We start from the raw sequence: 57,671 nt of genomic DNA, 5'->3' as shown, positions 1-57,671 counted from the left end.
GAATATCCTAATTCAGTGTAATTATTGCTGTCAGGCGTGTAAAGATAATTTAGGAAAATTCCCTCTTTAAGTCCCATGAATCGAGTTACTGGAATTTGTGTAATAAATAATTTTCTGAATCGATGAAATATAAAAGCTTGTGAATAGTACTGATCAGTACTGAATCTGTAGTAATCTAAAAGCCTGAAGGATTCTACTGGGTCTTTTTGCGTAATAAACGCTCTATTTCCCGGAAAATGAGCATAATCCATAAAGCCTAAACTTTCATTATTTAGAAACGCACCAAATTTAGTGTTCAGATAGGTTCTACCCTTGGCTCCAAAATCGAATTCATCTCGATAGCCTACTTCTATCCTGTCGAAATCAACATCACTTCCTGCTAAGTTTTTAAAACCTTTATAATATTCTAATGAAAAACGTGCGTCTCGTTGTATCACGGGTCTTTTAACACCATTCCGAATCACATACTTGATAAAAGGTTGGTATTCAATTTTTACATTCGCAGTTAAGGCATGCTGTCCATCAAAATCATTAACTGGATTTATATTAACAGGATAGTTTGGTGTGAATTCTCTGTCCCAATCTACGATACTGAAATCTGCATTATTATTTAAACGTCTTCTTTCTTGGTACTCTATGGCTGCTGACAATTTCGTTTTCACAGAAAATTTTCTAGTAAAATTCAATTTCATAAAATCTTTCTCATAGATTTTCATGAAATTTTGTTCCCATAAGGTAGTAAAGCTTGTGTTGAGTAATGGCTCCACAGCTGGATCATCATTAAACTGTTGGATGTATCGGCCAACTCTAAATTCAACATCACCCGTTTTAAATTGGTACTTGGTTAATATCTTTCCAATTACCTTATTTCTGGCAACTGAATATCGTGCTGTTGGTTTTATTAAAGCATATGACTCTCTGTTAAAATAAGTTCTATCAACGGCACCCCTACCCCCAGTAGTATCATATTTTATGGAAATAAATCTTTTTAACCCTAAACTATAATCAATATTTAAGCCTTCTACCGTATTATACTGTATATTTAAAAATGGATTATAAATCTTAAAATCTAATCTATTGGCACTGTCTATTCTATAATCTCCACCCACCAAAATATCAGTAAACTGGAACGTTTTTTTCTTTACATTTTTAACAGAATCCTCTGAATCTGCAACTTGCTTAATCACATTCAGGCTATCAATCTTAGCATAACCTCTAGTTTCATCAGTTGAAAGTGGAATAGGTCTTATTTGTGCCCAAAAATTAGAATCTTGGTTATAAGCTCCAGAATCTACTTCAAAATCATAAACTCCAATCACATCTTGTCTGGCTAAAGAATCTTTTTGCGTTTCCCCGTATTCTTTCATGATTTTGGATAAATCCTCCGCTTTAACAGCAATTTGTTTCTGATTTCCAGCAGCATTTAATTCACTAGCCTTTTCAATAATTTCCGGAGAATTTACACTGAGTTCAGCATCTTCTTTATCAATAATTTTTATACTTTTTGGCAGCGCTGGATTTAACTCCAAGGTGTAATCATTCATTGAAGCCAAATATTTTGCTTCAAAACCAAATCCCATCGGCTCACCATTTACATCAAATTGATGGGTTATTGGCATCCAGGCTAAATCTTCAATTTTTTGATACTCCTGGCAAATTCTTACTTTTATTCCAAGCTCAACTTGTGCGTTCAAATCGACTCTAAATAATGCCCAATCATCCTCTACTAACTGAATTTCACCTTCAAATACATTAGGTGCTGCTACTTTCGGAACAACTTTAATCTTATTGATTAAAATGTCTCCATCCATAAATGCTCCCAAATGTTTAAATTCATAATAGCGAAAAGCTTTGGAAGAAAGAGGAGAAATCACTGAAGCAATTTCATCTTGATAAAAGCTGCCAGCAATAAATCGCATTGGATTGGCATTTACATCGGTTTTTTTCGATGCATAAATAGAAATAACCTTTTCTGAAAACTGATTGGGTCTTTTATAACTTACTTCGCTAACTGATTCAGTGATAATAATTGTTTCATCATCTATCCCTTCCTTCTTCATTATACTAGTCATGTAAAAAGGAATAGCTGTAATTTCTATTTTTCCTTTTACATACACAGTTGCTGAATAGGAATCGATCTGCTGACGATGATAGCTACTTTTTGCAATTGCTTTTCTCATCATCCAATTAGCAGGATCTGTTGCTTTGGCAGTGGTAGTTACTTCATCTAGCAATAGGGTCTGCTTTGGTAATTGTACATCCAACTGAATAAACTTGTCGTTGACGGAAATCTCCTTTATGACCGTTTCGTAACCAACAAATTTAAATTGAATGGTATAATTACCTTCTTTTAATTGTAACTCATAATAGGCTTCCTGATTAGTAGAAGTACCTGAACCTGTTTCTTGTACATATATAGTTGCAAATGGGAGCGTTTCTCCATCAACTCCAGTTACTGTGCCTCGAACTCCCTGTGCATTTAATTCAACAAAAGAGGATAATATTAAAAAGAAGGTAAATAATTTTCTCATAGATTAGGTTCAAATATCGTTCAAGATATTAAAGTTAAGATTGAAAGATGAGACTAAGGAGAAAAAGTTAACTATAAAGTTTTTTTCCTTTAATCCTATCTAAAACCGCATCTGGAACCAAATATTTCACTGAACGATTCTTTTTTATGGATTTCCTGATGAAAGTGGCCGATATATCCATCATGGGTGCCTCCACAAAACGAACGTTATGATGAGCTTCTAAATCAGATTTTTTTGCTTCTGGGCGCGGATAAACAAGCAAACCATAATCGCTTAAAATCACATCACTATTTTTCCATTTAGGAAAGCTTTTCAAATTATCTTGTCCAATAATTAATTTGAAGTTGTGATTTGGATGCTGATCAGTTAAGTAGGCTAAAGTATCTGCAGTATAACTAGGTTTAGGCATTTTAAATTCAATATCCGACACTTTCATATGGAAATGATCTCCTATTGCAGCTTGTACTAAATCATATCGGTCAAATTCGTGCGCTAAAGATTTCTGAGTTTTGAATGGGCTTTGAGGGGAAACAACGAACCAAACTTCATCAATGTCGGGTTCCTCCAGCATAGTGTTAGCAATAATCAAATGGCCAACGTGAATGGGGTTAAAGGAACCAAAAAAAAGACCTACGTTTTTATTCATGACCTTATCTTTAATCTACTAACAAGTTTTTCACTAAAGCGAAAAACCTATTGTTTTATTTTCAATCTTTTTGTGGTACAGAGGAATGCTAGCTTTTTATATTAACAGTTGAACATTTCCACCACAAAAGTAACAAAAGAACATAAAAGAAAGTACCCGTGGCTATTTTTCAGGATATATTTAAAAATGTGGCTTAAATTCTTAAAAGAATAGGATTGGCGGGTTGAAGGGGAGCATCCAAAGTTTTATAAAAAACACATATTTTATGTAAGAAAGTACTAGATACTTTAAGCTTTCCCAATAAAGCCAGCTACCATATCTTCTGCTTTCTTCAAAGAGGTTTCCAAATCTTCATTCACTAAAGTGACATCAAACTCTTTTTCAAAAGTCATTTCAAATTTGGCCTTGTATAATCGTTGAGATAAACTAGATGATGATTCGGAATTTCGATTAGTTAATCTTTGTTCTAAAACCTCCAACGAAGGGACTTTCACAAAAACAGCTAAGGCATCTTCCTCGAAATATTTTTTAAGCTTTAACCCACCTTTTACATCTACATCAAAAATGACGGTTTTACCCAAATCCCAAATTCTTTGAACTTCCTTTTTTAAGGTGCCATAAAAATTGCCTTCATAAACTTCTTCCCATTCAACGAACTCGTCTTTATCGATACGTTTTTTAAATTCTTCAACGGTAAGAAAATAATAATCTACACCATCAACTTCAATTCTTCCTCTTTTATCTCGAGTACAAGCAGAAATGGAGAATCCTAATTCAGGATGTTTATCTAATAAATGTTGGACTATGGTAGTTTTTCCCGCACCAGATGGAGCTGAAAAGATTATCGCTTTACCGTTTTTCTTCATTTTAAGGAAGCAGTTTCGAGAATTTTACTTTGGATGGTGTTAGCCAAACCGTTGGGCGATTGATTAGGTTTGATGTGATTTTTAATACTTTCTGTTATGCTTTTGCTAAGCAAATATTCTTCTCTGCAATTTTCGCACTCTTCAAGATGCTGCTTTAGTTCTTGTTGTTGCTTTTGAGTTGCTTGTCCATCTATTACAAGTTGTAATAATTCTGTACATGCTTGGTTTTGCTCAACTTCCATGGTTTGATCGTTCATTAAAAAATTTTGGCAATTGCCTTTATTGTGCAAATATGACCAATGTTTTCCTTACGTAAAAATCTCTTTCAATTATTTTCGTTTATCCTTATAACCTAAGGAATTGGCATATAGCTTTAGTTTTTCTTTTAATAAATTTCTCGCTCTGTGCAATCTACTTCTTACGGTGCCAATAGGAATGTCCAAAATCTTAGCCATTTCCTCGTAAGTGAATCCTTCTAAATCACACAAAATAATTACGGTTCTAAAATCCACATCTAATGCATTGAGCGCATTAGTGATTTCATCACCTATTAAATGTTGAACAGTTTCAACTCTAAGGTCAGTTGTAATATTTTCATTAACTGAATCAGAATTATAAAAAGATTCTACTTCTTGGTAATCAACCTTATTAGGCTGCTTACTTTTCTTTCTATAATTATTGATAAAACTATTCTTCAAGATCCGAAACAGCCATGCTTTCGCATTGGTTCCCGTCTCAAAAGAATTAATGAACCTAAAAGCTTTCATAAAAGTCTCTTGCACCAAATCTTTGGCATCATCTTCATCCAAAGTAAGCCGATAGGCGAAATTATACATCGCATCAATATGCGGCATAAATTCTTGATTGAATACTCTTTGTTTATCTTTGCTTTCGTATGACATGCGCTCTCCCACAGACTAGTTTAATTATTGTATATAACCGAAAATTGGAGAGAAGGTTATAACAAGTAATTCTTTAATATACTTAAATTTAATTATGAATATTCTTATTCTTTGTGCACAAGGTGGTGTGGCCGGTTCCACTTACAGTATTTCATATTTGGCCAACGGACTAGCAAAGAGAAATCATAATGTTTTTTTAGGATTGAGAAAAGATACTTTTCTTGAAAGTCTCATTGATAATTCTAAGGTTAAAACAGTTTACATGCCTTTCAATGGTAAAACTGATAAAATCACTCGCACCCTACTTAAAGAATTAATTGAAAAAGAAAATATCCAAATTATTAATGCTCAATCATCGAACGATAGATACGTTGGCCCCATAGTTAACTTTCTTTATAGAAAAAAAGTGAGAATTGTTCAAACCAGAAGGCAGAATCCTAAGAAAATGATAGGGCTGAATAAATTTTTTCAAAATATTTTCAATAATTACTTCTGTGATAAGATTGTGGTAGTTAGTGAGGCTTTAAAAGAAATTTTTATTGAAAGAGGAATACACAAAAACAAACTTCAGGTAATTCATAATGGAACCCCTACTGAGCAATATCAGCCAAATTTAGAAGTAAGAAAAAAATTACAGAAAGAACTAGGCTATACGGATGAAGATATTGTAATAGGATGTGTGGCCCGCTATAAAAATCAACCACAATTCGTAAAAGCTTTACAATTTCTCCCAAAAGAATGGAAAATCCTTTATGTTGGCTTGGATGAAGAAAGCTACAGAAACCGATTTCCTGATGAACCAGATATTCATGATGTACCGCAAGACGTACAATGCATAGGACTAGTAAATGATAAAGCTACTGTAATTCAGTACTACACGCTAATGACTGTTAATGTACTCCCTTCCACTATGGATGGATTTGGACTCACTCTAGTTGAAAGTATGGCAATGGGAACACCAGTAGTCGCTACGGCCTTTGCAGGCATTCCTGACGTTGTTCAACATGAAGAAAATGGCCTTTTATATGAAAATGAAAATTATCAGGAATTTGCCAATCAAATCAAAAGAGCAGTAGAAAATCAGGAATTAAGATCCACGCTTTTGAAAAATGGTAAAAAAACTGCATTTGAGACTTTCTCCATAGAAAACACTATTAACAAATACGAGACCTTTTTTAAGGGAATTTTATAAAGTGAGGATCAGATTTGCTAACTAAACGTTTTCATCATTTCCATTCCAAAATCAAAATCTTTTCGGACGGCTACACTATCGCCTTTTACCCTTTTAATTTCAAAGCCATTTTCCGAGAAATATTGCTCTGCATTGGAATATTCTTCATCACCCAAATGACGGCTTTCAAATACAATTACCTTCGGTTTATTTTGAGTCAAATCATATAATTTAATCACCTCAAAATCAAAGCCTTCTACATCAATTTGCAAAACATCCACTTCCTGTATTTGATATTTTGCCCGTAGAAACTCGAATGTTTTGGATTCCACCTTAACCTGGTCAATATAATCCTTTTTATCTGCAGGTACTTTTATACCTTTTCGCTTCGCTATTAGATCAACATCTCCTCTCTCAACTTTATCTTGTAATGTAGGCTTATGAAATGTAGTAAGTCCAGTTGCCCATCTTTCTCTGGTAAAACTGATTTTATACATATCCATCAAGCTGATTTTATCGCTTATGGCAATATTCTCCATAAAAACACCTTCATCTCTCTGATAAAGCGGGAAAAGTTGGTATCGAAATACGTCAGGTTGAGGCTCAATTAATAATCCTTTCCACTTATCGCGTTTTACGAATTTATGAATTGGATCATGATTTATGCCGTCATTGGCTCCCACTTGAATCACAAATATTTGGTCTAATTTTTTGGAAATCTGATTATAAAAATAGCCCAAACTTCCTTTTTTAGGATTAAAAAAGTATGTATAAAATATGGTGAAAATTATAGAATTGCGTGCTGATAGCTTGAAGACAAATTTTTTATAAGCTTGAGTAAAGTATTTTTTCATTCGAAAAGGAATTTTTTAAACTAAGAAGGCACAATAATACGAAGAATCGAGTTCGAGAAAGAAAAATTAGTCAATAATTAATTCCTAGGTTAGGATTTGCTTGTTTCATTAAATTAATTTGAGAGCAAATCATCATAAAATTGTTCATATTCTTCCACCGTTTTACTGGTATGAAAAACAGTTTGAATTCTATTTTGGGCTGCTTTTCCGTATTTTTTTATTAGCTCAGGATTATAAATATATTCTTTCATCCCTTCTGCTAGCGCTTTTGCATCTGCCTTTGGAACCACAATGCCTGACTCGCCCGAAACTACCAACTTCTTATTTCCTGGGATATCAGTAATCAATGGAGCTTTGCCCAAGGCCATTGCCTCTATTGCGGCTTTTGTGATGGACTCACCATAGAGAGAAGCCAATACAAACACATCGCAATTATTTTCAACCTCCAAAATATCATTCCTGAAACCCAAAATATGAATTCTATCTTTTACCGGACTCTCCTCAATCAACTTCAAAAATTCAGGCCTATCCATATTTCTTCCCGCTAAAAACAATTCAAAAGGAGCATCCTCCTTTAGGTGATGTGTCGCTTCTAAAAGGTATTTCACTCCCTTCATTTTCCGGTCATTCGCAGTACATATAAATTTCACATGATCTTTACGTTGTGTATATGCTGACAAATCAGCATTTTCCTTCACTTGATACCACGAAATATCATGCCCCTTATTGATAGTTTTAAAAATTATCCTCTTACCAAAATAGTTCTTTTCAAAAAGCTCTTCTATTGCTTTAACATTACAGATGACTGCATCAACAATTTTATTAAAGTACTTTAAGTACATAAACGGATCATACCAAGCGATATTACCAGTATAACCTCTGTACAAAATCACCTTCACGGGCAGACCCTTGGCGGCAGGGATTCCATTTAAATATGCCAAACTATTATACATTTGAAGAACATCATATTCACCTTTAATTAATTCTTCTCTTATAAAATTGATACTTTCCTTATCTCTTTTCTTAGTAGGATGGAAAGGAATAACTCTAATTCCATGTTCTTCAAAACGAGGAATATAAGAAGCTCCTTCGTACGTCATAATAGTAATTTCATGTCCTTTTTTGGCCAACCCGATGAATATCTCAGCTTCTGGTCTCACCGTCACAATGGATTTATAATTACTAATGACTAATATTTTCATACAAATAATTTTAATACCTTCAATACAAGAAGAGAATGAGGATTCAACCAAAATTTTCATGAAAAATTGGATGTTTCCGCTATCCTACTTACAATTATCTGTCAAATTTAGGAATTACGCCTGCAAAACACATATTTTTGACAATAACTATTAGAATTACCCATTAAATGAAGCTATCGGTCACGATTATAACCTACAACGAGGAAAAAAATATACAAGCATGCATTGAATCCGTTTTGGATGTGGCAGATGAAATAATTGTGGTAGATAGTTTTTCAAAAGACAAAACTGCTGAAATTTGTCAAGCTTTTTCAAAAGTAAAATTTATGGAAAATCCATTTTCAGGGCATGTAGAACAAAAGAATTTTGCTATTAGCCAAAGCAATCATGAATTTGTTCTTTCTCTGGATGCTGATGAACGCCTAAGTGAAAAATTAAAGGAAGAAATTCTTGAATGGAAAAATAATGAAAATCCTGTTACCGATGCTTTTAGCATGCCAAGGTTAAATAATTACTGCGGAAAATGGATTAGACATAGCGGCTGGTATCCTGATCGAAAAGTAAGACTTTGGAATAAAAACAAAGGCAAATGGGGAGGTAGTAATCCGCATGACAAAGTAATCTTGAATGAAAATAGTAATTCCCAAAATCTAAAAGGTCAAATTCTACATTATACGTATCAGAATACAACACAGCATGATGAACAAATTGAAAAATTTACTTCAATTGCTGCCCAAGAATCATTTAGAAAAAACAAAAAAGTGTTTATCCTACCCCATTTGATTCTTTATCCATTTTATTCCTTTATAAAAGTCTATTTTGTAAAATTGGGAATTCTTGATGGTTATTATGGTTTAGTCCTGAGTTTAAAACATTCCAGATACAAGTACTTAAAATATTTTAAACTTTACCAGCTTAAAAAAGGGGCTAATTCTTAATAGCTTTCACTATCATTGTTTCCCCAAATAATAATGGCGTTTTAAAAAGAGTTGAAAGAATCCGTTTATTGTTTTTTCGTTGCCCTTTATCTTTCTCTTCTTTATTGTAAACCCAATTTGTAAAAATCCAACTGAAAGGAATGAATAGTACGTAGACCCAGCTTATGAATTTCACACGATTGGTTTTCACTTGCGCAATTTCAAAGCCGCTTGTATGCAATATATATCTCATCCTTTGATAGGACATCATATTAATATGATGCAGAGGAGTTGGGTTTTCTTCGTTTAAAGGGACTTTACATTTATTATGATGACCCGTCCAGAACCATCTCCAGCGAGACCTGAATGAGTTAATGTTGGGTGTAGAAATAATTACTTGACCTCCTTTTTTTATCACTCTGCTGCATTCTCTGATAAAAAAGAAAGGATTCTCTAAATGCTCAATTCCATCAATGCATACCACACTATCAAAAAAACCATCATTGTAAGGAAGAATCTCATTCATGTCAGCCACTGCAAAATTCGGGTTTTCTACCTGCATAATATTTTCAATATCAGCTGAATACACTGATTTATCATGCTTGATCAGCCTGTTGGTAAAAGCCCCTGCTCCAGAAGGAATATCCAACACTTTACCAGGGTTTTTGGAATCGTTTAATAATTCAAATACTATATTATGTGTGTTTTTAGAGGTATTCTCAGGAATATTTTGATGCATTGCAATTAATTTTGCTTCAAAGATAAAAGTTTAACTTTGTAAAAATTTGAAAAAGATGAATGTTTTACATTTAAGTTCTGAGTCTACTTGGAGAGGCGGTGAGCAGCAAATTGCTTACCTGATTGAAGAATTGGAAAATATGGGCCTCAAACCGATTGTTGCGTGCAGACCAGAATCAGTTTTCGAATCTTTCTGTATCGAAAAAGGCTGGGAATATCATCACCTGGAAATGAAAAGCTCTTTGGATGTGAAATCTGGCTTAGCCCTGAAAAAACTATGTCAAAAGCTTTCCATTGACATAATGCATGCTCATAGTTCACATTCTCATGGCACTGCGTATTTATCATATTTATTGGGAAATAAAACTTCCGTTATCTTAACCAGAAGAGTAGATTTTGAGCTAAAAAATAATTTCATTTCTAGGCATAAATACACCTTTCCCAAAATCAAAAAAATAGTTTGCGTATCGGATGCGATCAAAGAAATTGTATTGAGAACTGTTAAAAAGCAAGATAAATGTACCACCATTTACAGCAGCATCAATCATAAAAAGTTTGAGCCATACATTGGGAAGGACTATTTACGGGAAAAATATGGCATCGGACAAGAAATCACTTTAATAGGTAATACGAGCGCAATTGCTCCCCACAAAGACTATTTTACCTTTGTGGATAGCGCACATCACTATATCAAAAATTTCGATCAAAAAGTAAAGTTCTTCATAATAGGAAAAGGGGAACTTGAAAATGAAATTAAAGACTATATCAAAAAACTTGAGATTGAAAATTACTTCATTTTTACTGGTTTTGTAACTAATATTGAAGAAGTATTACCCTCTTTGGATATATTTTTTATAAGTTCTAAAACAGAGGGATTAGGTACTAGCGTTATTGATGCTTTTGCTTCAAAAGTGCCAGTAGTGGCTACAAAAGCAGGCGGTATTCCTGAATTGGTCAAAAATTTAGAAACGGGCTTGATTTCAGAAGTAAAAGACTATAGAAGCTTAGCGGAAAATCTTTTTGAATTGAAACAGAATAAAAATCTACAAGAACAACTTATTACAACTGCATTTAATTATTCCTTGCAGTTTAACACTAAAATAATGGCAGAAAAATATTTGAAGTTGTATCAGGAAATCATAATCGGAAAATGAAAAAAGCCTCCATTATCATATCTTTTTACAATCGAGTTGACCAATTGAAATTAATTCTGGCCGCATTGGAAAGGCAAACCGTTTCAGAATTCGAAGTAATCATTTCAGATGATGGTTCCAAGGAAGAAGCCGTAAATCAAATAAATGAAATCATTGAAAAATCTACCCTAACTATCCAGCATATTTGGCATCCTGATACTGGATTTAACAAAACCAAAATCCTCAATAAATCTATTCTCGCCTCTAATTCACCCTATATTATTTTTATAGATGGTGACTGTATTCCTGAAATTCATTTTATTGAGGACCATTTGAAATATGCAACAGAAAATAGAGTAGTAGTTGGCAGAAGAGTGGAACTTTCAAATTCTCTGAGTAAAGAAATCACAAGAGAATACATTTACTCTAAATCATTCGATAATCTATGGTTCAAGGCGTTAATCAATAGTTTTAAACGCGAAACACGCAAAGCGGAGGAAGGAATCAGATTATCAAGCAAATGGCTCAATGAAAAGTTTGGAACCACCAAGAAAGGAATACTAGGTTGTAATTTCTCTCTCCATAAAAAAGTATTAATCAAACTAAATGGATTTGATGAACGCTATATTTATCCTGGCGTGGGAGAAGATACTGAAATCAAAGAGAGATTAAAAAATGGCGGATATGAGATTTTCAAACCCAAATATGCTTTAGTTCAATATCATTTATGGCATAAAAAGCAGTCCAGAGAAGGAGAAAAAGAAGGCTTTAAACTTCTGGACGAAACTATAAAAAACAATTACATCCAAACTCCCTACGGAATTAATAAACTATGAAAATACTTTTTATAGGAAGTAGCAAGTATGATTATCTGCAGGACATTCTTTTTTCAGGTCTGTATAAAATTCTGGGAAGTGAAAATTTGAAAACGGTCAATTTTCATAAAAACTATTTTCTCCCTTTAAAAGACTACCCGAAAAACTTAGGCTTTAACAAAAAATCAATTCTTACTTTTCAACCATTTGGCTTAAATCTACAAGAATTTAGTGCCGTTGTAGTTGGGTCATCAAAACCTGATACATTCAGAACTTTTAAAAAATTACTACCTAAAATTCCTCCACATTGTAAAATAATATACGTAGATGGCGGTGATGAACCTGAAATTGGGGGAGATTTAAAAAGATTAAATGTTGCTCATCTTTATCCAAATAAAACGGAAAGACCTTTTGATCACATTTTTAAAAGAGAATATCTATTAAATAAAGATTATAATCAGAATGTTCACCCTTTACCTTTTGGTTTTAATTTTGACAGACTAAATAAGAATGAAAGGTTAAATTTTAAATATGATGTTTCATTTTGGGCTGTTGAATCTGATCCGATTCGATCGAAAGCTTTAAAAATGATTGAAAACGAATTTGATTGTTCGAAGAACGGGACGAAACTCACTCAGAACTTTTCAGATTATAATAGGAAAGGCAATTTTTATCTGGAAGAATTAAATCGTTGCAAAATCACACTAAATTTTCGTGGTGGTGGATGGGACACACTTCGCTATTGGGAAGTTCCCGCTATGGGCAGGTTTATGATAAGCCAAAAGCCCGGCATTCTAATTCCAAATGATTTCAAGGAAGGACAACACATCATCCACCCCAAAAAGGATTTATCAGATTTAGTGGAGATTTGTAATTACTATCTAGAAAATGAAAATGAAAGGGAAAAAATTGCGAAATCAGCTGAAGAGCATACCAAGAAATACCATTCGGATATTGTTAGAGCCCAATATTTAATTGATATCATTACTAAATAAAAAAGAGGCTTCTTTCAAATTCATAAAGAATTAAAAAAAGCCTCTATCTCAATAATTATCATTAATATCTGTAATACTCTGGCTTGTATGGTCCTTCAACCGTAACACCAATATATTCTGCTTGATCCTCTGATAAAGTATCTAATTCCACACCGATTTTCATTAAGTGTAAAGCCGCTACTTTTTCATCCAAATGCTTAGGCAAGGTATAAACAGCATTTTCATATTTATCTCTATGCTTCCACAATTCAATTTGAGCCAATGTTTGATTGGTAAATGAGTTCGACATCACAAATGAAGGGTGACCTGTAGCACAACCTAAGTTCACTAATCTACCCTCAGCCAATAATATAATTTGCTTACCAGATTTCATAGTAATCAAATCAACTTGAGGCTTGATATTGTCCCATTCTGCATTGTCATGCAACCAGGCTACATCAATTTCATTATCGAAGTGACCGATATTACAAAGGATAGCTTTATCTTTCATCAAGTCGAACATTTCATCTCTGATAATGTCTTTATTACCCGTTGCCGTTACAATGATATCAGCTTCAGGTAAAGCATTCTTCATTTTCTTTACTTCAAAACCATCCATTGCCGCTTGAAGCGCACAAATTGGATCAATCTCAGTAACAATAACCCTAACTCCAGCACCTCTTAAAGAAGCTGCAGAACCTTTTCCAACATCACCATACCCACCTACAACAGCAACTTTTCCAGCCATCATAACATCAGTAGCTCTTCTAATAGAATCCACTAATGATTCTTTACAGCCATATTTATTATCAAACTTAGATTTAGTTACTGAATCATTCACGTTGATTGCAGGCATTGGAAGCGTACCTTTCTTCATTCTCTCGTACAGTCTATGAACACCGGTAGTGGTTTCTTCAGAAAGCCCGTTGATGCCTTCAGCAAGCTCAGGATAGTTATCTAACACCATATTGGTTAAATCTCCACCATCATCTAAAATCATGTTCAATGGTTTTTTATCTGCACCGAAGAAAAGGGTTTGCTCAATACACCAGTTGAATTCTTCTTCTGTCATCCCTTTCCAGGCATAAACAGGAATACCAGCAGCAGCAATTGCAGCAGCAGCTTGATCTTGAGTAGAAAAGATGTTACATGAACTCCAAGTTACTTCAGCACCTAAAGCCACTAAAGTTTCAATCAAAACAGCAGTTTGGATGGTCATGTGCAAACAACCAGCAATTCTAGCGCCTCTTAAAGGCTGTTCTTTGCCGTATTCTTCTCTAAGTGCCATCAAACCTGGCATTTCTGCTTCGGCTAGTGTGATTTCTTTTCTTCCCCAAGCTGCTAGGGAAATGTCTTTTACTTTGTAATTTTCTGTATCTGTCATTTTAACTTTTTTTCTTCTTTCTAAATGCATTTAATCTGATTTCCATCAATATTCTTGGCGTCATGCCAGAAAATCAAGACTTATTTTTTCAAAAGTCTTAATTTATCCCGTATCTCTTGTTGATTGCGATGATGAGATATTGGATGATTATCAACACAAAATTACCACATTAGTTTTAATAATTAAAGTGAGTAGGTGTTTATTGGAGGAAATGTGGTTATTTTGATAGTAAGCGAACTTCTTTGAATTGGTATTTTTTAAAAACACCGCTTGCATCTTCTATTTCTAATACCCCATCTGCATTTACTTTCCGAATAATACCATTGAATTTACCAGTTGAATCTTCATAGAAAGCAACTTTGCCTTTCAGATATAATTTTGATTCATACAATTCATGAATAAACTGAAAATCTCCACTTCTTAAAATCAAATAATAATGCTCGAGCCGTTGGATAATTTCTAGTAAAATTTTATCCAAATCAAATTCCTTTTTAAATTCTCGAGATAAAGAGGTGGCTGTTGATAGCAAATCGTCTAATTGATTTACGTTTAGTCCTATCCCAATAATGCTTTCAGAAATCCCATTTTGATTAATGGAGTTTTCAATTAAAATCCCGGCAACTTTCTTTTTATTTAAAATGAGGTCATTGGGCCATTTGACGAAAACTTTAGCTTCCGAAGATAAATTTCTTATCACATCTACCAGGGCTAAGGAAACCATTCTGTTCAACTCAAACTGTTGAGCTGCTTTTAAGAACTGAGGCTTTAAAAATACCGAAAAAGTTAAATTCTTTCCCTCTGGAGAATTCCATTGATTCCCTCTTTGCCCCTTCCCTTTCGTCTGGTGTTTTGTGTTGATAATTGCACCTTCATAAAGCTGTTTTTTGGCAGACATCTGTGCCATCAAATCATTTGTGGAATGACAGCTTGGCAGAGAAACAACTTGTTTCCCTATAAATAAGGTATTGGCAAAGATTTTATGCAATATTATTTCGTAGATTTACAACAAATAAACATCTTAGATTTGAAACCAAAAAATATTTAATGAATTCAGAAGCTCTAAGTAACTTAGTGGTGCAGGGAATGCAGGAGAGAAAAGCTCAAAACATCACGATTCTAGATTTAACAGAAGTAAAAAATGCAGTGGCTGATTACTTTGTTTTATGTTCAGCATCTTCAGACACACAAGCCGATTCTATCTCTGAATCTATCGAAAAATTTGTGCATAAGGAAGCCAATGAAAAACCTTGGATGACAGAAGGGAAAAATAATAAAGAATGGATTCTTTTAGATTTCTCAAATGTTGTGGCTCACGTATTCAAAAATGACAAAAGAGAACATTATAGCCTCGAAACTTTATGGGGCGATGCAAAGGTTATTGAGATAGAAAACGTTTAAATTTATCATAAACATAATGCTAAGTGCTAACGTTATGCATTCAGCATTGTAATAGTTAAAAATAATGGCAGAAAAACCAAAAGATACCAAAAGGAAAAAAATCATACCAAAACCACCACAAAAACCAAATTACCAGATATGGGTAATTATAATTTTGATTTCGGTGGTTTTCGGAGTTTCATTATTCAGCGGAAGCAGCAACGCCATCAAAATCTCTGAAATGAGATTTGAGAGAATGTATTTGAGTAATGATATTAAAAAAGTTGTTTTACTAAAAAATCAGGGTCTAGTAGAAGTATATCTAAAAGAAGATGCTCTTCAAAATTCCAAATATGTTCAAGAATTAGAAAATAGTAATCCTTGGAATTATCAACAAGGCCCGCATTATTCATTTGAAATCCCAAGTTTAGATATTTTTGATCAAAATTTCTCTGAACTAGAAAGCCAAGTACCCGCAGAAGACAGAATAGGTTATGAGGTAGAAGAGCGTACTCAATGGTCTGAAATGTTTTGGAGCTATGGTTTCTTAATATTCTTACTATTTGGCGTTTGGTTCTTGATGAGAAGGATGTCAGGTCAAGGCGGTCCTGGTGGTCAAATTTTCAATATTGGAAAATCAAAGGCAGCGTTATTTGATGCAGAGAATAAAGTAAAAATCACTTTTAAGGATGTTGCTGGTTTAGATGAGGCTAAAGAAGAAGTAGCTGAGATTGTAGAGTTTTTAAAGAACCCAGGAAAATTCACTACGCTTGGTGGTAAAATTCCGAAAGGTGCTTTATTAGTAGGCCCTCCGGGAACTGGTAAAACTTTATTAGCAAAAGCAGTAGCTGGTGAAGCTGAAGTACCATTTTTCTCATTGTCTGGTTCCGATTTCGTGGAAATGTTCGTGGGTGTTGGCGCGGCTAGAGTAAGAGATTTATTTAAACAAGCGAAGGAGAAAGCTCCTTGTATTGTTTTTATTGATGAGATTGATGCGATAGGACGTTCAAGAGGTGGTGGAAGAATGCCAGGTTCTAATGACGAAAGAGAAAATACATTGAACTCACTTTTAGTAGAGATGGATGGCTTCTCAACGGATTCTGGTGTGATCATTTTAGCCGCTACTAACAGACCTGATGTATTAGATTCAGCCTTAATGAGACCAGGCAGATTCGATAGACAAGTGAGTATTGACAAGCCCGATATTATTGGCAGAGAAGCGATTTTTAAAGTGCATTTAGGACCATTAACAGTGCATGCAGATGTGGATGCTAAAAAATTAGCTGCCCAAACGCCTGGTTTTGCTGGAGCAGAGATAGCTAACGTTTGTAATGAAGCTGCCTTAATTGCTGCGAGACGGAATAAAAAATCAGTAGAAATGCAAGATTTCCAAGATGCTGTAGATAGAGTTATTGGTGGTCTTGAGAAAAAAAATAAAATCATATCTCCTGATGAGAAGAAAATTGTAGCTTATCATGAAGCTGGTCACGCTGTAGCTGGATGGTATTTAGAGCATGCTGACCCTTTAGTGAAAGTAAGTATAGTACCAAGAGGTATTGCGGCTTTAGGTTATGCTCAATATTTGCCAAAAGAACAGTTCCTACATCAAACTGAACAACTTTTTGACGAGATGTGTATGGCACTGGGTGGTCGTGCTGCTGAAGAAATCGTTTTCGGTAAAATCTCTACTGGTGCATTAAGCGATTTAGAAAGAATTACCAAAATGGCTTACAGCATGGTAAGTGTTTACGGTATGAACGAGAAAATTGGTAATGTTTCATACTACGATTCTAAAGATGGTGGCGATTATAAGTTTACTAAACCCTATTCAGAGGACACTGCTAAAGTGATTGACGAAGAGGTAGGTAAATTAATTGCCAAAGCTTATGAAGCTACTAAGAAACTCTTAACCGATAAAAGAGATAAACTAGAAATCTTAGCTCAACAATTACTTGAGAAAGAAATTATATTCCAGTCTGATTTGGAAAAATTAATTGGTAAGAGACCGTTTGCACAACAGACAACTTATGAGGCTTATACTAATGGTAAAAATCAAGAAACACTAGAAAAAGAGAAAAAGGAACAAGAAGAAAAGAAAAATAAATCAGCTGATGAAGAAACTGCAACAGCCGATACTACTTCTCCTGATTCGAATGATAAAGGTGATAAAAAAGAAGATTAAATAAATTTTACTGTCAAATTAAATAGCCGTGCAGAATCTGTAAGGCTATTTTTTTGTGCTAAAATATTTCAATTTGTTCCTTAAGCGATTACTAATTTCTAGAGGTATTGATTCCGTTTCAATAACTTCGCCTTTACTATTTGTTAGGACATAAAATGGAAAGTCTTTTATTTTGAGCTCTTTTTTATAACTACTTTGCCTGAATGCGTTAGATTGTTCAGGCAATAAATGGAAGCCCTCTACTCTATTTTTGTAGATAAATGATTTAGTTTTCTCAGGAGTTTCATATGCATCTATACAAATATGTATGAAGTTATATTCTTCTTTGAAATCTTTCTTTAAGTCTGCTAAAAGATTGAATTCTGTTGAAATGTTACTATTCCATGTAGACCAGAAGACCAGAACATTTTTCCTCTTAGAAGTATCTCGAGCAAAAAATCCCTTTAATGCATTATCAACATCTATTCCGAACAAAAAGTCAATTGATTGATTCTTCGATAAATCATTAACAGCTTGTTTTTGAATTAAGGATTCTGCCAATGTTGCTTCTCGATCATTAAAACTGGTCTTTAAAAATTCGAAATTCTCTTTTAATTCAGCAAGAGGTATTCCAGACCTAAAAAAATGATGAAAGACCAAGAGTTCAGATTCTGGAGAATTGAAATTCTTTTCTATTTCAGACTTAACCTCAGCTTTACTTAAGCCTTTAAATGAATTAACATGAAAGTATTGATAATAAAGTTTATACATAAAATGCCAATAATCTACATAGGCAGGTAATGACGTAATCAATTCTTTTTCAACTTGCATTTCGAAAGTCTCCATCGCAAAATTAAACAGACTTTTAGCAGATCGGTTATCCCAGGTTAAAGTATTGAAAACTGTATCTGCCCTGTAGCGAGCCTCCGAATGGGCTAAATTCCTTAAACTATCTATCGCCATAGAATAATAATTATCTATCTTATGGAGGGTTAATAAAGCAGAGTTTTTCGCGTTCAATTCTTGTGAATTCCACTGCTTTATAGGAATTAAGCCTGTAAATGTTGGTGGTGGATATCTTAAATCAATTACAATTTCTGATGTTGAATCATCCATCCATAAATAATATTCATCAAGGTTAGTGGCTACTAAATAGAGTTGATTTTCAGATCTATCAACCTCAAAAATGGTAGATTCTGAATATCGAAATTTAGGATCAATGTCAAGAATATGAGGATAAACAGCATCTTTTAACTGGACTTCAGTATTAACGTGATGCAAAATTGTGATAGTACTTGCCTGCGTTTGAAAAATAAATCCATGAATAAGGAACGATAGAAAAAAAAACCTGAGGTACATATATTTATATTATTTTAAGCAAAAATATAAATATTAGCCGGTTTACGAGGGACAAAAACAGATTAAAATCAAGAAATATTTAAGACCGCTTAAAGAGCTTTCTATAAATTGGCTTTCTATAGGCAAACTGAAGCCACAAAACTGGGAATAATAAAAAATCCATTAAAATAAATGGGGATTTAAATCGAATGTCGTCAATAATAAAAGAATGATTCTCATCTATTTTCCTAACAATATGATGATGCTTCCAATATTTTAAAAAGAAAGGGAGTTGTGTCCCTTCATCTATAAACTCAAAAATCGAATCAGAGGTATTATCGTAGGTAATGTCGCTAATCCAATCTTGCTTAAAGAAAATAAAATTTAGTTCTAGGTGAACCTTATCTCCTTTCTCGCATCCTCCAAACTCTTTTAACTGCACAGGTGGAAATGGTGGATTCAATGATAAAAATAAATTCTCATTGAATCCCTCTTTTACGGATAGGTAATTCTGATTGACTTTAGTTTTGAGTGTTAAATGCATGGATTCAAAAGCGAATTATTAGCTTATTGTTTTGGATTACTCCTTATATTTTGACCCATAATTATGCGTTACCACTTCCTTATTAGCTAATCTTACCTCAAAAATCTTATCGTATTCATTTTCTTTGATTTCCTCTTGAGGTCTTTCAAGTCCTAAAGCTTCAATTTGTTCGAGTATAGTATTACTATGCCCAATTACCAATATAGTATCTGCTTCCATGTCCTGTAGACTTTTAGCAAACCCGTCAAAATCCAATGCATCATATATGGATAGTTCAAGGTTCTTATCCTCTGCAACAGGCTTAGCCGTTTCACGCATGCGAGTATAGTCAGTAGCAAAAATCGTATCAATCTCAATATCCTTAAACCAACTACTTAAATCAACTGAGCGAATCACGCCATCTGTTGTTAGTGGTGGATTATTTTGAGGTGTTAAATCTTTTTCTGCATGCCGTACCAAGTAAATCACTTTATTCTCATTTTCATTTTTGCAGGACACCATGAATACGGTGATAAGGAATAATCCAATTAAATATTTCATCATTTTCTCATTTTAAATTTAAATCATTGGGAATGTAATAGTGAACTTTGCACCTTTACCTATTACGCTTTCGCACCAAACGTTCCCATTCATCTCTTCAACATATTTTTTTACAATTGACAGCCCTAGGCCGGTGGAAGTTTCATCGCCAGTAGGCTTAGCAGAAAGTGTCATATACTTTGTAAATAGCTTTAATTTGTCCTTGTCGGAAATCCCAGGCCCCTCGTCCTTCACATAAATACTATGAAGCCCTTCCTGGGTGGTTGACCCTACAAAAACATTACTATTGAAATTCGAGAATTTCAATGCGTTACTAAGGAGGTTTTCAAATACTTGTTTCAAAAAAAACGAATCAACCCGTACTAGCTGATTCATTTGAATTTTACTACTATCTATTTTAATATTTTTGGATTTTGCCTTTTCATCAAACTCATCTATAGTTTCTTTCATGACTTCTGCCATATCCACCACATCGAATTTGTAATTCATACTTTTCTTCTGAATTGATTCTAAATCTAATATTCTTTCCACTAATTCTTTTAAATGAGAATGTGAGGATTCAAGCTTTTCAAAAACTTCTAATTCTTCTTTATTCCACTTTTCTGTATTAAAACCCAAAATAGTGATTAGACCACTCATTTGATTAATCGGACTTTTTAAATCATGGGCAACAATTCCAATTAAATCATCTTTTTGTCGATTCAGATCAGTCAATTCTTTATTCTTTCTCTGTAGGAGCTTTCTTTGAAAGGATAATTCACTTTGGCTTTGATTTAATTCAGATAATATCTCCTCTAATTGACCACTTTTTTCTTTTAATAATACATTATCTTTATGTTTCCTCCTATTTAATCGGATAAGCAAAAGAACGATAATAAACACAGACAAAAGACCAAGACTTACCGAAATAATAATAACCCATTGTAGCTCCTTTTCCTTTTCAGCAGCGATGTAACTTTGACTTTGAATTTCCTTCTCTTTAGTTAGGAAAGCTATTTCATCATTTCTGTCATCTGTATTATCTCCAGCTAATCCCCAAATTAATTCTGAATAATCATTCCCAAGATATCTTCTGATAATTTTATCTGCCTCAGCTCTGTATAAATAGCTTTCAAAATACTTCTGAATAGGTTCTTCCCAACCATTATTCTTTTGAAATATAAACCTATAACCATCTCTTTTTACTTGAAAAACGCTATGCCTTTTAACAGGGAATCCTTTACTGATTCCTATCACATAAAAAGGTAAGCCAACAAACCCGACCATATCTTTATTCCGACTCACTAATTTTATAACATCTTCATCGTTAGGCACATCTAAATAATTCAATTCTAAATCAAATTTTTCATTGAGCTTATCTAAATCTTCTTTATATGTGGTATTAAATATAGTTGCAGCATCAAAGCCTTTGATGTTCATTTTCAAGCTTTCTCCATTTTTCAAATAAGGAACTGACAAGTGCGTAATAAAAACACTTACATCTGGCATGTATGAATTTGAGAAACTTACTACTTCCGATCGAGCCTTAGTTTTAGATATCACCGATATTCCAAAGGATGGAATATTAGATTTATTAACATATTCAAAAACACTTTCAAATGTGGGTACTTCTTCCCACTCTACAAAAAGCTTAACTGAGTACTTCTTTTCAACAAAACGTAGAAAAGAATCTATAATCTCCTTTTCAATTCCTAGCAGATTCCCAATTTCATCTTTATAGATAAATGGCTCTATTGGATAGTAATAGACTTTTACTTTCCCCGATCCTTCATTAAGAATTTTTTGAAAAGATTGAGCTGATAAGCTTCCTACTTCAAAAATTAAAAAGAGTAATATGATGGTGATTTTCTTCAAGCTAATAAACACTTCAATTCTTAAAATAAGTAGAAAGCTACCACTTAAAAAAATTATTAGCCTACTATAGCAAATATTTTATACCTCCTATAAAAAGTTAGGATGTAATTTTAGCATTTAAAAATGGGGAAATTGTTAGAAAATTTTACCTAAAAGCGCTCTAATCGTTATTATTGGTGAAATCACCTCTTTTAATAGCTCTAAATATCTCTACCCATGACATAGGGTTGAGGAGAGGATTAATTCTAACAGAATTTTGAGTCTGATTGTAGTACGCCTGTTGTTGAACAAACCATCTATGATTCATTGAGCCATCTGCTGGAAGCGTTTTATACATTTCCTGTAAAGTAGCTGGATCTAAATTTTTGTCAATATTTCGATATTCATCAGGCAAACGAACGGCTAAAACTGCCTTTTTGAAAGCTTCAGCCGTAGGAGGCATATTGTAAACTTGAACTTCATTTAACATTTCCATGTCAGGTTGTAGTTTAAAAATAACTTTCAGTGTTGAAGACTTTATTTGAGGGACTATATAGGTAGATTTTTTAAAGCCAACAGCACTTATAACTAAACTATCGCCTTCCAGAGCTGGCATTGAGAAAAATCCATATTCATTGGTAGAAGTACCTCTTCCGTAAACTGGAGTATAGATGTGAACCCCAGGAATACCTGCACTATCTTCATTTAAGACAATTCCTGTGAACTGAATTATTTTGTTTTCATCTTCTTCTTGCGAAAAACCCAAAAGTGGAATCATCAAAAAGAAGATTAAAAATATGGTAGTTGTCTTTAGCATTCCATACAAATATAATACATTATAATTAATTTCTTGAACATATACGAAAGACCGAAAAATCTTTCAGAAATATTATCAAATTTAATAACGATTGAGTAATTCTTTAGTTTTCATAAAATCAATATTGAGCTATTGTTTCTTTTATATTCAATAGACTTCAATTTTCCTTTCTTACATTTACTTAAAATTCAGAAGGAATATGCGGCTTAAAAACTTCACATTAAATTTCAGTGCACAGTTTTACAAATGTTTATCTGATGACTCACGCTTAAGAGTATTATTTCTAGTGCATCAAAATTTGGAAATGTGTATTTCCGACTTAGAATTAATTTTGGATTTCACTCAAGCGAAAACATCTAGGCATTTAATTTATTTGAAAAATAATGGCGTATTAAATTCAAAAAAAGTAGACCAATGGGTTTTTTATTATGTAAAAGAAGAAGTAAAAGACTTTTTGGCACAAACTTTAAAATTTGTGGAGAAAGACCAGCAATTACAGAAAGATTTGGCAACATTTAAAGTAATGTATTCCAATAGAACATTAGCTTTAAATAAATTGCACAGTAAAAAATGGATAAAATGAATGTATACAAGCACATTTTCTTTGATTTAGACCATACACTTTGGGATTATGAACGGAACTCTAATGAGGCATTGAGCGAATTATTTTTAAAATATCAACTCAGTAGATTAGGAATCACTGACCTTTTACATTTCAATTTAAGTTTTGAGAAAATAAATCAATCTCTTTGGAGTGATTTCAATAAGAATAAAATTTCTAGGGACACCATTCGAGAACAAAGATTTTTAAGGATTTTAGGAGAATTTGAAATTGAAGATAATGATTTGAGTGCAAAGCTATCAGACGAATATCTAATGCTATGCCCCACCAAACCGCATCTTATGCCTTTCACATTTGAGGTGCTCGATTATCTAAAAGAAAATTATAGCCTACATATTTTGACCAATGGTTTTAATGATGTTCAAAATATAAAATTGCAAAACTCAAAATTACATTCCTATTTTTCTACCGTTGTAACTTCAGATAGTGCTGGCTATAAAAAACCAATGTCTTCCATTTTCAAATTTGCCATCGATAAAGCAGAAGCCAGAAAAGAAGAAAGCATCATGATTGGAGATAATTTGCAAACTGACATCATGGGTGCCAGAAATTTTGGTATGGATACGGTTTATTATAATCCTAAAAAAGAAAAACATAAATCAAGTGTTACTCATGAAATTGATTGCTTAAGTCAATTGAAAAATATATTTTAATGTCTACTAAATAATTCCAACTGAAGTAGTTATTTACTCGTATCACTATATTGTTAAATATTTTTTGGAATAATAATTGCTAACCAAATTTCAATAAACCAACTAGCGTTTCATCTGATTAAAACTGATTCATAATGCAGAAGATAATTTTAAGTGCTTTTCTATTATTTTTATATTCTAATCAAATTGATGCTCAAGAAGCCAATCAACCCAAAAATTCTGATTTTGGTGTTGATGCTGATGCTATTATAGTACTAGATAGTGGATACAGTTTCTATAATGAGAATTTTGAATTAATTTTTACTCATACTACCAAAATTGAAATTCTTACAGAAGAAGGACTAAGCTGGGCAAATGTCATGATTCCAAATAGTGAAGTTGATTCTTTGATTTATATTAAAGGGCATACTTATAATCTAGCTCAAAATAATTCATTAATAATTGATAGCCTAGAAACGTCTGAAATCGAAAAAGAAATTCAAAATGGAATAGTAAAAAATTACTTTTCGCTACCAAATGCAAAAGTTGGAAGCATCATTGAATATTCTTATCAAATCCAAATTGCCGATTGGAAGCAATTAAATAGTTGGTATTTTCAAAATGACATCCCCGTTGTAAAATCTATTTACATCACTGAAGTACCTAATTACATTCTTTTTTACAAATACTTGGAGGGCATCAGAAACTTAGATAATTTAGAAAGGAAAACAGTTAAAAAATTAATTGATGACAAACAAACCCAAGTTTTAGTAGAGCAATATAGTATGGACAGTATTCCTGCTTACCTAGCAGAAAATCATATTCCAGGAGATGACTACTTTATATCTAAAATAGAATTCAAACTAGCGGAATATACTCTTCCACGTAGCAGCACTGTATATTTATTGCCCCAAAACTATGAGGAATTAGCCGTTAACTGGGCTGGAGATCCATTTTTCAGACAAGTGTATCAGAACAGTAGTTACTTGCAAAGCACTATTGACAAAATATACCATCCTAAATTGATGAGAATGGATGTTATCAAAGGATATTATTTTTTCATAAGAAATAATTTCACAGTAGACTTAAGCTATAATGATAAAAGCTTGGAAGAAGCCTTCAAAGCCAGAAGAGGTACTCCTCAGCAAATCAATATGCTGCTTACTAAAATATTGAATCAATCTGGCTTTGATGCTTACTTAATTGCCTTAAGTTCAATTGAAAATAGACCAACATATCCTGAAAACCCTTACTTTGAGCTTTTTGACCAGTATGTTGCCATGGTTCGATATAATGGTCAGAACTACTTCCTTGATGCTTCCAATAAAAATTTATTATTCAATATGCTTCCACCTAATTTTATAAATAATGGTGGATTGGTTATTTCACAAAATGCGCCTGGATTTGTTCCGTTAAATTTCAACCATGAAGATAAAGAAATGGTAACCGCTGAATTTGAAATATCAGATACGGCCACTATTAAAGGTAATTATGAAGTAAAAAGAGAAGGATATGCAGTCTATACTTTTGACTCTCGTTTTTTAAATAGTAATAGAACCTACAATGACTATTTCATTGAAACCATATTTGAAAACATGGATTGGAATATCAAAAAACATGAAATTGAGGATGAATTTGATGATAACAAATATTTAAAGGAATATCTCTCATTCGAAAGACCTGCTGATTCGGCTGCAAAAAATTATATGGAAATAAAACCTATTATTTTTAATGAGTTTTCGGAAAATATCCTTCCGGCAAAAGAGAGACAAAATCCTGTAACACTTTATACTCCATTAATAAGAAAAGCGAGCTACACGTACAAAATACCTGAAGGATGGACAATTTTAGAAAAACCTAATGATACAAGCATGGCTTTGAAAGATGGAAAAGGAAAGCTTATGTATCAATTTAATTTAACTGGGCACACTTTCAGAATTGAATACACTATTGATTACGATCAGGTAATTTATATGCCAGAAGAATATCCAATGATTAGAACTTTCATGCAGGAAGTTACCGATGCACTAAACCAAAAAGTTATTCTTGTCCGTTAATTATGAACTTTTAAGTATAACAGACTTTCAGCTACAATATCTCCCATTGATTTACAACTCATGAAATCTCCATGTTTGTAGTGCTCTGACAATTCTTGCTGAAGATTTTTTATATTTTCTGGGGTAGAAATAACATCTTTTCGCATTGATTTCATCAATTCCTTCAAGTTATGGTCTGAAGCCTTCATTCTATTCACAATTAAAGAGCGTTCTTCTTTTTGATATTGCTTGACTGTGGCAGGTGTCATCAACTCTAAACCCAAATCAATTATAGGATTATTTTGCTTAAAATATTGAGGCATATAAACGGCTTTTCTACCTTCGTAAGATTGTTGGTCAAAATCAATCGACTTTATTCTATAGTGTATTTCTTCGAAATCAGGCGTGATATCAATTACAAAATTGCTGGAATGCATATCTCCCAACAAACGGACAAAACATCGTTCTGTAAATTTAACAAATTCTTTAGCCAATCTAATCTTATTTAATTTATCATCATTCATATAATTTCTGATAAACTGATCACCTGGAATTCCCGGAATATGCTCCTCAATTAATGTATTTCCATTCACGATATAACTCATCCTATTGGGAGAGAGCAGATGTTCCAACTCTAATCCATAAATACGCGAGGCATCGGCTTTTTTAATATAGAAGTAATCGAAATTATCGTTTATTTGATTGACAATTCTAACTCTGAAGGGATAAGTGTTGCCGTAGGTACATGCGTCTACTCTATCAACGTAGAGATGTTCCATTACCGATAAATCACCATCTGCTTTTAAAATCGCATAGATATTTTTTAAGCCATAATAAATATGCTTCATATCATCCTGAGGAAAAAACAAGGTCTCCCATAAAGTGTCCTTATCATCAATATCATAAAGTGGGATAGCATTATTCGCCCTCGTTAAATCATCATATTTAATAGGTATATCTAAATGTCTGCCATGCTTTTGAAGATATTTCATCAAATTATTGCTGACAGTAAATATTTTTTTCTTTTTACTGATTAAAGCCATATTCGAATATAAAGCCTTTTCAGTAAATAATTCTTATGCCGTCTTTTTTCGTAAATTTAATTCTTCTGTTTCTGTAGCATTAGGATCGAAATTAATCTTTTGCAGCTTTTTGTGATTGGATTTGAAGCCCGAGGTATCAGCGTAATAAACTAAAGACCAATTACCCTCCTTATCTTCTGCTAATGCACTCATACTTTCAACCCAATCCCCAGAGTTCATATATACTAATCCGTCAATTTCCTTCAAAGCAGGTTGGTGAATATGCCCACAAATAATTCCATCGCAATCTTTAATCTTAGCAATTTCTATCAATTGTTTTTCAAAATCATCAATATAAGAAACCGCAGATTTCACTTTTGATTTCACGATCTGACTTAAGGAGTAATAGGGTAATCCTTTTTTCCTTCTGTATTGATTATATTTTGAATTTACCCATAATAAAAATGTATAGCCCACATCACCTAATTTGGCTACCCATTTTAGGTTTGTGGTAATGGAATCAAAAATATCACCATGCACTACATAAAATTTTTTGCCATTACTTTCAATCATTAAATCTCTGGTGATGGTTAAGTTCCCTACTTTAAATGGAAGAATTTGATCTAAAAAATCATCATGATTGCCCCTCAGATAAATAACCTCTGTTTTGTGCTCCTCAATCATTTTTAATATTCGGTTGAAAAAGCGCGTATGTTTTCTTTTCCAGGTTCCGTATTTCTTAAGTTGCCATCCGTCTATGATATCTCCATTGAGTATTAAGCGGTCGCAACTGCATTGCTTCAGAAATTTGACTAACTCTTTTGCTTTGGAGCCTTTTGTACCAAGATGTACATCCGAAATGACTAATGTTTTGTAGTGTGTTATCATGACCTTTATTGGTTTCCTAAAGGTCATCATTGATTGTTATTCCATGTTTAACGAGCTGTTAAACAATTAAAAAGGATTTGCGATAATTATCAGTTTTAGTAACATTGGTATAAAAATCTATCAACATTAAATTAATAGTAAGTGGCTGAATTCAGAAAAATAGTTTCTATTAGGTTTAAATAGCTGATGAGTCTTAATCAATAACCGATGAATAAAATCATTCGCTTTTTTCTATAACAATACTTTTTCTTTGAATGGAGCTAAATTGAATAAAGCCTAAAGGTTCATTTTCAGGACTTGTTAGATTTTTAATATTGGTAGTAGGATTAACCGGTGGCGAACTAAAAACTCCTCCATCATTAAATAAAAGACTTATAAATTCCTCGTAATATCGATATACATCTTCATTAAGTGTGTAAAGCTCCAAGCCTACTGAATCTTCTTCATCGTAAGAACCTGGGATAGGGAGCGCTTGAAATTCATTCCCAAAAAATTCAGATGTTAAAACAGAATTTGAGAAATCTCCTCTGGAGTTTCTTATCGTATCATTTACGGTAATGTCTAGTTTAAAATATTCAATTCCCTCATTATTTAAACTACCATTTACAAACAAAAAATAGCCATCTCCAAAGGTTGGTTGACCTAGATTTTGCAATTCCTCAGCCGACAAATAATAAATGGAATCTAAAGTGGCATTCTGCAAAATCTTTCCTTCCGCTTGAAGTATCTCATTCTTAGCTTCAATCTGCAAAATATAACTTTTATCAATTTCTAATTCCAAAGGATTTCTAGTCTGGTAGGCGCTATCTTCTGGATTATAGGGGAAATACACCAAAAAATTACCATCCGCATCTAACAATGAGACTAGAGCCTCAGTAAAAGGCTTCATACCTGCTGTGTCATAAAAATTTAAGCTCTCAGAGATTTTAATGCTCTGAAATGAGCGTTGATTAACTAATCGACCTTCTATTACTAATTTTGGGTTTGATTGTTGAAGGTCAATTTCTATAATTTCCTGACATCCCCAACTAAACAAAACTGCTACGAACAGACTTAAAATTTTATATTTATTTGACTGCATTAGTTAAAAGAAAAATTATAGGTTAAGGATGGAATTATACCGAACAAAGAAGTTTTGATGGCAGCTGGTCTTGTGCTGGTTATGGGACCATCTTCCGATTCATTATAAGACGGATTATTATTGTTCACCTGCCTAAATTCAATTGAAAAAGGGTTTTTACGATTATAAACATTATAAAAAGATACACTAATTTCATGATTAAAACGTTGCCATCTACTTTCTAATTGATATGTAAAACCTAAATCCATACGATGAAAATCAGGCATTCTGCTTGTGTTTCTTTTTGAATCATCATAATAAGGAATATTTTGCCCGTTTATAATATATCTACCCTCAGGAAATGATACTGCCGTACCAGTAGCATAAATCCAGTTGCCAGAAAGGGATAATCTTTCTGAAAATTTATGTGACAAAACTAATGCAATATCATGAGGTTTGTCATAACGAGCTAGGTACGGTTCTCCACTAGCTACTCCTTCTATTTGCCTTTGGGTTCTCGAAATTGTATAACTTAGCCAGCCAGTAGTTTTTCCGATGTTTCTTCTTAACATAAATTCCCCACCGTAAGACCACGAAATTCCATCAGCCACTGCTGTTTCAATTCTATCGTTCAACAATACATCCTCCCCGGGCAGAAAATCCACCACATTTTGCAACCATTTATAATATCCTTCAACTGAAATTTCCCAACTATTATTGTTAAGGTTTCTAAAATATCCTAGCGCAACTTGATCTCCAATTACTGGTTTAATATGATAATCTGATGGAATCCATCGATCCGTTGGAAAACCAGCAGAAGCATTTGTGGCTATTTGCAAGTATTGACGCATTCTATTGTAAGAAGCTTTTAAACTTGTTTTGGAATTAATCATATAGCGGATACCTAATCTGGGTTCAAACCCGCCATAATATTTTACTAATTCACCACTTTCATAAACGATCGTTCTTATCTCATTTTCAGGTCTTTTTGGTGTTCCTTCCTCATAAATGGAAACCGAATCAGCCCCCACTTTTGCAAAAGAGGAATAACGAAGCCCATATTCCAAACTCAGTTTATCTGAAAGAGTATGCTGGTTACTTGCGTATAGTGCAGTTTCTACGGCATAGTCGTTTTGTAAATTAAAATCCTGAATATTAGAATCTTCGGCAGTGATTTCTGCTGGAGAGAATACGTGATAAATTGCATTGGCTCCAAAAAAAAGCGTATTGTTGTTATTGAAGAAATAATCAAAATCCAATTTTAGGTTATATTCTTGCAAGCCTGAATTCCAATTAAAGCCTGTGCCTGCTGAATTTACATCAAATCCGTAATCGAAATTACTGAAAAGAAGCGTTGAATTTAAAAATAATTTTTCGTTGAAGAGGTGGTTCCAGCGAGTAGCAACAGTAGCATTTCCCCAGTCAAACCCCAATAAATCATTTAAAGCTGCATAATCACGACCAAAATAACCAGAAACAAATATTTTGTCTTTATTGCTAAATTGGTAATTGAATTTAGCATTGAAATCGTAAAAATAAAGTCTACTATTTCTAATGTTTTCATCTTTTGCAAAAATCGCAAATTCATCTGCATAAGTTCTTCTTCCAGATAAAAGCAAAGATGATTTATCTTTAACAATAGGAATTTCTGTTGTTAATCTACTACTAATAATTCCAAGGCCTCCCGTCATTTTAAATTTCTGATTATTTCCTTCCCTCATTTGAATATCCAAAACCGAAGAAATTCTGCCTCCATATTTTGCAGGAATTCCTCCTTTATATATTTCTACATTCTTTACTGCATCGGGATTGAAAACAGAGAAAAAACCAAACAAATGACTCGCATTATACACTGTTGCTTCATCAAGCAGAATTAAATTTTGATCTGAACTGCCTCCTCTCACGAACATTCCAGAGGTGCCCTCACCAGCAGTGGAAACTCCTGGCAATAACTGTAAACTTTTTATGATATCAACCTCTCCAAAAAGAGCCGGAATTGATTTAATTCTTTCTATTTGAAGCTTCTCTGTACTCATTTTTACTGAGCTCACGTTTTCATCGTTTCTAGTGGCAGACACAACTACTTCATTCAGTCTGGAGGTTTCTTCCTCTAAATTAATATTTAGCGTAATATTTTCAGAAACATTTATCTTAACCTCTTCTGTGCTATATCCTACGTAACTAACCTTTAAAATATGGTCACCTGAAGGCAATTCAAAAGAATAATAACCGTAAATATTAGTAGCCATTCCATTTGATGGGTTATTCTTATCTACTACAGTCGCTCCAATTAATACCTCACCTGATCCTGCATCCTTTACATATCCACTTACAGTAAAATTTTGTGCATACAAATGAGCGCTTGCAAAAAGCAGTAAAAAGACTAGTTTATATTTCATAAAGGTTGATAGTAAAAAGATTTACTGACGAAAAAACGTAGCTCGAGGGCTTTTGTTAGCAAATTCATTAAAACTTAACAATAGCTTTTGTAAATGGAAGATATTCAGAACAAATAAATCCTATGGTTTGAAATTTTAACTTCAATATGTAATCAAGATTACGAAATTAAAAGAATTAAATGGAGCAAAGTGATAAAATTTATCACTTATAGGTAAACAAATCAATCTTTTTTTTCAATAATTATATTTCTTCTTTGCACTGCGCTAAATTGAATATAGCCCAGCGGCTCATTATTAGGATTGGTAAGATTTCTAATGTTTGTTTGGGGATTTACAGGTGGTGGACTAAAAACACCTCCGTCATTAGCGAAAAGATTTCTAAACTCATCAAAATATTGATATACGTCTTCATTTATTGTGTAAAACTCTAAGATTACATTATCGTCTTCTTCGAATGTCCCTGGAATCGGAAGAGCCTGAAATTCTCTACCAAAAAATTCGGAACTTAAAATTGAACTCGTAAAATCATTTTTTCCATTTCGAAAGTATCCGTTCACCGTTATGTCCAGTTTGAAATACTCAATACCTTCATTATTTAGACTACCCGTTACAAACAAAAAATATCCATCACCATACACTGGTTGTCCAATACTTTTTAATTCTTCCGCAGATAAGTAGAAAAGTGAGTCGAGTGTAGCATTTTCTAATATTTCGCCTTTGGCTTCTAAAGTTTCTCCATTCGCTATAATTTGAAGAATATATATTTGCCCAACTATTAATTCTATTGAATCGGTTGTTTTATATAAACTGTCCTCATTAGAATATATAAAAGAATGAATTACGTTATGCTGCTGGTCCATTAAATTGACTCTTGCGTCTTTATGGGGAGCTAAGTCGGTAGTATCGTGAAAGTTTAAACTCTCATATATTTCTATGGTCTGTAGCGAATGCTCATTTAGCAATCTACCTTCTATCACCAATTTGGGTTCAGTTTGAGGAATCTCTAAATCAATAATTTCCACACAACCCCATATCAGAAGAATTACCAAAACGAGAGCCCATATTTTAGTTCTATTTGCGTTCATTAATTAAAAGAAAAGTTGTAGGCGACAGAAGGAATTATACCAAACAATGACCTTTTCACAGCTGCTGGTTTAGTGCTGGTAACTGGTCCATTCTCCGATAATTTATAATAAGGATCGTTGTTATTAACCTCGGTAAATTCTATGGAAAAAGGATTTTTCCGATTATATATATTGTAAAAAGAAAGTGTAATTTCATGGTTATATCGCTCCCATCGACTGTTCAGTTCATATGTTAAGGCTAAATCCATTCGATGGAAATCTGGCATTCTGCTGGAATTTCTTTTACTATCATCATAATAAGTCATACTTTGACCGTTCATTCGATACCTACCTTCAGGAAAAGTTACTGCGGATCCAGTTGAGTATATCCAATTTCCTGAAACTAGTAATCGCTCAGAAAATTTATGTGACAACACTAAAGCAGCATCATGGAGCTTATCATATCTGGCAAAGTATGGTTTCCCACTTGCAACTCCTTCGATTTGCCTTTGCGTCCTCGAAAGAGTATAACTTAACCAGCCTGTAGTTTTTCCAATATTTTTTCTAAGCATAAATTCTGCACCATAGGACCATGCCACACCGTGCGCTACTGCTGTTTCAATTCTATCATTCAAGAGAATGTCTTCACCTGGAAGAAAATCTACAACATTTTGTAGCCATTTGTAATAGCCTTCTATTGACAGCTCCCAAGAATTTCCATTCAGATTTCTGAAATAACCTAAAGCAACTTGGTCGCCTATTACTGGTTTTATGTGATAATCTGCTGGAATCCATCTGTCAGTAGGAAAACCAGCAGTTGCATTGCTTGCCACCTGCAAATATTGCCTCATTCTGTTATAAGAGGCCTTTAAACTAGATTTAGGGTTAATCATATACCTAATCCCCAGTCGAGGTTCAAAACCACCATAATATTTTACGATATCACCACTTTTATAAACATCAGTTCTAATTTCATTTTCTGGCTTTTTGGATTGACCCTCCTCATAAACTGAAACTGAATCGGGACCAATTTTTGCAAAAGATGAATAACGCAAGCCATATTCTAAACTTAATTTATTGGAAATGGTATGTTTGTTACTCACATATAAAGCTACTTCAATAGCGTAATCATTTTCTAAATTAAAATTTTCAATATTCGAATTTTTTAAAGAAATTTTCGCTGGCGCGAATACATGATAAATAGCATTCGCTCCAAAAAAAAGGGTATTATTATTGTTTAGAAAATAATCAAAATCCGTCTTAATACTATACTCTTCCAGTCCTGAATTCCAAATAAAACCCGTTCCCGCAGTGCTAATATCAAAACCAAAATCAAAATTGCTATAAAGCAAAGTGGTATTTAAAAATAATTTATCATTAAAAAGATGATTCCATCGTGTAGAAATTGTCGCATTTCCCCATTCGAAACCTAATAAATCCTGGAAACCTAAATTATCTCGACCGAAATAGCCGGAAATGAAAATTTTGTCTTTATCACTGAATCGATAGTTGAATTTTACGTTGGAGTCGAAGAAATAGAGGATGTTATTTTTGATCGTCTCATCCTTGGCAAAAACTAAAAACATATCAGCATAGGTTCTTCTTCCAGACAATAGCAAGGAGGATTTTCCCTTCACGATTGGGATTTCTGCTGTCAGTCTGCTACTGATGACTCCAACCCCACCAGAAGCTTGAAATTTTTGATTATTCCCTTCCCGCATTTTAACATCAATAATGGAAGAAATTCTGCCCCCATATTTTGCGGGTATACCACCTTTATAAATTTCTACATTTTTAACTGCATCAGGATTAAAAACGGAAAAAAAACCAAGCAAATGACTAGCATTGTAAATAGTGGCATCATCAAATAAAATTAAATTCTGATCTGAACTCCCTCCTCTTACAAACATTCCTGAAGTTCCTTCTCCTAAGGATGAAATGCCTGGTAACAGTTGCAAACTTTTAATTACATCTACTTCACCAAAAATAGTTGGAATTGATTTAATTCTCTTAATGTCTAGTTTTTCTGTACTCATATAAACTGACCTTACATTCTCATCAGTTTTCGAACCTGAAACTACCACCTCCTCTAGGCTGGAAGTCTCATGATTTAAGTTAAAATTGATGGATTTATTTTTGGTAAGATTTATGTTTACCTCTTTGGTAGAGTATCCTACATAACTAACTCTTAATGTATATTCACCTTTGGGTAAATCAAAAGAGTAAAAACCATAATTATTGGAAGCTATTCCAATTCTTGGATGATTCTTATGGACTACTGTTGCTCCAATTAACACTTCTCTAGAACCCTCTTCTTTTATATAACCACTTATGGTATATTTTTGTGCATGTAGATTAGATGCTAATAGTAGCACCGAAAAGAGGATTAAAAACTTCATAAGGGTTGATAGTGGTTCTATTAATTGCCTAACGAAGCTTAATATTTTTTGTTAATATTTGCAATAAATATTACATATATACAATAGTGATTTTTGACTTAAAAATAAAATAAAGTGACAATATTGTAAATTTTAGTTATTATTTTGTAAAAATATTACACAAATATTATTACAAACAGAGGAATTATGAGGCAAATAAAAACCGATGGCGATTAAAATATAACCATCGGTAAGAATTTAACTTTCTTAAGTTGAAATTTTTTATCCAGCAGACTGAATTTTTTCATCAATATATTTCACGGCCTGATTGATTGTCGACAATTTTTCGGCATCCATATCTGGAATTCTGATATTGAAATTTTGTTCAAATTCCATGACCAATTCTGCATAATCCAACGAATCTATACCCAAATCTTTTATAAAACTTGCATCAGCTGTTACTTCTGAACTCGCGATACCGAGTTTTTCTACTAAAATATTTGTAATGGTTTTTTGAATTTCTTCCTTTGGCATTTTGATTATTTTTTCCACAAATATAACTTTTTAAAGGGTAATCACTAAAATTTTAATATAAACTCTGTACCAACCCCTAACGTAGACTGAACTGAAATATTTCCTTGATGTTTTCGCATTATTTCTTTAGATAAACTTAGGCCAATTCCAGAACCATTTTTCTTAGTGGTAAAGAACGGAATAAATATTTTTGTTAAAGCTTCAGGTTCAATTCCTGCTCCATCATCTTTCACCGTAATAACGACTCTCTTTTTAGCATCGAGGTTGGAACTAATCCAGATATTTTTTTCGAGCTGCTCTGAATCGAATGCCTCGGAAGCATTTTTAACCAAATTTATAATAACCTGCTCAACTAATTCTCTATCGATTGAAATCTCAGGAATTCTTTCATCTAATGACTTATGAACAATTATCGATTTTCCCTTTAATTCTTTGCTCATTAATAAACATATACCTTCCAAAAGCATATTTACATTTTCTGTCTTCAGTTTTGGTGTAGGCGTATGTGTTAGATTTCTAAATTCATTCAAGAATCTGATTAAGCCTTCACTTCTGCTTTCGATGGTCTTTAGAGAATTAATTAGATCCTCCATATCTTCTTTTTGGATAGGCACTTCTTTTGCGCCATTCACTTTGTAGTCACTAAGCATTTCTCGAGTAGTTCCCGTTAAAGAAGAAATAGGGGTTACGGAGTTCATGATTTCGTGGGTCAACACTCGGATAAGATTTCGCCAGGCTTCCATTTCTTTCTCATCAAGTTCTGACTGAATATTTTGTAAGGAAACAAGCTTAAACTGCTTATCATGTAATTGCAATTCAATAGCATAAACTGATAATTGCCGACTCTCCTCTCCAATATTTACTTGAATTAATTTACTTCCACCTGTTTTTAGTTCTTTAAAAGTATCCACTAATTCCTCACTTACTTTAGCCAATTGTTGAATATTATTCATTTGATAAGAAGTATTCAATAATTTTTTAGCTGCAAAATTATATAATTGAATTTCACCTAATTTATTAAAAGTGATAATACCAATCCCCACATGCTGCACAATATTTCGAAAGTATTGATACTCTGCTTCCTTCTCTTTTTGCCGATTTTTAATAGTGTTGATAATTGCTGTGTATTGCTGTTTTAAATCTTCATTTTTTTCTTCAGGCTCAAAGTCTATTTCATTATTTTTCAATTGCCTTAAAAAGCGATTGATTGAAATTTCATTTGCTGCCTGTTCTTTATAAAATGCCCTTGCTTGCACTACTACGAGTACTAGCAACAAGATGCCAAGAAATGCTGATTCGCCATGAACGACTAGTATTGCCCACGACAAAATGGTGATCAACAATAAAATCAATCGAATTAAAAACTTCTTTAAAAGTGGATTATTGAAGGTCATATTTACTTAATCTTCTATATAATGAGGCTCTAGTTAGTCCTAACTCATCTGCAGCTTTTGAAATGTTCCCCCCATGAATTTGTATCGCCTTTTGGATGGTTTGTCTTTCTACGTCTTCTAGGTTAAAACTGTCATCCATTGCACCTGATTGTGGAGAGCTTGAATTTCCTCCTTTAGATAAAAAGAAAAAATCATCCGCTTCCAAAATAGATTGGTCTGCCATTATTAAGGAGCGTTCAATTGCATGTTGTAATTCTCTTATATTTCCTGGCCAATGGTACTTCTGCAAAAGTCTTAATGCATTTTGACTGATCTTCATATCGCCTTTTTTATATTTTTTGGCATAAATATTTAGAAAATGGTCTGCCAAAAGCGGGATATCTTCTATTCGTTCTCTCAATGCTGGCAAATGAATTTCGACCGTATTGATTCTATACAATAAATCTTGTCTGAAATCCCCTTCCTTCACCCTCGCATTTATATCTTCATTTGTAGCACAGATTAATCGAGTATCAAATGGAATTGCCTCATTGCTTCCCAAACGAGTAACGGTTCTGCTCTGGAGAACATTTAATAATTTAGCTTGCAGAGGCGCACTCAAATTTCCAATTTCATCCAAAAATATCGTACCCTTATCTGCAATTTCAAATCTACCCGCCCTATCAATTTTGGCATCCGTAAAGGCTCCTTTTTTATGACCGAAGAGTTCGCTTTCAAATAAAGAATCGGTTAAAGCACCCATATCCACGCTGACAAAAGAATGGTCTTTCCTAGTTGATTTCTTATGCAATGCTCTGGCAATCAACTCCTTTCCAGTGCCGTTCTCCCCCAGAATCAGAATATTGGCATCTGTAGCTGCTACTTTATCAATTATAGTGAATACATTCTGTAATGCTTTGCTCTCTCCAATAATTGATTTGAATGGTGCATCAATCGATTCTTCCAACTGTTGTTTTTCCTGTTCCAACCGGCTGACTTGATTGTAAGAATTTTTCAACTGAGCAGCCGCATGAATTGTCGCTACCAATTTCTCGTTTTGCCATGGCTTTAACACAAAATCGGTTGCTCCTTTCTTTAAGGCATTTACGGCAGTTTCTACATCACCAAAGGCGGTTATTAAAATCACGACTGCCTTAGGATCTCTTTCCTTTATTTGTTCCAGCCAATACATCCCTTCTTTTCCACTGGTAGTATCCTGGCTGAAGTTCATATCCAATAGAATTACATCATAGGTTCCCTGATTTAAAAGAAATGGAATTTTTCTAGGGTCTTTCTCAATGATAACTTCTTTTACATGTTTTTTCAACAGCATTTTAGCTGCAAACAACACATCCTCATCATCATCTATAATTAATACTTTACTAATTTCTTTGTCCATTTTAATTGAATTCTATGGTGAATAAGATAAAAACAATGCCAAAGCCAAAAAGTAGCTTTTAAACTTACAATTTAAGAAATCAGCTGATAAAACTGTTCATTTTCGTACATTATTGTTACGTTATCGTACAATTTTAGGATTTAAGTGAGAATATTTTTTCTTTGGGGAATGATAGTGGTAGCTTTGTAGTTTATAAAGCAAATAACAAAAGCAAAAAGTTATGTCAACAGCAAAAAAAGGCGATAAAGTAAAAGTTCACTACACAGGTAAATTATCAGACGGTACCGTATTTGATAGTTCTTTGGAAAGAGAACCGATTGAGTTCGAATTAGGTGCAGGACAGATGATTGCAGGTTTTGACAAAGCGGTAGATGGTATGGCAATTGGAGATAAGAAAACTGCCGATATTCCTAGCGCAGAGGCATATGGTGACAAAAGAGATGATATGATGGTTCCAGTTCCTCATGACAAAGTTCCAGAGGAAATCAAACCAGAGGTAGGCATGCAATTATCAATGCAGCAGCCTGATGGTCAAGCTTTACCTGTTTTAGTGGCAGAAGTAAATGACGACCATATAGTTTTGGATGCTAATCATCCACTAGCTGGAAAAGACTTGAATTTCGAAATAGAATTAGTTGAAATCAGCTAATAAGTTTAAAACTTTAAATTTGAAAGCCCGGCAATTGTCGGGCTTTTTTTGTGGTTTATTTTTCAAATTTAAATACTAATTTATTATTACAGTTAATTGAACAATCTGAAATCAAAAGGAAAGGGATTCGTATTGACTATTTTGATATCTTTAAATTTTTCATGCTTAGGATTTAATATATAATTGTAATCTCCTTTTACTACCACACTAGGCACTTTTAAAACTGCAAATCCATTCTCCGCCACAAATTCATCTCCTATTTTTTGGCTATTGGGTTGACTAGGAATTGCATCCCAAGCATCTGGTAAATCTTTATTTTTTATCTCTTTAATCTTTATAGAAGAAGGAATTTCAATTTCAACCATAAAATAATCTTTGGGTAAGATTCCAATTGGAATATGCACTGCCACCTCACTTGTAGCAAGTGCTCGAGAATCTGAAGTATAAATTACTTCAGTGCCTTTTGAATTCCATCGCTGACCATTTAATGATGCGCCATAGCCAGATAATTTATCTTTATATTTCTTTTTACTAAGGCGGTAAACTTTCATCTATATAAAAATTCCATGCTCAATTCGGTTCAATTCAGCCAAAACCAAATCTTTCCCATAGGAGGTATCAAGTAATTCAATAGGCTTTTCATTTCCCAGTGCTGGAGAAGGGGAGTTTAGCCACAAATTAAAATCCTCTGTACTGTCAAATACCTCCTGACCTATACTTATCACTTCAGCCAATTCAAAAATCCTTTCGCTTTGAATAGGCTTAAATACATGTGACTTTTCACCTTTATATCTTTGAAGAGTCCTGATATTGATATGGAGAAAATTGGACCATTGCTCATCATCAAAAGGAGAGTTTGTTTTGATTTCTTTAAATAAAATGGCTGGAACACCTTTTTTAACTGCATGAGCAACTAATAATTTATCTTGTAGAAATCTCTGGTAGCTTATGTCCTCTGATTTAATCGATTTTCCTCTTAAAAAAGATTTTAGGTAAACCCTTAATTCATCGTTGCTTTTATTTTCAATTTGTGTAATTGACATATTTACGACATTTATACAAAATATAACGACAAAAAAACAAAATAAGTTCTTGAAAGAAAATAATAACTCTAATTTTTATCTCACACTCCTCTTCAAGATCATCTTAGCAAATAACCCTGGAAAAAATCTTTTGAGCAGTACGCCAAATCTTTCTGTTCCGCCTATTACAGTTTCCAATTTATCACTCTCAACAGCACTAATTATTTTCTTTGCACATTCACGTGCAGACATACCATTGGCTTGAGCATTATCCATTTCTCCAGTTGGATTCCCGTCAGAACCCAAGGCATTGACGGAAACATCGGTCTTAATAAAACCTGGGCAAACCATAGTGACCTTTATATTACTTTCATGGAGTTCTGTTCTTAAAGAATCAAAAAAGCCATGAAGCGCATGTTTGGCAGCCGAATAGGATGAACGCCAAGGAGAACCGAATTTACCTACTAAGCTACTGGTCACCACAAAATGTCCTGATTTTTGCTTGACCATATGTGGGGCCACTGCCTTGGTTAAAGCTATGGTCCCGAAATAATCGATTTCCATTATTTTTCTATCCACAGACAAATCAGTTTCCAAAGCCATTCCTCTTTGGCTAATTCCGCCATTATTGAAAAGGATGTCAATCCTGCCAAAATGGGCCAAAACTTCTGCTACTTTCGAATCAAAGGTTTTGATATCAGCTAGGTCTAGTGGAAGAATCATGATATTTTTCGGATTGGAAGATTTAGCTCTTACTTCTTCCAAAACTTCTGCCCTCCTAGCGGAAATCACTACTTTCGCTCCTTTATCTATGAGTTCGTAAACCACTGCCTCTCCTATTCCAGAACTGGCTCCCGTTACCCAAGCAATTTTATCTTTTATTTTTGTCATAATTGGCTTAATTCATCATCTAAGAAGCGAATTTACATTTTATCCACTGCTTTCCTTTAGATTATTGAGAAGAAAATCAAACTATTTATTTAGTAGTTGAAATATTTATTATATCTTCCTGCATTAAAATTATCAAATTAAGAAAATGAAATATCTCTACCTTATACTTGCTACTACTCTTTCGCTTTCTTTCAGCTCTTGTAATCAAGACAACCAAAAAGAAGAATGATCATCAAAAATCACGATATCTATCGATTCTGCAATGGTAGATTCTAAAGGAGAAATCATAGATACTAAATATGGAATATACAGCTTTGGATTTGATGCCGATAAAAAGCACATGTATAAGTTCAACACCAATAATAGACATGGATTAGAGGTGATTGACATGGAAAAAATGGAATTAGTTGAATTTATTCCTTTTGAAGTGGAAGGGCCAAATGGGACTAGTTCGAGAGTCAATTCTGTTCATTATATTTCAGAGGATGAAATAGCTTTAAGCAATTTTCAATCCATATTGATTTTTGATTTTGAAGGTAAGTTAAAGCATAAATACCCCATTAACAGAAATGAATTTGAGGGCGATTCACTACCTGAAGATTTCCAGATGGAGTCTACCGGATTATTTGTTCCAGAGAAAAAGCTATCCTTTCATTTAATTAATAAAGGGTTTGGCAAGACAAGAGGATTTGCCAAATTAGATTTAGAAGAAAATTCTCGTCATTCCTACTGGGTCGATGAACTAAAGAAATTGGATGATTATCAAATCTCTTTGAAAATGGATGGCAAGATGATCATGATGTTAAGAACTTATTTGTACAAGACTTTTCAAGAAGATAAATTCATTTTGAGCCACGACATGGAGAATGAATTATTTTACTATGATTTAAAAACTGATAGCGTCACTCATAAAAAATATGAAAGTAAATTAAGTGCTAATATAAATGAAGCCCCTGGTAAAAAAGAGACTGCCTCAAGAGAAGAGTTAGGGAAAATCGTAACTGAACGAAATAAAGGCATTCGTTTTAAGGATATTGTTTTTGATGCAGAAAGAAATCAATACTACCGCTTTTCAACTGTCTCGACAAGCACTGAATCGGAAGTAGAAAAATGGAATGTCATTCTAACTGTATTTGATGAAAATCTAAATATGATTAATGAAACCGATGAAGTGCCATTAGAAGAAGTGCCAGAAACTTATTTTGTGAAAGATGGGAAAATTTATGTTTATAAAAACATGGAGGATGAACTGGGCTTTTTGATTTTGAGTTTATCCTAACTATTACTTCCTCATTTAACAAACTGTTTACAATCTGAATTAATACATTGTATTGAGATTTGTTAAATCTCTAACTCTCATTTCAGTCGAGCTAAGGCTTATTATTTTCAATTTAGCCACTAATTCATTATCTGAACTTTCTACAGTTAGAATTGAAGTCTCCGGATCAAAATTATAAAATCCATCGGTCAAAAAATGCGCATCATTAGGACTCAACACTAAGTATTCACATTTATTATTATCAAGGAAATTATAAGATGGGTTAAATCTTGAAACCTGAATTCTCTCATCTCCACAAGGATAATAGATATGGAAGCCATTACTTATTTCTGAGAAAACCCAGCACTTTTTTAAGGAATCATTTCCCACTTCATTACAAGCGGAGGTAAGAATGGAGAATAAAAACAGAAAAAGAATAAAATGCTTCATCATTATATAGACACGCTATATCTATTTTTGGTTGAACCGACTATATTTAATATTTAGTTACAAAAGCATCAGGAAAACGATCCGCAATTTTTAACTTTAGTTTATCAGCTTTTTTTCTGTTACCATAATCTCCAAGAATTAGAGCATAAACTGTATCATCATTTAGTTCCTTTACTTCAACAAATAGGGATGCTCTGTAGGACTTTTCTATATTTTCTGAGAGTTTGAGCATATTATCAAATCCTTTGAAACTCCCCACTTGCACTCCATATCCTGATGGATTTTTCCTTTTAACTTTCATTTGAAAGTAAGATTCATTTTCAATATTTTGATCAATCTGCACTGGTCTATTACTGTTTGTTCTGCCATCTCCTGCATCAATCACTTCTATTTGTACGTCAGCTAGTCCTTGGTTAATAAATTTCAATTGCTCTGCAGCTGAACGGGAAAGGTCAATCACCCTCCCTTCCACGAAAGGTCCTCTGTCATTTATTCTTACCTCTACTGATTCTTGATTATCTAAATTAGTCACCTTTACTATAGTTCCGAAAGGCAAAGTCTTATGTGCGGCTGTTAATTTATTATGCTTATATTTCTCTCCACTTGCCGTTTGTTTGCCTTCAAATTTATCGGCATAAAAGGACGCTTTGCCTTTTTGTATCTGCGCATAAGATATTCCAAGGCTTAGAATAAAAAACAGTAGCGTGAATATTGATTTTTTGAGCATTTTAGTCCTTTTTTTTGTGTACATGAATTTAATGTTTGTAAAACTATTTTCACAATAATATTTAAACGCTTATTTTGCCGAAATATAGAAAAATAAAAAATTGATTTCAGAAAAAGGACTTTTACGCCTCACATTATTATTTGCAGTTCTCTGCTGGCTATCATTAGTGCTAGCAGATTTATTTTTGCTTTTTGCTGAAATCAACGGTGCAAATGCAGGAATCACTAAAGAAATCCCTCAGCTTTTACTTACGCTTTATATAATCTTTGCTTATTTATTTTTTAAAATTAGAATACAAAAAGCAGAAAGCATCAATTTTATTGATTTACTATGGCATGTTTTTTCTACAGGCCTAATTGTCTCCCTAGTTCAATTAGCCGTTAGCTTATTCTTCTATTTATTGAGCGACAGTAAATTGATGCAAAATCCCCTCATGGTGAATTTTTTCTACCATATAAATTTGGGGGTAGTCATTATTTTCCTGGTTTCTACTTTCATTGTTTGGAAAAGGTTAATCCTGTATCAGAAAAATAAACGATTACTTATAATTTGGCAAATTTTTGAATATTCATTGCTGGCATCTCTACTTTACAGCTTTTTTCAAATTGGCTCACAGCAATGGCTATTTAATGGCTTATTAGGTGCTTTTGTACTTTATGGATTGGTGTTATCCTTTAATTTGAAATGGATAGCTTATCTGAATTTTAAGCAAAAATGGAGAAGTATTCTTTTACTCGTATTAGTAATTTTATATCTCTACTATTTTATCAACAATCTTTTTGGATTCTCAACAGAGTTCAAACTGGTAATGGATTTACTTGACAATGTCTATATTCTTTCCATCGCAGGATTTATATTTTTATATGCCTTAATTTCAATATTAGTTATTTTATTCAACTTACCTACTTCTTCTGTTTTCGAGCAAAAGATCAGTGAAGTGTTAAATTTCCAGCGATTAAGTCAATCCATTCAAAAAGGAGATAGTGAAAACCAAGTGTATGAAGTGCTTTTGGAAAGTAGTAACAATGCAGTATTCTCCACTAGTGCTTGGTTAGAAATTTATGAAGATGACGATCCAACTGAAATTTTAAAATCTAACATTACCGATATAAAAATTACGCAGGTCCGAAAAAGTATTCAAGACAGTGGAATTTATGCCTACTTAAACAAACACAAAGCAAATAATTTCCAAAAAGAACTGAACCTCAGTAAGCTAACAACCAACATAAATGATCCTGATTATGGTTCGGTTTTAGTAATGCCTTTGATTATCCAAGAACGACAAATTGGCTTACTAGTGGTTCTGAAGGACGTTTCTGATGGCTTTAACAAAGAAATGGTGAATATCATTAGTTCATTTGTGAATCAAGCTTGCATTTCTATTGAAAACTTTGAATTACTAACTGAAGCATTGCAAAATGAACGCTATAAAGAGGAATTAAAAATTGCTTCTCGGGTTCAGAAAAGCCTGCTTCCCCACTCCCTTATTGCGGATAAAGAATTTGAAATGCATGCATTTTATGAATCTGCAGATGAAGTTGGAGGTGATTATTACGATTTTTTCAAAACTGCGGAAAACAAAACAGCAGTAATCATTGGAGATGTTTCGGGAAAAGGAACTTCGGCTTCCTTTAATATGTCTCAGATGAAGGGCGTATTTCACAGCTTAGTTCAGTTTGATTTAGACTCCAAAACATTTTTCACCAAAGCAAATCATGCTTTAAGTCACTGTTTGGAGAAAACTTCTTTCATTACTGCTGCTTATTACATAATTGATTCGAAAGAAAAGAGCATTAGTTTTTCACGTGCGGGCCATTGCCCTGGCTTATTTTACTTCAAAAAAGAAAATCGAGCAGAGTATTTCCAAAACAAAGGAATGGGTTTGGGAATTGTGCGAAACGATAGTTTTGAAAAATTTATTGATATAAGCAAAATTCATTACAATAGCGGAGACATACTTTTCTTATACACTGACGGCATAATTGAAGCTAAAAACGAGCGAGAAGAGGAATTCGGATATGATAGACTTAGTAACTATTTAGAGCGAAATAGCGAAAAAAGCCCAAAGGAAATTCAGGATGGACTCATCAAATATTTGTATGAATTTAGTGGTACAGAGAACTTGGAGGATGATTATACTGCTTTAATAGTAAGATTTTTATAACATGGCAGTCAACCTACTGAAAATAAGCACGTAATAAAGTTTGTATGATTAACATAACAACAACGATAGAGGGGAAAGATCACATCATAATGGTGGAAGGTGATGTTGATGCCAGTTCAAGCATTCATCTGGATGAAGCTTTAACTGAATTGGCGAATGATGATTCAGTAAAATTTATTTTAGTAGATGGGACTCAACTCAATTATATTTCTTCTGCAGGATTAGGCGTTTTCATGTCTTATATTGACGATTTTAAGGAGAAGAATATCAAAATGGTAATTTACGGCTTAAGTGAGAAAGTATTGAATGTATTTCAAATTTTGGGTTTAGACCAATTGATGACAATAGTTACCGACAAGAAGGAAGCGAAGGATAAGTTACATGAAGTTCAATCTTAAAGTATATTGCGAAAAAACACGTCTAAAGGATATTCGGGAATTTATCTCCGAAAAACTAAAGGCTTATGTGCATGATGATTTGGAAATAAACCAAATGGTTTTGGCTGTTGATGAAATATGTGCAAATCTCATCATCCATTCGAATTATTGTAATGCTAATGAAGCCATAAACTTAGAAATACTTGTAAATAAAGATGGGGTCACTTTTGAGATTTCTGATGAAGGAGAAAAATTTGATATTAATAAATACAAAGAACCTTCCATTCAGGAAGTAGTCCATACTAAGAAAAAAGGGGGGATTGGATTAATGCTCGTTAGACGAATTATGGACACTGTTGAGTTTGTAAATAAAGACCAAAGAAACACTTGCATCATGTATAAAAGATTTATTCACGAACCCAAACAATAAATTAATCAATTGTCTGCTTGCCATACATTTTCCTGTATGAATCCATTTGCATAAATTGCCAATCAAAATATACTTTAGCCAAATGCGTAACTTCAAAAGTTTAATAATTCCATTCTTATTCATATTCATTAGCTCTTGTAAAACAACTCCAAAAACCTCAACTATAGAGGTTAAAAAGCCCTTATTTACCATTGATACTGTTGAAGTTTATTCCGATGAGTTTCTTTATGCCTATGAAAAAAGCAATAAAAATAAAGGAGAAATTGAGCCTGTTGAGCAATACTTAGATTTATACATTGACTTCCAACTAAAAGTATTAGAAGCAAAAGCAGAAGGAATAGATACTACAGAAGCGTACCTGAATGAACTGAATGGATATCTGGAAGAAATTAAAAAACCTTACTTGGTTTCAGAAAAAGTTAATAATAAGTTAGTAGAAGAAACCTATAACCGCTTACAACAAGAAATAAATGCGAGTCATATTCTTATTCGCTTAGATAAAGATGCCAATCCTCAAGATACTCTAAAGGCATACCAAAAAATTAGTGCCGTTAAAAGAAAAATTGAATCTGGAGAGAGCTTTGAGGCTTTAGCCAGAGAATATTCCGAAGACCCATCCGCAAAAAGCAATAACGGATTATTAGGATGGTTTACGGCTTTCCAAATGGTTTATCCTTTTGAATCAGCTGCATATCAAACTGAAATAGGTGAAGTTTCTCCAATAATTCGGACTCAATTCGGATATCATATCATTAAAGTAAACGATAAAAGAGAAACTATGGGTAGGATTAAGGTAGCCCATATCATGAAAAGATTTCCTCCGCAAGCATCTGCTGAAGACTCCCTTAATACAGAAAAAGCAATTAGAGCAGTATATGAAAAATTGAAAAATGACGCAAATTGGTTTATTCTAGCCACCAAAGAATCAGAAGATTTAAGCACAAAAGATAATGGCGGAAGCTTACCATGGTTTGGTGCAGGACGCTTGCCAGCAGCTATGGAGACAGTTGCTTTTGAACTAGAAGAAAAAGGGGATATTTCGGAGCCAGTATTAAGCCCATATGGTTGGCACATTTTGAAACTAGAAGACAAAAGAGGAGTCGGCAGCTTGGAAAGCATGAAGGAGAGCCTAAGCATGAGAGTGCAAAGAGACCAAAGGTCACAATTAAAAGAAGATGAAGTCATTAGAAAATTAAAAGAAGAAAATCAATTTAATAAAAATGATGAAGCATATAGTCTTTTAAAATCTGTAAAAAAACCAAGTATAAAGACCTTCAAAAAGAAAGAGTTAGAAATGAATTTATTCACAATCTCAGAGAAAGAATATTCAGTACGTGAATTTTTAGAGCAATTTGATACCACTAAAACAGTAAAAGTAGAACTTGAGAACTTTGAAAAATCAGAACTCCTTCAATATGAAGAAGTTAATTTGGAGATTAAATACCCTGAATACAAGTTCCTGAGACAAGAATATAAAGATGGTTTGCTTCTTTTTGAAATCATGAATCAAAAAGTCTGGAGTAAAATTGGTCAAGATAGCATAGCCCTCCAAAATTTCTATGACAAAAATAGAAGTAACTATAAAACCAGTGGAAAAATTAAAATCGCAAGTATTATCTTCTCAGATACTTCTTCAATAAAACCATTTAAAAACCCAATAAAAGGAGCCTATTTTCCGTTAACCCCACAATTAGAATATAATACATCAAAAAAAATAGCGGAAAAAATTCAGACTGCTGACAGTATTGACGCTAAGGTTTTTATAAGTTTAAAACTTCCTCAAAACATTAGTCAAAATGACTCTTTAAAGCTTTTTGAGGATTTAAATAATACTTTTAATAATATGGAAGTCGTGAACCTTATCTATTCCGATGAAAATAAAATATATTTGCAGTTGCTTTCAGAGGCAAATGATTTTCTGACCTTAAATAACGATAACATAGAATCAGCTTCTACTGAAATAATTGAATTAACCGAAAACTCCAAATGGAATAATAAAAGTGAAGGGGAATATATTAAATCAGTAGCCAAAAGTGGAATGATAGAACTAAACTATATATTGAAAAGCTATCCTGCCAGACAAGAGTCATTTGAAGATGCTAGACCAGAATTGATGGAAGACTATCAAAAACACCTTGAAAAAGAATGGCTGAATGAGTTGAAGCAGAAGTATAAAGTTGTTGTAAACAAAAATATTTTGAATAAAATAAATTCACAAATTGAAGAATAATTATCTTATCATATCACTTTTTATACTCTCCATTAGTTTTTGGGGATGTGAATACATCAATCTTAAAAAGTTGAGCAATGACCAGGAAGAGCCAGGCAAAGTTGAAATTCCAGTGGCAAAAGTTGGTAGCTCTATTTTGTATCAAAAAGATTTAACCGGAATAGTTGGGAAAGACATTAATCCACAAGATAGCGCTAACTTAATTAATCGCTACATCAATTCCTGGGTTAAAAAACAATTACTGATCTCAGAGGCAGCAGAAAAAATAAACTTTGACCAAGCCTCAATTGAAAGAAAAGTGCTGGATTACCGTTATGCACTAATGGTTCATGAATACAAGAAATACTATGTAGATAATAACCTGGATACTGCGGTTAATGACCAAGAAATCGAAACTTATTATCAAGAAAACAAAGATAATTTTGAACTAAAGCAAAATATCATTAGAGGATATTTTATAACAGTCACCAAAGATGCACCAAAAATAGAGCAATTAAAGAAATTGATTAATTCTGATGATGCTAAGGATTTTAAGGAACTTAAATCTTACTGTTTTCGATTTGCTGAAAGCTATTTTTTAGAAGATTCGGTATGGATAAACTTTGATGAAGCAATTAGAAATACTCCTTTTGTAGGTGTAACCAATAAAGTAGATTTTTTACGGTCTAATAAATTTGTAGAGGATGAAAATGAAGAAAATCTATACTTTTTAAGAATCAAGGAATATAAAATTTCGGATCAAATTTCACCCTTGGAGTTTGTAAGGAATGATATCAAACAAATAATACTTAATAAAAGAAAAGTGGCAATAGCCAACCAGTTAGAAGAGCAAGTTTTTGAAAATGCGAAGAGTTCGAATAAATATGAAATTTACAAACCAACAGAGTAAATCATTACTAGTTTCACTGGCATTAATGATCATGCCTTATTTTGCAAGCAGTCAGTCTGAGGAAGCTAAGGTAGCAGATAAGATCATTGCAAAAGTCGATAACTATATCGTATTAGAGTCTGACTTAGCTTTTGCATATAGAGATTATTTATCGAGCGGACAAGTAGTTGAAGGCTCAGAAGCAAGATGTGAGGTATTAGAAAACCTGATTGTAAATAAATTACTATTGGCCAAGGCAGAAATAGATTCTGTTACGGTTGGTGAAGCACAAGTAGATGCTCAACTGGACAATAGAATGAAGATAATGGTTCAACAAATTGGCTCTGAAGAAAAAATTGAGGAATACTATGGTAAAAGTATTGATGAATTTAAGGTTGAAATCAGAGATGATATTAAGCAACAATTGATAATAGGAGAAATGCAAAGAACCATCACCGCTGGCATAGAAGTGACCCCCAGACAGGTTCAAAATTTCTTTAATAATATTCCGAAAGACAGCCTTCCTTTTTATTCAACTCAGGTTCAAGTAGGCCAAATCGTGGTGGAGCCAAAAATGAGTGATGAGGCAAAAAACAACCTAAGAGCACGGTTATCAGGCTTAAGAGAAAGAATATTAGAAGGAGAAAATTTTGAAGATGTTGCCCGCCTTTATTCACAAGAACCTGGTGCAAAATCAACAGGTGGTAATATCGGATTTTTTTCGCGCGGACAATTAGCTCCTGAATATGAAGCTGCAGCTTTACGTCTAAAACCAGGCGAAATTTCTAAACCAGTTGAAACAGATTTTGGATTTCATATTATTGAATTAATCGAGAGAAGGGGAAATGAGTTCAATACAAGACATATCCTTTTGCTTCCCAAGTTCACAGAAAATGACATAAAAAAATCTATTAACTTTTTAGATAGTATTAGAAATTTAATTATTAAAGACAGCATAACATTTGAGGCAGCTGCAGCTGAATATTCAGAAGACATCAACACTTCATCAAGTGGAGGTTATTTTTTAGATTCGGAATTTGGGGGTACAAAAGTACCAGTGGATGAATTAGACCCAAACATCTTTTTTACGATTGATACAATGGCAGTTGGGGATATTACAAAACCACTTACTTTTCGTCAAGAAGATAGGTCAGAAGCAGTTAGAATTATTTATTATAAAGATAGACTTCGACCTCATAGAGCAGACATAAATCTTGACTATCAAAAAATAAAACAAGCAACTTTAAACAAAGTGAAAAGTGAAAAATTGGCAACATGGTTTGAAGAATCAAAAGATGAAGTATTCATCATTTTAGATGACCATTACAAAGATTGTCCAGTTCTTAAATAATTAATATGGAAAAATTTGAAAATGAAGTGGAAGCAGCAAATGCTTTACATAATAAATTTGAAAGCTTAAAAAAAGAAATTTCCAAAGTAATTGTTGGGCAGGAAGAGGTAATTAGACTTGTTATAAGTTCTTTTTTCTGCCATTCTCACAGTCTGTTAGTAGGTGTGCCTGGTTTGGCAAAAACTTTATTGATCAATACCGTAGCTTCTGCTATGAGTTTAAAATTCAATCGTATTCAATTTACACCCGATTTAATGCCTTCTGATATTATTGGTGCAGAAACTTTAGATAAAGATCGTAATTTCAAATTTATCAAAGGACCCATTTTCAATAATATCATTCTGGCTGATGAAATCAATAGAACGCCTCCCAAAACACAGGCCGCATTATTAGAAGCAATGCAAGAAAAAAATGTGACTGTAGCCGGTGAAACTTATGTTTTACCTGATCCATTTTTTGTATTAGCTACCCAAAATCCTATTGAACAAGAAGGTACATATCCCCTTCCGGAAGCGCAACTCGATAGATTTATGTTCAATATTACGCTGGACTATCCTTCTTATGAAGATGAACTGAACATTGTAAAAAATACAGGACAAGAAATTGAAGGAGTTCAGGCTGTAATGACTTCAGAAGAAATTCTCTATTTCCAAAAATTGGTTAATAAAGTACCTGTTCCTGACAATGTGATTGAGTTTGCTGTGAAATTAGTGCATAGCACAAGGCCAAATACTGAAAAAGCCTTTACTATTACCAATGAATATTTAGAATGGGGAGCTGGACCAAGAGCTTCTCAATTTCTGATTAAAGGAGCAAAATGCAATGCTTTATTAAGCGGAAAATATTCTCCCGATATAGAAGATGTAAAAGCGATTGCCGTTCCTGTACTTCGCCACCGATTGGTGAAAAACTTTAAAGCTGATGCAGAAGGAATGAGCATTGAAAAGATCATTGAAGAGCTTATTGTGAAAGTAGAGAACAATTAAATCCAGATCGATTATTCTCTCAGCTTATACAAACCAATTGCCTGGTCATTGCGATGAGTGCTCTCCAAACAATATAATAGTGGTGCTGGCAAAGTTTAAGTCAAATTAAGCTAAGTATTCTTGAAATTTCCTACTGTGCTTTTGTTGATAACTCATAAACATGGAACGTCAGTTCATTTTCATTGTAATTTGGGTTTTTATCATTGTTTGCTGCAATATAAAGACCATCTTTACCTACGAAAGCGTCAGATATTCTGTATATGCTTTGTGGCAAATCAGTTTCTCCAATTATCTCAAATTCATTATTCAATATAAGAACAGAAGGTTTTTTGTCATACCAAGTATTAAAGTTCCCTTCAATATCTTTCAATTCTACGCCTTGTTCAGCAAAACGGTAGTAAACATCCCTCCATTTATCGTATAAAATGCTTTTGTATGAGGGGTTTTGAATGTAATGTTCTTGAGAACCCTTACTTAATTCATTATAAGTCTTCTGGAAAGGTGGGACTTTGTCGAAGTACTTACTTGGCAAGTGGATACTTTTTACGAATTCTTCTCGTCTGACATTATAAATATATAAATTAGGGTCAAAGGTGAGGTTACTTAAAACTAGACCCTTTTCACTATTTAAGGCATAACTATGATTATTGTGAAAACCTCCATAAATTTCATAACCATCAACCAAAGGTGGTTCAAAAAACTGATGATAGTCTTTATTTTTAAAGGAAATACTAGTAAATAATGGATTCTTCCAGTAGTCTCTGTCAAAAGGATGAATGGGACTGGAAGCAGTTATAAAATTGCCTTCAAATTCTGTCATTGGTGCTCGACTAAGAAAAATGGGGTTACTGATTTTTTTCTTTATGATTGTGAAATCCTTGACTTGGCTATTTTTATCAATCATCAAAAAATTAGGCCTATTGTATAAGCCTACATAAACAGAGTCCCAATTTTTTATAAAAAAACCAAACATCTGAGGAAATTTAATATCGTAAGGCCCTGAGGTTGGTAAATTATATTTGTGGATTATTTCAAAATCAAAAAAATCAAAAACTTCAATTGTATAATTGTTTTTATTTCCAATTGCAAGAAATTCCTTGCCCTCTAATATTTTATATTGCATGTATTGTGGTTGATTACTAGAGGAAAAAGGAATTTTAAAATTTACGGTATCAGTAATGGAGATTAAATGGTTGTGTTCTCTCGTACCATTTTTCTTTTCCTCCGTATCGCAAGAAATCAAAAAAGCAAGCAGTAGAATGGTAATAAATAGTGAGTATTTCATGAGTACTAAGATTTTAAATGCTTGCTTCGAAGGAAGCAAGCATTTAAAAAAAAATTAGTTTGGATAACAAATAATTAAACATTGGCCATAACTACTGGCATCACATATTTCTCCAGTCCATTCAGCACTACAGCTTGATGGCTCGGGTTCCTCAAGTACTTGCCCTGTCAAACTTAATGGCAATATAAATGTCATTATTAATAATAATTTACTCAGTTTCTTTTTCATAGCTTTTAATTTTAAGTTACAAAATAATTTAATTTAAAACTAAGTAATTAAGGGGGGGTCCAAGACATTTGGAAAAAATCTTAAAAAGATCTTAAAAATATTGTTCTTTCATCGTTATAGTGCATCTGTATTATCTGTTTGACCATTATCAGTGAATGACATTAAATTTAATGCATTTCAGAAATTTGATAAAGTCCTATTGCCAAGGCATTGACTACATTAATGGAAGAATTCTCCCCAAACATAGGGATATGATAATGGTTTTCGCAAAGCTGAAGCAGTTCTTCTGAAATCCCTTGTCTTTCAGAACCCACTATCAAAACCAATTTTTTGTATTGCTTAGCTTTTACGTTTTGAATGGGAATGCTCCTGTTAGTTATTTCCAGAGCTATAGCTTGATATCCTGAATCCTTTAGTTTTTCAAGTTCCTTTTGCGCACTTAAACCAAATTCATATTTCATGGTCTTATGAGTGTTTCTTGAGGCTCTTTTTACTTTGGTCGTCAGTTCAATGGCATGTTCTCCTACAAAATATATCTTTTCAACCCCAAAAGCTTCTGATAAACGCATTATCATCCCCACATTTTCAGGTGTACGAATATTTTCGGCTATTAAAACAATTTGATGTTCTATTGGAGCACTTTTAAACTCTTGATGTGATAGTTGAATTTCCACTTCACAAAAATATGGATATAATGATGATTAATTCTCCTAAATAATGATAGAATTTGGAACAATAATGAGTTAGCCTTTCTTTTCCGATTTACTGAAAAATCTTTTAACTTTTAAAAATAATCTCTCATTGTTCTCTCCTGGGTCAGTATGCACCTCAGTTCCAATCAATAATGAAACAGGTTTCAAAGGTTCAAAATGGTTACAAAAAACTTTGAAAATAGCCATCATAGGCACCGAAAGGATTAGCCCCGCAATTCCCCATATCAATTGACCTATCATCAGGCTAATAATGACGAATAATACATTCAATTTAAGATTCCCTCCTACTATTTTAGGATTAAGCACATTACTTTCCAGCAGTTGGCTTAGCCAAAATAACCCTGCCACACTAACTGGATAGACCAATGAGTCGTAATTAAATATTGTAAAAAGTAATACAATGCTCGCCCCCATCAATGATCCTATATAGGGAATGATACAAAACAAAGCAGGCAAAAAACCAAAGAACAAAGGGTAATCAATTCCAATTATTAGTAATCCAGTAGTATTTATAGTAGTAAGAATTATAATCAAGAGTAAATTTCCTAATACATAGTTTCTTCCAACTTTCGAAGCTTCAATTATTGCTTTGCCTATATTTTTCTTTGTTTCCTCACTTCTGCCAAAATTTTTAACGGCCTTAAGCAAGCCTTTTCTGTAGTTAAGAAATAAAATAGTGAAGACGAGAAAAAGTAGAATGTTTCCTAATGATTTTAATAAGCTACCAATTACTTGAGGAAGGTATTTATTATTTTCTACAACATCTTTGGCCTTATTCATTACCTCAGGTGTTTTCAGATCTTCCTTCAGATCTAGATTTTTATTGATGGCTTCTACAATTTTGCTAACCGTATCAATTAATTGATTCTGGAAAGACCCGAACTGATCAATTATCTTAATAATCTGATTGGAATATAAAAAAATTACTGTGCCTACTATGCTCAGTAAAGTAAGTATGGTAATTAAAATAGCTAAAAACTTCGGAAATGATTTCTTCTCTAAAAAATTAACAACCGGTAAAAGGATAAATGAAAGTAAGAGACCAGCCGCTAATGGGATAATGACAGGCTTCCCAATCCATAAAATGGAAATGCCTGCTATAATAATAATCATTTTTAATGCTATGGAAGCATAAAAAGTAAGGTCTGAATTTTTGTCTGGTGTTTCAAAAGTACTTATTTTGACGGGAAAAATAAGTATAGGTTACCTAAGTACTAATTTAAAATATCGTTTAACATATTGAATTAACAGCTAATGTCATTAATCTAGACAATTTGCGATTTAGAAATGACAAAATAAAGGTTTTAAGAATTAGCTGCTTATAAAAGCTGCCGAATTCCCATGAAAACATTCTACAAATGTCATAATGTCAGATAAAATGGACGCATTTCTTATTGGCACATCCATTGTTGTGTGAAGAGGAAAATGAGTTTAAAATTTAGAAAAATAAAATAGATCATGGGAAAAATTATTGGAATTGACTTAGGTACTACCAACTCCTGTGTGGCGGTAATGGAGGGTAATGAGCCCGTTGTAATCCCCAACAGTGAGGGTAGAAGGACTACTCCTTCAATTGTAGCGTTTTTGGATGAAGGGAAAGGCGAACGAAAAGTAGGTGATCCTGCAAAACGTCAAGCTATTACCAACCCTGCCAATACAATTGCATCAGTCAAAAGATTTATGGGTAAGAAGTTTTCTGAAATTTCAGAAGAGAAAAAAATTGCTTCTTACAAAGTAGAATCTGGAAATAACGATACAGTAAGAGTTAAAATTGGAGATAGAAATTATACTCCTCAAGAATTATCTGCAATGATTCTTCAGAAAATGAAGTCTACTGCAGAAGATTACTTAGGCCAAGAAGTTACAGAAGCTGTTATCACAGTTCCTGCTTACTTTAATGATGCAGAGCGTCAGGCAACCAAAGAAGCTGGACAAATTGCCGGTTTAGAAGTAAAAAGAATCATTAATGAACCAACTGCTGCGGCTTTGGCTTACGGATTGGATAAAAGAGATAAAGACCAAAATATTGCCGTTTACGATTTAGGTGGTGGTACTTTTGATATCTCTATCCTAGAATTAGGTGATGGTGTATTCGAAGTAAAATCTACTAATGGTGATGTTCACCTAGGTGGTGATGACTTCGACCAAGTTATCATCAACTGGTTAGCAGATGAATTCAAAAATGAGCAAGGCATTGATTTGAAACAAGACCCAATGGCCTTGCAAAGATTGAAAGAAGCTGCTGAGAAAGCTAAGATTGAGTTGTCAAGCTCTACGGAGACTGAGGTCAACTTACCTTATATCATGCCAGTAGATGGCGTGCCAAAACACTTAGTTAGAAAATTGAGTCGTTCGAAATTCGAGCAATTATCTAATGACCTGGTTAAAAGATCAATGGCTCCGGTTAAGAAAGCTTTAGAAGATGCTGGCTTATCTCCTTCAGAAATTGATGAAGTAATCTTGGTAGGTGGTTCAACCCGTATTCCTAGAATTCAGGAAGAAGTAGAGAAATTCTTTGGCAAGAAACCTTCTAAAGGCGTAAACCCTGATGAGGTGGTAGCAATTGGTGCTGCAATCCAAGGTGGTGTATTAACTGGTGAAGTGAAAGACGTTCTTTTATTAGATGTAACACCATTGTCTTTAGGAATTGAAACCATGGGTGGAGTAATGACTAAATTGATTGAATCAAATACTACGATTCCTTCTAAGAAGTCAGAAACATTCAGTACAGCCTCTGAAAACCAGCCTTCTGTGGAAATCCACGTATTACAAGGTGAAAGGTCAATGGCAAAGGATAACCGTTCAATCGGAAGATTCCACCTAGACGGAATTCCACCAGCTCCAAGAGGAGTTCCTCAAATTGAAGTAACATTTGATATTGATGCAAATGGTATCTTGAATGTTTCTGCTAAGGATAAAGGAACAGGAAAAGAGCAAAAAATCAGAATCGAGGCTTCTTCAGGATTATCAGATGCTGAAATCGAGAAAATGAGAAAAGAGGCGGAAGCTAATGCTGAAACTGATAAAAAAGAGAAAGAGAAGATTGATAAAATTAATCAAGCTGATTCTTTGATATTCCAAACTGAGAACCAAATGAAAGAATTTGGCGAAAAGTTATCTGACGGTAATAAAACTGCCATCAACGAGGCTTTAGCTAAATTGAAAGAAGCGCATAGCAGTCAAGATGTTGCAGCAATTGATACTGCAATGGAAGGTTTAAATAGCGCATGGCAAGCGGCTTCTCAGGAAATTTACCAAGCACAGCAAGCTGCTGGTGGTGCTGAAGGAAAGCCAGGCGGAGATGCTGGTCAACAAGCACAAGGCGAAAGCAGTGATGGTGTAGATGATGTAGAATACGAAGAAGTAAATGATGATGATAAAAAAGATTCTAAATAAAAATCAATACATCAAAAATTATAGTGAAAGCCTCTCGGAGAAATCTGAGAGGCTTTTTTATTGAATTATCTCGAAATGAAAATCTACTTACTTTTATGGATGAATAAATTCTCGTAAATTTTATTTATCAAAAAACGGAAAAATGAAATTTATTATAGCAATTCTTCTCAGCTTTATCTTCTTCCAAGCTGAATATCAGCACACATTTCAAAACAAAGATTTTATTATCAAATATAACTTTGAAAAAAAGGATAATAAAACATATATGATTGGGCATATTGTATTTCAAAAAAATAATAAAAATGCTATTAATACTAATTTAATGGTGATTGACCACCAAATTGGAGCAGTTCCGAATGGCTAATTCGGTTCGATTTGTGCCACCCATTTCGGTTTTATAGTGCCAGTGATTTCGGTTCAAACTGTGCCAATATTGCTGCTTTGAGGCTGCGTTAAAACGGTTTGATTTGTGCCAGCTGTCACGGTTCTAATTGCC

General features: G+C 33.4%; 53 protein-coding genes (1 of these 53 running past the window's edge). 21 read left to right on the top strand and 32 right to left on the bottom strand.

All coding sequences use genetic code 11. The features are described from left to right. The 5 genes from VFM92_RS06285 to VFM92_RS06265 all read right to left on the bottom strand — a co-directional run. Positions 1 to 2,531 carry the 5' portion of a DUF5686 and carboxypeptidase regulatory-like domain-containing protein gene (locus tag VFM92_RS06285; protein WP_325121342.1) on the bottom strand. The gene continues 142 nt to the left of window position 1, outside the view, so 2,531 of the gene's 2,673 nt are visible here — the first part of the coding sequence; it begins with the start codon at positions 2,529 to 2,531; its stop codon lies beyond the left edge, outside the window. Between the two features lie 67 nt (positions 2,532 to 2,598). Next, a complete protein-coding gene (gene nadD, locus VFM92_RS06280; RefSeq protein ID WP_325121341.1) occupies positions 2,599 to 3,177 on the bottom strand; it encodes a nicotinate (nicotinamide) nucleotide adenylyltransferase in 579 nt (192 codons plus the stop codon). A gap of 287 nt (positions 3,178 to 3,464) precedes the next feature. Next, entirely contained in the window at positions 3,465 to 4,043 is a 579-nt protein-coding gene (gmk, locus tag VFM92_RS06275; RefSeq protein ID WP_325121340.1) for a guanylate kinase, read from the bottom strand. Then, positions 4,040 to 4,300: an anti-sigma factor gene (locus tag VFM92_RS06270; RefSeq protein WP_325121339.1), complete on the bottom strand. Its 261-nt coding sequence runs from the start codon at positions 4,298 to 4,300 to the stop codon at positions 4,040 to 4,042. The genes gmk and VFM92_RS06270 overlap by 4 nt, the downstream gene beginning before the upstream one ends. Before the next feature lie 72 nt (positions 4,301 to 4,372). After that, the gene (locus VFM92_RS06265; protein WP_325121338.1) at positions 4,373 to 4,945 is read right to left on the bottom strand and encodes a sigma-70 family RNA polymerase sigma factor; all 573 of its coding nucleotides are present in this window, start codon (positions 4,943 to 4,945) and stop codon (positions 4,373 to 4,375) included. 94 nt (positions 4,946 to 5,039) lie between these two features. On the opposite strand from VFM92_RS06265, the gene VFM92_RS06260 reads away from it, so the two are divergent. Further along, positions 5,040 to 6,137, top strand: coding sequence for a glycosyltransferase family 4 protein (locus VFM92_RS06260; RefSeq protein WP_325121337.1), 1,098 nt, complete (start codon positions 5,040 to 5,042; stop codon positions 6,135 to 6,137). A gap of 17 nt (positions 6,138 to 6,154) precedes the next feature. On the opposite strand, the gene VFM92_RS06255 is transcribed toward VFM92_RS06260, so the two are convergent. Both VFM92_RS06255 and VFM92_RS06250 read right to left on the bottom strand, forming a co-directional pair. Continuing rightward, positions 6,155 to 6,970, bottom strand: coding sequence for an FkbM family methyltransferase (locus VFM92_RS06255; protein ID WP_325121336.1), 816 nt, complete (start codon positions 6,968 to 6,970; stop codon positions 6,155 to 6,157). 113 nt (positions 6,971 to 7,083) lie between these two features. Then, positions 7,084 to 8,172: a glycosyltransferase family 4 protein gene (locus tag VFM92_RS06250; RefSeq protein WP_325121335.1), complete on the bottom strand. Its 1,089-nt coding sequence runs from the start codon at positions 8,170 to 8,172 to the stop codon at positions 7,084 to 7,086. A gap of 167 nt (positions 8,173 to 8,339) precedes the next feature. On the opposite strand from VFM92_RS06250, the gene VFM92_RS06245 reads away from it, so the two are divergent. Continuing rightward, positions 8,340 to 9,110: a glycosyltransferase family 2 protein gene (locus VFM92_RS06245; protein WP_325121334.1), complete on the top strand. Its 771-nt coding sequence runs from the start codon at positions 8,340 to 8,342 to the stop codon at positions 9,108 to 9,110. On the opposite strand, the gene VFM92_RS06240 is transcribed toward VFM92_RS06245, so the two are convergent. Further along, positions 9,100 to 9,828: a class I SAM-dependent methyltransferase gene (locus VFM92_RS06240; protein ID WP_325121333.1), complete on the bottom strand. Its 729-nt coding sequence runs from the start codon at positions 9,826 to 9,828 to the stop codon at positions 9,100 to 9,102. The two genes, VFM92_RS06245 and VFM92_RS06240, sit on opposite strands and share 11 nt — an antisense overlap. Positions 9,829 to 9,883: 55 nt before the next feature. Here VFM92_RS06240 and VFM92_RS06235 point away from each other — a divergent pair, with 55 nt between their 5' ends. The 3 genes from VFM92_RS06235 to VFM92_RS06225 are packed head-to-tail and all read left to right on the top strand — an operon-like array spanning position 9,884 to position 12,770. Then, positions 9,884 to 10,981 (top strand): glycosyltransferase family 4 protein, encoded by a 1,098-nt coding sequence (locus VFM92_RS06235; protein ID WP_325121332.1) that lies wholly within the window; start codon positions 9,884 to 9,886, stop codon positions 10,979 to 10,981. Then, positions 10,978 to 11,796 (top strand): glycosyltransferase, encoded by an 819-nt coding sequence (locus tag VFM92_RS06230; RefSeq protein ID WP_325121331.1) that lies wholly within the window; start codon positions 10,978 to 10,980, stop codon positions 11,794 to 11,796. The genes VFM92_RS06235 and VFM92_RS06230 overlap by 4 nt, the downstream gene beginning before the upstream one ends. Further along, a complete protein-coding gene (locus tag VFM92_RS06225; RefSeq protein ID WP_325121330.1) occupies positions 11,793 to 12,770 on the top strand; it encodes a glycosyltransferase in 978 nt (325 codons plus the stop codon). Before VFM92_RS06230 ends, VFM92_RS06225 begins: the two co-directional genes overlap by 4 nt. Before the next feature lie 61 nt (positions 12,771 to 12,831). On the opposite strand, the gene ahcY is transcribed toward VFM92_RS06225, so the two are convergent. Both ahcY and VFM92_RS06215 read right to left on the bottom strand, forming a co-directional pair. Beyond that, positions 12,832 to 14,133 carry an adenosylhomocysteinase gene (gene ahcY / locus VFM92_RS06220; RefSeq protein ID WP_325121329.1) on the bottom strand — a complete coding sequence of 434 codons (1,302 nt, stop codon included), beginning with the start codon at positions 14,131 to 14,133 and terminating at the stop codon, positions 12,832 to 12,834. Between the two features lie 217 nt (positions 14,134 to 14,350). Next, positions 14,351 to 15,118, bottom strand: coding sequence for a biotin--[acetyl-CoA-carboxylase] ligase (locus tag VFM92_RS06215; protein ID WP_325121328.1), 768 nt, complete (start codon positions 15,116 to 15,118; stop codon positions 14,351 to 14,353). A 59-nt stretch (positions 15,119 to 15,177) separates the two neighbouring features. Here VFM92_RS06215 and rsfS point away from each other — a divergent pair, with 59 nt between their 5' ends. Next, a complete protein-coding gene (gene rsfS / locus VFM92_RS06210; RefSeq protein WP_325121327.1) occupies positions 15,178 to 15,531 on the top strand; it encodes a ribosome silencing factor in 354 nt (117 codons plus the stop codon). Positions 15,532 to 15,595: 64 nt separating this feature from the next. Further along, positions 15,596 to 17,692: an ATP-dependent zinc metalloprotease FtsH gene (gene ftsH / locus VFM92_RS06205; RefSeq protein WP_325121326.1), complete on the top strand. Its 2,097-nt coding sequence runs from the start codon at positions 15,596 to 15,598 to the stop codon at positions 17,690 to 17,692. Between the two features lie 45 nt (positions 17,693 to 17,737). Here the strand turns inward: ftsH and VFM92_RS06200 are convergent, their stop codons facing one another. The 5 genes from VFM92_RS06200 to VFM92_RS06180 form a co-directional block, all read right to left on the bottom strand. After that, positions 17,738 to 19,030 (bottom strand): TlpA family protein disulfide reductase, encoded by a 1,293-nt coding sequence (locus VFM92_RS06200; RefSeq protein ID WP_325121325.1) that lies wholly within the window; start codon positions 19,028 to 19,030, stop codon positions 17,738 to 17,740. Between the two features lie 79 nt (positions 19,031 to 19,109). Further along, entirely contained in the window at positions 19,110 to 19,553 is a 444-nt protein-coding gene (locus VFM92_RS06195) for a hypothetical protein (RefSeq protein ID WP_325121324.1), read from the bottom strand. Positions 19,554 to 19,589: 36 nt separating this feature from the next. Further along, complete coding sequence (locus VFM92_RS06190; protein WP_325121323.1) at positions 19,590 to 20,096, bottom strand: phosphoglycerate mutase family protein; 507 nt, start codon at positions 20,094 to 20,096, stop codon at positions 19,590 to 19,592. Between the two features lie 15 nt (positions 20,097 to 20,111). Beyond that, positions 20,112 to 21,947 (bottom strand): ATP-binding protein, encoded by a 1,836-nt coding sequence (locus VFM92_RS06185; protein ID WP_325121322.1) that lies wholly within the window; start codon positions 21,945 to 21,947, stop codon positions 20,112 to 20,114. A 160-nt stretch (positions 21,948 to 22,107) separates the two neighbouring features. Further along, positions 22,108 to 22,704, bottom strand: coding sequence for a carboxypeptidase-like regulatory domain-containing protein (locus tag VFM92_RS06180; RefSeq protein WP_325121321.1), 597 nt, complete (start codon positions 22,702 to 22,704; stop codon positions 22,108 to 22,110). A 238-nt stretch (positions 22,705 to 22,942) separates the two neighbouring features. On the opposite strand from VFM92_RS06180, the gene VFM92_RS06175 reads away from it, so the two are divergent. The 3 genes from VFM92_RS06175 (at position 22,943) to VFM92_RS06165 (ending at position 26,054) form a co-directional block, all read left to right on the top strand. Continuing rightward, the gene (locus VFM92_RS06175) at positions 22,943 to 23,326 is read left to right on the top strand and encodes a metalloregulator ArsR/SmtB family transcription factor (RefSeq protein ID WP_325121320.1); all 384 of its coding nucleotides are present in this window, start codon (positions 22,943 to 22,945) and stop codon (positions 23,324 to 23,326) included. Beyond that, positions 23,323 to 24,018 carry a YjjG family noncanonical pyrimidine nucleotidase gene (locus VFM92_RS06170; protein ID WP_325121319.1) on the top strand — a complete coding sequence of 232 codons (696 nt, stop codon included), beginning with the start codon at positions 23,323 to 23,325 and terminating at the stop codon, positions 24,016 to 24,018. Before VFM92_RS06175 ends, VFM92_RS06170 begins: the two co-directional genes overlap by 4 nt. Positions 24,019 to 24,152: 134 nt before the next feature. Then, a complete protein-coding gene (locus tag VFM92_RS06165) occupies positions 24,153 to 26,054 on the top strand; it encodes a DUF3857 domain-containing protein (protein WP_325121318.1) in 1,902 nt (633 codons plus the stop codon). Here VFM92_RS06165 and VFM92_RS06160 read toward each other — a convergent pair. The 9 genes from VFM92_RS06160 to VFM92_RS06120 form a co-directional block, all read right to left on the bottom strand. Next, on the bottom strand, positions 26,051 to 27,076 hold the full coding sequence (locus VFM92_RS06160; RefSeq protein WP_325121317.1) for a hypothetical protein: 1,026 nt from the start codon (positions 27,074 to 27,076) through the stop codon (positions 26,051 to 26,053). The two genes, VFM92_RS06165 and VFM92_RS06160, sit on opposite strands and share 4 nt — an antisense overlap. Positions 27,077 to 27,109: 33 nt before the next feature. Beyond that, complete coding sequence (locus tag VFM92_RS06155; RefSeq protein ID WP_325121316.1) at positions 27,110 to 27,943, bottom strand: UDP-2,3-diacylglucosamine diphosphatase; 834 nt, start codon at positions 27,941 to 27,943, stop codon at positions 27,110 to 27,112. Between the two features lie 217 nt (positions 27,944 to 28,160). Next, positions 28,161 to 29,024 carry a DUF4249 family protein gene (locus tag VFM92_RS06150; RefSeq protein WP_325121315.1) on the bottom strand — a complete coding sequence of 288 codons (864 nt, stop codon included), beginning with the start codon at positions 29,022 to 29,024 and terminating at the stop codon, positions 28,161 to 28,163. Then, the gene (locus VFM92_RS06145) at positions 29,024 to 31,402 is read right to left on the bottom strand and encodes a TonB-dependent receptor (RefSeq protein WP_325121314.1); all 2,379 of its coding nucleotides are present in this window, start codon (positions 31,400 to 31,402) and stop codon (positions 29,024 to 29,026) included. Before VFM92_RS06145 ends, VFM92_RS06150 begins: the two co-directional genes overlap by 1 nt. A gap of 221 nt (positions 31,403 to 31,623) precedes the next feature. Continuing rightward, the gene (locus VFM92_RS06140; protein ID WP_325121313.1) at positions 31,624 to 32,487 is read right to left on the bottom strand and encodes a DUF4249 family protein; all 864 of its coding nucleotides are present in this window, start codon (positions 32,485 to 32,487) and stop codon (positions 31,624 to 31,626) included. Beyond that, positions 32,487 to 34,865 (bottom strand): TonB-dependent receptor, encoded by a 2,379-nt coding sequence (locus tag VFM92_RS06135; protein ID WP_325121312.1) that lies wholly within the window; start codon positions 34,863 to 34,865, stop codon positions 32,487 to 32,489. The genes VFM92_RS06140 and VFM92_RS06135 overlap by 1 nt, the downstream gene beginning before the upstream one ends. A 261-nt stretch (positions 34,866 to 35,126) precedes the next feature. After that, positions 35,127 to 35,396, bottom strand: coding sequence for an acyl carrier protein (locus tag VFM92_RS06130; protein WP_414675567.1), 270 nt, complete (start codon positions 35,394 to 35,396; stop codon positions 35,127 to 35,129). Between the two features lie 26 nt (positions 35,397 to 35,422). Continuing rightward, positions 35,423 to 36,772 (bottom strand): sensor histidine kinase, encoded by a 1,350-nt coding sequence (locus VFM92_RS06125; protein WP_325121311.1) that lies wholly within the window; start codon positions 36,770 to 36,772, stop codon positions 35,423 to 35,425. After that, positions 36,759 to 38,150 (bottom strand): sigma-54 dependent transcriptional regulator, encoded by a 1,392-nt coding sequence (locus VFM92_RS06120; protein ID WP_325121310.1) that lies wholly within the window; start codon positions 38,148 to 38,150, stop codon positions 36,759 to 36,761. Before VFM92_RS06120 ends, VFM92_RS06125 begins: the two co-directional genes overlap by 14 nt. Before the next feature lie 220 nt (positions 38,151 to 38,370). On the opposite strand from VFM92_RS06120, the gene VFM92_RS06115 reads away from it, so the two are divergent. After that, positions 38,371 to 38,799, top strand: coding sequence for an FKBP-type peptidyl-prolyl cis-trans isomerase (locus VFM92_RS06115; RefSeq protein ID WP_013453981.1), 429 nt, complete (start codon positions 38,371 to 38,373; stop codon positions 38,797 to 38,799). 92 nt (positions 38,800 to 38,891) lie between these two features. Here the strand turns inward: VFM92_RS06115 and VFM92_RS06110 are convergent, their stop codons facing one another. The 3 genes from VFM92_RS06110 to VFM92_RS06100 form a co-directional block, all read right to left on the bottom strand. Next, positions 38,892 to 39,350 carry an RES family NAD+ phosphorylase gene (locus VFM92_RS06110; RefSeq protein WP_325121309.1) on the bottom strand — a complete coding sequence of 153 codons (459 nt, stop codon included), beginning with the start codon at positions 39,348 to 39,350 and terminating at the stop codon, positions 38,892 to 38,894. After that, positions 39,351 to 39,842: a type II toxin-antitoxin system Xre/ParS family antitoxin gene (gene parS, locus VFM92_RS06105; RefSeq protein ID WP_325121308.1), complete on the bottom strand. Its 492-nt coding sequence runs from the start codon at positions 39,840 to 39,842 to the stop codon at positions 39,351 to 39,353. It abuts the gene before it with no gap. A gap of 75 nt (positions 39,843 to 39,917) precedes the next feature. Next, positions 39,918 to 40,712 carry an SDR family oxidoreductase gene (locus VFM92_RS06100; RefSeq protein ID WP_325121307.1) on the bottom strand — a complete coding sequence of 265 codons (795 nt, stop codon included), beginning with the start codon at positions 40,710 to 40,712 and terminating at the stop codon, positions 39,918 to 39,920. A gap of 238 nt (positions 40,713 to 40,950) precedes the next feature. Here VFM92_RS06100 and VFM92_RS06095 point away from each other — a divergent pair, with 238 nt between their 5' ends. Then, the gene (locus VFM92_RS06095) at positions 40,951 to 41,991 is read left to right on the top strand and encodes a DUF4221 family protein (protein WP_325121344.1); all 1,041 of its coding nucleotides are present in this window, start codon (positions 40,951 to 40,953) and stop codon (positions 41,989 to 41,991) included. Between the two features lie 39 nt (positions 41,992 to 42,030). Here VFM92_RS06095 and VFM92_RS06090 read toward each other — a convergent pair whose 3' ends face one another. Further along, a complete protein-coding gene (locus tag VFM92_RS06090; RefSeq protein WP_325121306.1) occupies positions 42,031 to 42,423 on the bottom strand; it encodes a hypothetical protein in 393 nt (130 codons plus the stop codon). 43 nt (positions 42,424 to 42,466) lie between these two features. Further along, entirely contained in the window at positions 42,467 to 43,147 is a 681-nt protein-coding gene (locus VFM92_RS06085; RefSeq protein WP_325121305.1) for a septal ring lytic transglycosylase RlpA family protein, read from the bottom strand. A gap of 100 nt (positions 43,148 to 43,247) precedes the next feature. On the opposite strand from VFM92_RS06085, the gene VFM92_RS06080 reads away from it, so the two are divergent. The 7 genes from VFM92_RS06080 to VFM92_RS06050 all read left to right on the top strand — a co-directional run bounded on the left by VFM92_RS06080 (position 43,248) and on the right by VFM92_RS06050 (position 51,553). Further along, positions 43,248 to 45,311: a GAF domain-containing SpoIIE family protein phosphatase gene (locus VFM92_RS06080; protein WP_325121304.1), complete on the top strand. Its 2,064-nt coding sequence runs from the start codon at positions 43,248 to 43,250 to the stop codon at positions 45,309 to 45,311. 44 nt (positions 45,312 to 45,355) lie between these two features. After that, entirely contained in the window at positions 45,356 to 45,709 is a 354-nt protein-coding gene (locus VFM92_RS06075) for an STAS domain-containing protein (RefSeq protein WP_325121303.1), read from the top strand. Then, positions 45,693 to 46,118: an ATP-binding protein gene (locus VFM92_RS06070; RefSeq protein ID WP_325121302.1), complete on the top strand. Its 426-nt coding sequence runs from the start codon at positions 45,693 to 45,695 to the stop codon at positions 46,116 to 46,118. Before VFM92_RS06075 ends, VFM92_RS06070 begins: the two co-directional genes overlap by 17 nt. Positions 46,119 to 46,200: 82 nt before the next feature. Further along, on the top strand, positions 46,201 to 48,348 hold the full coding sequence (locus tag VFM92_RS06065; RefSeq protein ID WP_325121301.1) for a peptidylprolyl isomerase: 2,148 nt from the start codon (positions 46,201 to 46,203) through the stop codon (positions 48,346 to 48,348). Then, positions 48,338 to 49,237 carry a peptidylprolyl isomerase gene (locus VFM92_RS06060; RefSeq protein ID WP_325121300.1) on the top strand — a complete coding sequence of 300 codons (900 nt, stop codon included), beginning with the start codon at positions 48,338 to 48,340 and terminating at the stop codon, positions 49,235 to 49,237. Before VFM92_RS06065 ends, VFM92_RS06060 begins: the two co-directional genes overlap by 11 nt. Continuing rightward, positions 49,212 to 50,567: a peptidylprolyl isomerase gene (locus VFM92_RS06055; protein WP_325121299.1), complete on the top strand. Its 1,356-nt coding sequence runs from the start codon at positions 49,212 to 49,214 to the stop codon at positions 50,565 to 50,567. The genes VFM92_RS06060 and VFM92_RS06055 overlap by 26 nt, the downstream gene beginning before the upstream one ends. A 5-nt stretch (positions 50,568 to 50,572) precedes the next feature. Then, a complete protein-coding gene (locus VFM92_RS06050) occupies positions 50,573 to 51,553 on the top strand; it encodes a MoxR family ATPase (protein WP_325121298.1) in 981 nt (326 codons plus the stop codon). 130 nt (positions 51,554 to 51,683) lie between these two features. Here VFM92_RS06050 and VFM92_RS06045 read toward each other — a convergent pair whose 3' ends face one another. The 3 genes from VFM92_RS06045 to VFM92_RS06035 all read right to left on the bottom strand — a co-directional run bounded on the left by VFM92_RS06045 (position 51,684) and on the right by VFM92_RS06035 (position 54,892). Continuing rightward, entirely contained in the window at positions 51,684 to 52,838 is a 1,155-nt protein-coding gene (locus tag VFM92_RS06045; protein ID WP_325121297.1) for a DUF4221 family protein, read from the bottom strand. A gap of 395 nt (positions 52,839 to 53,233) precedes the next feature. Next, positions 53,234 to 53,740: a TrmH family RNA methyltransferase gene (locus VFM92_RS06040; RefSeq protein WP_325121296.1), complete on the bottom strand. Its 507-nt coding sequence runs from the start codon at positions 53,738 to 53,740 to the stop codon at positions 53,234 to 53,236. A gap of 69 nt (positions 53,741 to 53,809) precedes the next feature. After that, positions 53,810 to 54,892, bottom strand: a complete 1,083-nt coding sequence (locus VFM92_RS06035) for an AI-2E family transporter (RefSeq protein WP_325121295.1) — start codon at positions 54,890 to 54,892, stop codon at positions 53,810 to 53,812. A 345-nt stretch (positions 54,893 to 55,237) separates the two neighbouring features. Between VFM92_RS06035 and dnaK the strand changes: the two genes are divergently transcribed. Further along, positions 55,238 to 57,175, top strand: coding sequence for a molecular chaperone DnaK (gene dnaK, locus VFM92_RS06030; RefSeq protein ID WP_325121294.1), 1,938 nt, complete (start codon positions 55,238 to 55,240; stop codon positions 57,173 to 57,175). 142 nt (positions 57,176 to 57,317) lie between these two features. Continuing rightward, a complete protein-coding gene (locus VFM92_RS06025) occupies positions 57,318 to 57,539 on the top strand; it encodes a hypothetical protein (RefSeq protein WP_325121293.1) in 222 nt (73 codons plus the stop codon). The last annotated feature ends 132 nt before the right edge of the window (positions 57,540 to 57,671 follow it).

This window comes from Marivirga sp. (assembly GCF_035704835.1).
Classification (GTDB): Bacteria; Bacteroidota; Bacteroidia; order Cytophagales; family Cyclobacteriaceae; genus Marivirga.
Note: the sequence above shows the minus strand (reverse complement) of the source record. Positions and strands in the feature narration are given on the sequence as shown.

Excerpts from the sequence above, each read along its gene's own strand:
- VFM92_RS06145 (WP_325121314.1), bottom strand. The coding sequence starts at position 31,402 with ATGAAATATAAACTAGTCTTTTTACTGCTTTTTGCAAGCGCTCATTTG.
- VFM92_RS06195 (WP_325121324.1), bottom strand. The coding sequence starts at position 19,553 with ATGCATTTAACACTCAAAACTAAAGTCAATCAGAATTACCTATCCGTA.
- VFM92_RS06180 (WP_325121321.1), bottom strand. The coding sequence starts at position 22,704 with ATGATTCCACTTTTGGGTTTTTCGCAAGAAGAAGATGAAAACAAAATA.
- VFM92_RS06150 (WP_325121315.1), bottom strand. The coding sequence starts at position 29,024 with ATGCAGTCAAATAAATATAAAATTTTAAGTCTGTTCGTAGCAGTTTTG.
- parS (WP_325121308.1), bottom strand. The coding sequence starts at position 39,842 with ATGTCAATTACACAAATTGAAAATAAAAGCAACGATGAATTAAGGGTT.
- VFM92_RS06230 (WP_325121331.1), top strand. The coding sequence starts at position 10,978 with ATGAAAAAAGCCTCCATTATCATATCTTTTTACAATCGAGTTGACCAA.
- VFM92_RS06200 (WP_325121325.1), bottom strand. The coding sequence starts at position 19,030 with ATGTACCTCAGGTTTTTTTTTCTATCGTTCCTTATTCATGGATTTATT.
- VFM92_RS06065 (WP_325121301.1), top strand. The coding sequence starts at position 46,201 with ATGCGTAACTTCAAAAGTTTAATAATTCCATTCTTATTCATATTCATT.
- rsfS (WP_325121327.1), top strand. The coding sequence starts at position 15,178 with ATGAATTCAGAAGCTCTAAGTAACTTAGTGGTGCAGGGAATGCAGGAG.
- VFM92_RS06155 (WP_325121316.1), bottom strand. The coding sequence starts at position 27,943 with ATGATAACACACTACAAAACATTAGTCATTTCGGATGTACATCTTGGT.
- gmk (WP_325121340.1), bottom strand. The coding sequence starts at position 4,043 with ATGAAGAAAAACGGTAAAGCGATAATCTTTTCAGCTCCATCTGGTGCG.
- VFM92_RS06190 (WP_325121323.1), bottom strand. The coding sequence starts at position 20,096 with ATGATGAAATATTTAATTGGATTATTCCTTATCACCGTATTCATGGTG.
- VFM92_RS06045 (WP_325121297.1), bottom strand. The coding sequence starts at position 52,838 with ATGAAATACTCACTATTTATTACCATTCTACTGCTTGCTTTTTTGATT.
- VFM92_RS06265 (WP_325121338.1), bottom strand. The coding sequence starts at position 4,945 with ATGTCATACGAAAGCAAAGATAAACAAAGAGTATTCAATCAAGAATTT.
- VFM92_RS06070 (WP_325121302.1), top strand. The coding sequence starts at position 45,693 with ATGAAGTTCAATCTTAAAGTATATTGCGAAAAAACACGTCTAAAGGAT.
- VFM92_RS06025 (WP_325121293.1), top strand. The coding sequence starts at position 57,318 with ATGAAATTTATTATAGCAATTCTTCTCAGCTTTATCTTCTTCCAAGCT.
- VFM92_RS06165 (WP_325121318.1), top strand. The coding sequence starts at position 24,153 with ATGCAGAAGATAATTTTAAGTGCTTTTCTATTATTTTTATATTCTAAT.
- VFM92_RS06260 (WP_325121337.1), top strand. The coding sequence starts at position 5,040 with ATGAATATTCTTATTCTTTGTGCACAAGGTGGTGTGGCCGGTTCCACT.
- nadD (WP_325121341.1), bottom strand. The coding sequence starts at position 3,177 with ATGAATAAAAACGTAGGTCTTTTTTTTGGTTCCTTTAACCCCATTCAC.
- VFM92_RS06085 (WP_325121305.1), bottom strand. The coding sequence starts at position 43,147 with ATGCTCAAAAAATCAATATTCACGCTACTGTTTTTTATTCTAAGCCTT.
- VFM92_RS06175 (WP_325121320.1), top strand. The coding sequence starts at position 22,943 with ATGCGGCTTAAAAACTTCACATTAAATTTCAGTGCACAGTTTTACAAA.
- VFM92_RS06120 (WP_325121310.1), bottom strand. The coding sequence starts at position 38,150 with ATGGACAAAGAAATTAGTAAAGTATTAATTATAGATGATGATGAGGAT.
- VFM92_RS06225 (WP_325121330.1), top strand. The coding sequence starts at position 11,793 with ATGAAAATACTTTTTATAGGAAGTAGCAAGTATGATTATCTGCAGGAC.
- VFM92_RS06140 (WP_325121313.1), bottom strand. The coding sequence starts at position 32,487 with ATGAACGCAAATAGAACTAAAATATGGGCTCTCGTTTTGGTAATTCTT.
- VFM92_RS06115 (WP_013453981.1), top strand. The coding sequence starts at position 38,371 with ATGTCAACAGCAAAAAAAGGCGATAAAGTAAAAGTTCACTACACAGGT.
- VFM92_RS06050 (WP_325121298.1), top strand. The coding sequence starts at position 50,573 with ATGGAAAAATTTGAAAATGAAGTGGAAGCAGCAAATGCTTTACATAAT.
- VFM92_RS06170 (WP_325121319.1), top strand. The coding sequence starts at position 23,323 with ATGAATGTATACAAGCACATTTTCTTTGATTTAGACCATACACTTTGG.
- VFM92_RS06250 (WP_325121335.1), bottom strand. The coding sequence starts at position 8,172 with ATGAAAATATTAGTCATTAGTAATTATAAATCCATTGTGACGGTGAGA.
- VFM92_RS06240 (WP_325121333.1), bottom strand. The coding sequence starts at position 9,828 with ATGCATCAAAATATTCCTGAGAATACCTCTAAAAACACACATAATATA.
- VFM92_RS06125 (WP_325121311.1), bottom strand. The coding sequence starts at position 36,772 with ATGACCTTCAATAATCCACTTTTAAAGAAGTTTTTAATTCGATTGATT.
- VFM92_RS06035 (WP_325121295.1), bottom strand. The coding sequence starts at position 54,892 with ATGATTATTATTATAGCAGGCATTTCCATTTTATGGATTGGGAAGCCT.
- VFM92_RS06055 (WP_325121299.1), top strand. The coding sequence starts at position 49,212 with ATGAAATTTACAAACCAACAGAGTAAATCATTACTAGTTTCACTGGCA.
- VFM92_RS06090 (WP_325121306.1), bottom strand. The coding sequence starts at position 42,423 with ATGATGAAGCATTTTATTCTTTTTCTGTTTTTATTCTCCATTCTTACC.
- ftsH (WP_325121326.1), top strand. The coding sequence starts at position 15,596 with ATGGCAGAAAAACCAAAAGATACCAAAAGGAAAAAAATCATACCAAAA.
- dnaK (WP_325121294.1), top strand. The coding sequence starts at position 55,238 with ATGGGAAAAATTATTGGAATTGACTTAGGTACTACCAACTCCTGTGTG.
- VFM92_RS06270 (WP_325121339.1), bottom strand. The coding sequence starts at position 4,300 with ATGAACGATCAAACCATGGAAGTTGAGCAAAACCAAGCATGTACAGAA.
- VFM92_RS06075 (WP_325121303.1), top strand. The coding sequence starts at position 45,356 with ATGATTAACATAACAACAACGATAGAGGGGAAAGATCACATCATAATG.
- ahcY (WP_325121329.1), bottom strand. The coding sequence starts at position 14,133 with ATGACAGATACAGAAAATTACAAAGTAAAAGACATTTCCCTAGCAGCT.
- VFM92_RS06135 (WP_325121312.1), bottom strand. The coding sequence starts at position 34,865 with ATGAAGTTTTTAATCCTCTTTTCGGTGCTACTATTAGCATCTAATCTA.
- VFM92_RS06245 (WP_325121334.1), top strand. The coding sequence starts at position 8,340 with ATGAAGCTATCGGTCACGATTATAACCTACAACGAGGAAAAAAATATA.
- VFM92_RS06100 (WP_325121307.1), bottom strand. The coding sequence starts at position 40,712 with ATGACAAAAATAAAAGATAAAATTGCTTGGGTAACGGGAGCCAGTTCT.
- VFM92_RS06255 (WP_325121336.1), bottom strand. The coding sequence starts at position 6,970 with ATGAAAAAATACTTTACTCAAGCTTATAAAAAATTTGTCTTCAAGCTA.
- VFM92_RS06160 (WP_325121317.1), bottom strand. The coding sequence starts at position 27,076 with ATGGCTTTAATCAGTAAAAAGAAAAAAATATTTACTGTCAGCAATAAT.
- VFM92_RS06235 (WP_325121332.1), top strand. The coding sequence starts at position 9,884 with ATGAATGTTTTACATTTAAGTTCTGAGTCTACTTGGAGAGGCGGTGAG.
- VFM92_RS06110 (WP_325121309.1), bottom strand. The coding sequence starts at position 39,350 with ATGAAAGTTTACCGCCTTAGTAAAAAGAAATATAAAGATAAATTATCT.